The organism is Acidaminococcus hominis, from assembly GCF_900291475.1.
GTDB classification, from domain to species: Bacteria; Bacillota; Negativicutes; order Acidaminococcales; family Acidaminococcaceae; genus Acidaminococcus; species Acidaminococcus hominis.
Genome location: NZ_OLMM01000005.1, coordinates 805,043 through 862,713 on the forward strand (window position 1 = coordinate 805,043; position 57,671 = coordinate 862,713).

A 57,671-nucleotide genomic window follows, 5' to 3' on the forward strand; every position below is an offset into this window, starting at 1 on the left:
GATACGTGGATACGGTGGTGGGAAGCCATGACCTGCCCGTCAAAGAAAACGAGGAAGATAAGCTGGGGGCCCAGGAAAAACGGGAACTGAGCTATACTTCTGTTAACGATACGGTGACCCTGTTGACTCAGCTTTACGAAGGCAAATGCCTGGGGCCCAAGGAAAATGGGTACCTGCTGGGCCTTTTGGGCCGTGCTCCCCGGCCGGATATGCTGGGTGCCCTGCTGTCCCAAAGTGTAAATATTGCAGGCCTTCAGGCCGACCACGGCCAAGTTCTTGATGCGGCTGGCATTGTGTATGCCCGGGAGCGGTACGTGCTGGTAGTCCTGATGGACAAGGCCGTGCGTCCTGGAGAAACCCGGAAAACCATCAATCAGATTTCTTCTATCATATTTAATACGGTAAACGACAAAGAGGTGTTCAAGAAATGAAAAAGAATGTTGATGTAGCGATTATTGGCGGCGGCCCTGCTGCCATTTATGCGGCTTACGAGTTTGTCCTGAAATACCCCCAGGTAAAGGTGCTGATTTTGGAAGAAGGCCATGCCATTGACTTCCGCAGCTGCCCTATTATTGCCGGCAAGGTGGAAAAATGTATCCGCTGCGTACCCTGCAGCATTATGCGGGGCTTTGGCGGCGCCGGTGCGTTCTCCGACGGCAAGTACAATTTCACCACGGAATTTGGCGGCTGGCTCAGTGAGTACATTCCCAAAAAGACGGTTATGGAACTCATTGATTACGTGGATGAAATCAACTGCAAACACGGTGCCCCGGGTACGGTGTATTCCACCAAGAACTGCAAAATCGGCCGGCTGGCTCTGGGCCACGATCTACATCTGTTAAACGCTAAGGTGCGCCATTTGGGCACGGACAACAACCGGAACCTGATGGCCAGCATCTACCACTACCTGCTGGAGCATGGCATTGAAATCCAATGTGATACCCAGGTGGAAACCATCAGCCAGTCCAAAGAAGGCTATGAACTGACCATCAAGGGTTCTGAGCAGGTTATCGGCTGCACCTATCTGATTGGGGCCCCGGGCCGGGCAGGGGCTGAGTGGTTCTCCACCCAGTGCCAGAATCTGGGCCTGCCCATGGCCAACAACCAGGTGGACGTAGGTGTCCGAGTAGAAGTCCCTTACTCCGTATTCCAGGACATTACGGAAGAAGTCTACGAGGCCAAACTGGTGTACCGGACCAAACGGTACGGGGATCGGGTACGGACCTTCTGTATGAACCCCAATGGCTACGTGGTAGCAGAAAATACCGACGGCATTGTTACGGTAAACGGCCACAGCTTCAGCGACCCGGCCAAAAACAGCGGCAACACCAACTTTGCCCTTTTGGTCAGCAATAAATTTACGGAACCCTTTAAGGAACCCCATAAATACGGCAAGCACATTGCTTCCCTGTCCAATATGCTGGGAGGCGGCGTTCTGGTGCAGCGCTTCGGGGACCTGATCAAAGGCCGCCGGACCAACGCCCACCGGCTGAGCCAGAGCTTCCTGCATCCTACCTTGAATGCAGTGCCTGGGGACCTGAGCCTGGTACTGCCCAAACGCCATTTGGACAACATCATTGAAATGATTTATGCCCTGGATAAGGTGGCGCCTGGCACCGCCAACGACGATACCCTGCTGTACGGGGTGGAAGTGAAGTTCTACAGTTCCCGGCTGGACCTCAGCGATAAGCTGGAAACAAAAATGCCCAACTTCTTCGCCATTGGCGATGGAGCGGGCATTACCAGAGGACTTTCCCAGGCCTCTGCTTCCGGGGTGTATGTAGCTCGCATCATTGGCGAGCGGATGAAAGCTCAATTGGCTAACAGATAATTATTCAGGCTTTGGCATAGTTCCATGCCCAGGGTATGGACGGACAGGGGATACCAGGAAGGATCGGCAACGGCTTTTTGGGAAAGCACCTGTCCATTGCCGTCACATAAAACTTGATACAGATCGGCGCAGGTTTTCAGCCGGACATCGTAGCGGGAATACAGCAAGATGTCCTTTACGGCAGAGGCACCTGCGCCTTTTCGCGTCCATTTGTTCCAGACGGTGATGATGCCGGTCTTCTCATCGTATTTCAGACTCTGGGTATCGAAGGAAACGGTGTAGCTGCTGTTTTCTCCCGCAGTCTGCCAGGCAGCCAGCTTGGCGGAAGGCAGGGTGGGGGTATAGACCGTAGTGGTTTCCTTGCCGTTTTCGGTGGTGGTTTCCGTAGTGGTGGCCGTTAGGCCATTGTCCAGTTGGGACGTGGAAGTGGTGCTGGCAGCAGCTGCGGCATCATCAGCTGTTTTTTTGGAGCTGTTTTTTGCGGTGGTTTGGGCAGTGGTTTGACTGGAGCTTTTGGCAGCGGCTGCTTTTTGCCGGGCAGCCCGGACAGCCGCTACCCGCTGCCGGAAGGAAAGGGGCGCTGCAGAAGCTGCATTTTCTGTTACAGCCGTGGTACTTACGGCGTCTGTTTCCGTTTTTTCCTGGGCAAAAAGCAGGGATGGGCAAAGTAAAAGAGAACCTATTACTATAGGGAATAGTGCATTTTTTTTCATGGAATACATCCTTTCTGAATAGCCTTTGCCTTATTGTATCACAAGGCGGCTGTTTCGTCAGGGAAAACTGGAACGGGATTTGCCCAAAGAAAATAAAAACTATGTTATAATGGAAAGATGTTAACTGAGAGCTTACATACTGATGAGAGAATTTTAGAATAAGGACGGTGCTAATGATGAAAATTACCTTTTGCGGCGCTGACAAGATTGTAACCGGTTCCTGCCATCTGCTGGAAATCAACGGGAAAAAAATTCTGTTGGACTGCGGTATGTTCCAAGGTCCACGGCTGATTCGGGACCTGAACCGGAGAAATTTTATTTTTAATCCGGCGGAAATTGATGCGGTAATCCTAAGTCATGCCCATATTGACCACAGCGGCCTGCTGCCCAAACTGATTAAGGAAGGGTTCAAGGGTTTTGTCCACTGCACCCCGGTTACCGAAGAATTGTGCGAAATTCTGTTGCCCGACTGCGGCCATATCCAGGAATCCGATGCGGAGATTGCTACCCGGAAGGGCCTGCGGGCTGGCCGGGAAGCTGTGGAACCGCTGTATACGGTAGACGATGCCTATCTGGCCCTGAAACATTTTGTGACCCATGATTACGATGAGGATTTTGAACTGTATCCCGGGGTTACGGTCCGCTTCCGGGTGGCCGGCCACATCCTGGGCAGCGCCATTGTTACGTTGCAGTTGGAAGAAAACGGCAAAAAGACCAAATTGATTTTCACGGGAGATGTGGGGCAGCCCAACGTACCCATTTTGGACGATCCCTACCAGATTGCCGGGGCGGACTTTATTATCACCGAATCCACCTATGGTAACCGGATCCACGAAGTGGCGGACCGGGAGCAGGAGCTGTGCGACATTGTGAAGGACGCCCTTTCCCGGGGCGGGAACATCATTATCCCAGCTTTTGCGGTTGGCCGTACCCAGGTGATGCTGTACTACTTCCAGAAGCTTATGTCTTCCGGCAAGCTGCCGGTAGTGCCCATTATGGTGGACAGCCCAATGGCCATTCGGGCCACCCAGGTGATGCTGTTTAACCCTGATGAATATGATGAGGAAGCCAAGTCCATTTTCCAAAAACAGGGCGGACATCTGATTGATATGCCCAACGTGAAATACACCCAGACCACCGAGGAATCCAAGGCCATCAACGAAATGCCCAGCCCGGTCATCATCATTTCCGCCAGCGGCATGGCCGATGCCGGCCGGGTGCTGCACCACCTGAAACACAACCTGTGGCGGAAGGACAGCTCCGTGATTTTCGCCGGCTATCAGGCCGAAGGCAGCTTGGGGCGGCTGTTGGTAGACGGGGCCAAGAAAGTCAAGATCATGGGCGAAGAAATTGTGGTGGGAGCCAAGATCTACAATATGACCGGTTTCTCTGCCCACGCCGATAAGGAACAGCTGTTGGCCTGGTATAAGGGCATGAAAAATAAACCCAAGGCTTTCTTTGTGGTCCATGGGGAATACGATTCTGCCGATGCTTTTGCCCATACCCTGCGTACCGAATTGGGGACGGCGGCCTACATTCCCAACTATGGGGATAAGGCCATTATCGATGGCACCGACTGGCATATTGAAGAAACCCAGATTGTCCAAAGCGAAACTGCCGTCCAGAGCATGCGGGATTATATGCGGGGCTTCGAGAAGGATTACCTTACCTACAAGGGCAAGATTGAACGGATTGCCGCCCATGATCCCAAGAAGGTACCGGATGTACGCTCCAAGCTGGAAAAGATCAAGAAATACATCGACGATGTCATGAAGACCTTATAAAGAAATTTGGGTAAAGGAATTGCCACATATTTGACAGAGTGTGGAGAAAAGCATATAATTAGTAAGTCGAATTGATTTAGTTTATTTGGAGGATGCTTATTGACAAGCATCCTCTTGATTTATCTGTAATGTAAGAGGGGATTGGGCTTTTATGATTAGAAACGATTTACGTAACATCGCCATCATTGCTCACGTTGACCATGGCAAGACTACCTTGGTAGATGCTATGCTGAAACAGAGCGGTGTATTCCGTGCCAACGAACGGGTACAGGAAAGAGTCATGGACTCCAACGATCAGGAAAGAGAACGTGGGATTACCATCCTGGCCAAAAACACCGCTGTCATGCATGACGGCACCAAAATCAATATCCTGGATACTCCGGGCCATGCTGATTTCGGCGGCGAAGTAGAACGGGTATTGAACATGGTTGACGGCGTACTGCTGCTGGTAGACGCCTACGAAGGTCCTATGCCCCAGACCAAATACGTGCTGCGGAAAGCTTTGGAACACCATCTGAAACCCGTGGTGGTCATCAACAAGATTGACCGTCCGGACCAGAGAGTGGAAGAAGTGGTGGATGAAGTTCTGGATTTGTTCATTGAACTGAACGCCAGTGATGATCAGCTGGACTTCCCCGTAGTGTACGCTTCTGCCAAAAAGGGCGTTGCCAAACTGGCTATGGACGATGAAAGCACCAACCTGGAACCGCTGTTCCGCACCATTATCGAAAATATTCCGGCTCCCGATGTGGATACGGAAGCTCCCCTGCAAATGTTGGTCAATACCTTGGACTACGATGATTATGTAGGCCGTATCGTGATTGGCCGTATTGTCAGAGGTACCATCAAAAACGGTCAGAACATCTGCCTGATGCATGATGACAAGCGTTCCAACGCCAAGATTGGCCGTCTGTACACCTACGAAGGCTTAAAGAGAACGGAAGTGCCGGAAGCCAAAGCTGGGGACATCATTGCCCTGATTGGTCTGGCCAACGCTGAAATCGGGGATACCATTGCTGATGTGGACAACCCGGAACAGCTGCAGGGCATCAAGGTGGATGAACCCACCCTGTCCATGACCTTCTCTGTCAACGATTCTCCTTTTGCCGGCCAGGAAGGCGACTTTGTTACCAGCCGTCATCTGCGTGACCGTCTGTACAAGGAAATTGAAACCAACGTTAGTATGAAAGTGGAAGACACCGAATCTGCCGATACCTTCAAAGTATCCGGCCGTGGTGAACTGCATTTGTCCGTACTGATCGAAGCCATGAGAAGAGAAGGCTTCGAATTGCAGGTGGGCAAACCCAAGGTTATTATGCGCCGGGACGAAAATGGCAAGCTGCTGGAACCTATGGAAGCTTTGACCATCGACGTGCCCCAGGATTTCATGGGTGCTGTTATGGAAGCTTTGGGTATCCGCAAGGCTGAACTCCAGAACATGACCGAACTGGCTGGCTACCTGCGTATGGAATTCATTATCCCTGCCCGGGGTCTGATCGGTTTTCGGAACCAGTTCCTGACCGATACCAAGGGCAACGGTATCATGAACCACGTATTTGCCGGCTGGGGCGCTTACAAAGGCGATATCCCCGGCCGTACCAGAGGTTCCCTGGTTGCTTTTGAAGCTGGTGAAACCACTGCCTATGGTATTGATAAATGCCAGGCCAGAGGCACCATGTACATCAACCCGGGCGAACAGGTTTACGAAGGCCAAATCATCGGCGAAAACAGCCGTGAAGATGATATGGACGTAAACCCCTGCAAAAAGAAACACGTCAGCAATATGCGTGCTGCCGGTTCCGATGATGCAGTGCGCCTGATTCCGCCGCAAACCTTCTCCCTGGAACAAGCCCTGGAACACATCAACGACGATGAAACCGTTGAAGTGACTCCCAAGAGCATCCGGATGAGAAAGAAAATTCTGTCCCGTCTGGAACGTGCCCGCACCCGTGCGCGCAACGCCAAGGCATAAGAACGATAATGGCTTCGTAATGAGTATTTGTGGGTAGGGAGGAGCAGATTCCATGTTTTCTGGTTTCCATTCTGAAAAAAAGCATGAAGAAGAATACTTTGACCGGGATTTGACTTTGGTGCGTGCTCCGGCCCTGAAATTGATGCTCAGAACGCCTGCGGACCTGAAGGATATTGCTCACTACGGAAAGTTCCTCCTGGAAGGCAAGGGACTGCTTCTGGCTCTGGATCAGCTGGAGCCAGAGGATCAGACCCGGGCCAGGGACTACTTATCCGGCATCAGTTATACCCTGGGGGTTTCGGAAACGGAAGTTTCTCCGGACGTAATGCTGTATCTGCCCAGTGAGGTAGGAATTATCGAAGCATAAACCTAAAGCTGTGACCCCCTGGTCACAGCTTTTTTTAAAATGGGGGGAGCTGTGCCCCGGAAATTTGCAGGAAAGGAGCAGTTATGGCAGAGCAATTTGTGCATTTGCACACCCATACCCAATACAGCCTGCTGGATGGGTCCTGCCGGATTCCCGAGCTGGTCCGCTACGCCAAGGAGCTGGGCATGCCCGCCCTGGCGATTACGGACCATGGGGTTATGTACGGGGCCATCGAGTTCTATCAGGAATGTGTCAAGGCTGGCATCAAACCCATTATTGGCTGCGAAGTGTATATTACTTCCGGCTCCCGGTTGAAAAAGGACCTGGAAAGCCGGAGCAAAATGTATCATCTGATTCTTTTGGCAGAAAACAAGACCGGTTACCAAAACCTGATGAAACTGGTATCCATCGGGGAAGTGGAAGGGTTCTACTACAAACCCCGGATTGACATGGATGTGCTGCGCCAGTACAGCGAGGGGCTGATTTGCCTCAGCGCCTGCATAGCGGGGGAAGTGCCTCGGCATATCCTCCGGGGGGAATTGGAAACGGCAGAAAAGGTCATGCTGGAATACCTGGATATTTTTGGTCGGGACCGGTACTATTTGGAAATCCAAAATCATGACTTGCCGGAAGAAAAGACCGTCCGGGAAGAATTGCATAAACTGGCCAAAAAACACAATATCAAGCTGGTAGCCACCAACGACCTGCACTATATCCACCGGTCCGATGCTTCGGGGCAGGACATTCTGCTGTGCATCCAGACCAACGCCAATTACCTGGACCCCACACGTATGCGGTTCAACAACGATTCCTACTATCTGAAAAGCCGGGAGGAAATGGAGCAGTTGTTTCCTGAGGACCAGGAAGCTTTGGATAATACCCTGGAAATTGCGGAGCGGTGTAATCTGACTCTGGAATTTGGCCATTTGCTGCTGCCGGAATTTCCCCTGCCGGAAGGGGAAACCATGGATGGGTATCTCCGGAAGCTTTGTGAGGAAAGTTTTCCCAAACGCTATCCCAATGATGATGGAACGGCCCGGAAACGGTTGGAATATGAACTGGGCATCATCAAGCAGATGGGCTACTCCGGGTATTTTCTGATTGTATGGGATTTCATCAATTACAGTCGGACCCACGATATTCCGGTGGGCCCCGGCAGAGGCAGCGCCGCTGGTTCCATTGTGGCGTACCTTACCGGCATCACCAGTATTGATCCGCTGAAATATAATCTGATTTTTGAACGTTTCCTGAACCCGGAACGGGTAAGTATGCCCGATATTGATACGGATATCTGCTACGTGAAACGCCATCTGGTGGTGGATTATCTGGCCCGCAAGTACGGGGAAAGCCACGTTGCCCAGATTATTACCTTTGGTACCCTGGCAGCCAAGGCGGCCATCAAGGACGTGGGCCGGGCCATGGAGATACCGTTAAATGTAGTTAACCAGGTAAACAAGCTGATTCCCAATACGCCAGGCACTACCCTGGCAGGCGTATTGGAATCCAGCAAGGAACTGCGGGCCTTGCAGGAACAGGACCCTAATATCGCCCAATTGCTGGACTTTGCCCAAAAGGTGGAAGGCATGCCCCGGCACACCTCCACCCATGCGGCCGGCGTAGTCATTACGCCGGGGGAACTGACCAACTACGTGCCCCTGCAGATTACCTCCAGCAGTGACGATGAACACGAATACATCTGCACCCAGTACGACAAGGATCGTTCCGAGTCCCTGGGGCTTTTAAAGATGGATCTTTTGGGCCTGCGTACCCTGACGGTGATTGACGATGCGGTGAAAATGGTCCGGAAAAACCGGGGTATTGACCTGCATATTGAGGATATCGACCTGCACGACCCTAAAACCTGTCAGATGCTGTGCAGCGGGGATACGGCAGCCGTGTTCCAGATGGAATCGGACGGCATGACCCGGCTGATGAAGCAACTGGCGCCCGAGGGCATGGAGGACCTGATTCCCCTGGTGGCCCTGTACCGGCCCGGTCCCTTAGGCAGCGGCATGGCGGAAGACTTTATTGCCGGCCGTCACGGACACCGTACGGCCCAGGTACTCCACCCCCTGATGGAACCCATTGTGGCCGATACTTACGGGGTTATCCTCTACCAGGAACAGGTAATGCAGATCGCCTCCGCCCTGGCCGGTTTTACCCTGGGCGAAGCAGATATTCTGCGTCGGGCCATGGGCAAGAAGAAAGCCAGCGTACTGGACAGCATGAAGGAAAAATTTCTCCAGGGAGCAGAAAAGCTCCACGGCATCAGCCGGGAACTGGGGGATAAGATTTTCGCCTTGCTGCAGCACTTTGCAGGCTATGGGTTCAACAAATCCCACTCGGCAGCCTATGCCCTGGTAGCCTATCAGACGGCCTGGCTGAAGGCCAACTATCCGGTGGAATACATGGCGGCCTTCCTCAACAGTATTATCTCCACCGCCGACAAGGTCAGCTGGTATATCGGCGTTTGCAACGGCATGGGGGTAAAGGTGCTGCCGCCGGATATCAACAGCAGTGAAGCGGGCTTCTCTGTGGACGGTAAGAACATCCGCTTTGGCCTGGGGGCCATCAAAAGTGTCGGAGACGCAGCAGTATCCGTGATTTTGGAAGAACGGGAAAAACACGGCGTTTTTAAGGACTTTTTTGATTTTACCCGCCGGGTGGATCTCAGCAAGGTCAACAAGAGAGTGGTGGAAAATCTGATCAAGAGCGGTTCCATGGATACCTTCGGGCTGCGTCGGAGCCAGCTGCTGGCCATTATGGATCCGGCCCTGGATGTGGCTGCCAGCGAACAGCACGACCGGCTTACGGGCCAGCTGGGGCTGTTCGGGGAAGAAGATTTGGCCGGCAGCAATGCCATTCCCATTCCAGATCTGCCGGAAATTCCCCAGGCGGATATTCTCCGGCTGGAAAAGGAACTGATTGGCTTCTACGTTACCGGACACCCGCTGGATCGGTTCCGTAAGGTGCTGAGCCGGTATACACCGCTGTTAAAATGCACGGAAGAAAACTTCCGGGACGGGGAGAGAATTGCCGTAGGCGGCATTATTTCGGACCTGAAAATCCGCTCCACCAAAAATGGGGACCGCATGGCCACGTTTGTGCTGGAAGATTTGTCCAGCAGTCTGACGGTGATTGCTTTCCCCAGGGCTTATGCCAAGTGCCGGCAGAACATTGAAAAAGACCGGGTGGTGAGCATCCAGGGTGTTATCAAATTGGATGAGGAAGCCGTCCGAATCTTTGCCAATGCTGTGGAGCCTTTGCAGGAAATGGCCCAGGAAGTCCATCTCCACATTGGCAAGGGCATGAATACTTCCCAGGTCCAGCAGCAGCTGGGAGGCATTTTTATGGCCTTCCACGGGAAGAATCCCGTGTACCTGCACATTGCCGATACCCGGAAGGTTATCCGCACCGATCCCCGGTTCTGGGTGAATGCAGAGGAACCGGGCTTTGAGGATGCAGTGGTAAAAGTATTGGGTAGCGGCAGCCTGCACTATTAAATACTTGTTTATTTATCTATACCGACAGGAATTTTTCCCAGCTGAGGAAGAATTCCTGTTTTTTTGCTTTTGCGTGCTTGTAGAAAAGAGGGCTTTGGGTGTCTTTTGGAGAAAAACGGAAACAACTTTTTGCAGGCGGAGAAAAGCGGGGCTGGTACCCTGAAATTGAGATAATTCTTCTACAATTCTGTAGATATTTCTGTTACAGAAACCCCATGACCAGGAAAAAGAATGCCAAAATCCGGCGAAAAAGGAAGCTTCCAGGAGGAAATTTAACATTTGTGAAAAAGTGGGAAATAAGAAGAATCTTTTGCAAGGGATTAGCAATCTCTTGCAACAGGGGAAAACACGTGCTACAATGTGAAATGTGTGGTTTTGAACAATAAAGATTTTTAGGAGGTCGCTTTGTAATGAACATCGTTGTATGTGTAAAACAGGTGCCGGATACCGCAGAAATGAGAATTGACCCGGTTACCAACAACCTCGTTAGAGATGGTGTAACAAATATCATGAACCCGTATGACCAGTACGCTCTGGAAACGGCTTTGGAACTGAAAGATGAAATGGGTGCTAAGGTAACGGTTGTTACCATGGGACCTCCTCATGCAGAAGCTGTTTTGAAGGACTGCCTGGCAGTTGGCGCTGATGATGCCAAACTGATCAGTGACAGAGCTTTCGGCGGTGCAGATACCCTGGCCACCAGTGCTGCTATGGCTAACACCATTAAACATTTTGGCATTCCTGATCTGATCCTGTGCGGCCGTCAGGCTATCGATGGTGATACCGCTCAGGTTGGCCCTGAAATTGCAGAGCACTTAGACCTTCCGCAAGTTACCGGCGCTTTGAAAGTTAAGGTTGACGGCGATGAAGTAATCGTTGACAGAGATAACGAATACACTTCCCAAACCTTGGCTATGAAGATGCCTTGCGTAGTTACTGTAATGCGCAGCAAAGACCTGCGTTTTGCCAGCATCAAAGGCAAACTGAAAGCCAGAAAGACTGAAGTTCCCGTATATACCGCTGCTGATTTGCAGATTCCTCTGGACATTATTGGTAAACCCGGTTCCCCGACCCAGGTAATGAAGAGCTTTACTCCGAAAGTTACCCAGGTTCACGGCGAAATCTTCACCGATGAAGATCCTGCAGAAGCTGTAGATAAACTGGTTGCAAAACTGGTTGAAGACAAGATTATTACGAAATGAGGTTTGAAATAAATGGCTAACACGAAAGGTCTGAAGACCGGCAACGAAAAAGATTTATGGGTTTACGTTGAACATTATGATGGCAAACCCGTTCATGTAGTAAACGAACTGCTGGGTGAAGGCAGAACTTTGGCTGACAAATGCAACCAAAAACTGGCTGCTGTTTTGATCACCGATAAAGCAAATGACATTCCTCAACATCTGATTGCCCAAGGCGCTGACCTGGTATACGTAGTAGAAGATCCTTCCCTGAAGGAATATTCCACCGACCTGTACACCAACGCTTTCTGCGAACTGATTGCTGAATACCATCCTTCCGCTGTTCTGATCGGCGCTACCAACGACGGCCGTGACCTGGGTCCCCGCGTTGCTGCCCGTATGAACACTGGTCTGTGCGCTGACTGCACCATCCTGGATGTAGAAGAAAACGGCCTGGTTCATTGGACCCGTCCTGCTGCTGGTGGTAACATCATGGCTACCATCCTGTGCAAAGAACATACTCCGCAAATGGGTACCGTTCGTCCTAAGACCTTCAAGGCTCTGGCTCCCGATGCTTCCCGCAAAGGCGAAGTTATCAACTACACCCTGAAGAACCATGTAGAAGACCGCGTCAGAGTCATCAGAAAAGACCCTGTTGTGGTTGAAGGCGAAATGGCCATCGACGATGCAGAATACATTGCTTCCGGCGGCCGCGGCATGAAAGCCAAAGAAAACTTCGTTCTGCTGCAAGACCTGGCTCATGTACTGGGCGGCGCTGTAGGCGGTTCCCGTGCTGCAGTAGATGAAGGCTTCATTGAACATCCGCGTCAAGTAGGCCAATCCGGTAAAACCGTTACCCCGAAGATTTACTTCGCCTGCGGTATCTCCGGATCCGTACAGCATAAAGCTGGTATGAGCAAATCCGATACCATCATTTGCATCAACAAGGATCCGGACGCTCCTATGTTCCAAATCTCTCGGTATGGTATCGTTGGCGATGCTTTGAAGATTCTGCCTCTGCTGACTGCAAAGATCAAAGCTTTCAAAGAATCCTAATTCCATATGGAAATCCAATAGTCCGGGCTGTTTCAGCCCGGGCTATTTTTAGAAGGGGATCAATATGAAAAAGACAAAAATTATCTGCACCCTGGGACCAGCTACGGACAAAAAGGACCTGCTGGTCAAAATGATTCGGGCAGGGATGGACCTGGCCCGTTTCAACTTTTCCCATGGCTCCCACAGTGAATGCGAAACCCGCCTGAATCTGTTAAAGGAAGCTGTGAAGGAAACGGGAAAGGTCATTGGCTATGTAGCCGATACCAAGGGGCCTGAAATGCGGCTGGGTCTTTTCAAGGGGGATAAGACCACGCTAGTGCCTGGCAGCCACTTTACGCTGACGGTGGACGAGGTAGAAGGAACGGCAGAAAAGGCCCATGTAAATTATGCCGGCCTGCCTTCGGAAGTCCGCAAAGGGGATAAAATCCTCTTGAATGATGGGAAACTGTCCCTGGAAGTCCAATCCACCACCGACAAGGAAATTGATACCATCGTCATCAACGGTGGGGAAATCTCCTCCCGGAAACGGGTGGCAGTGCCTGGGGCTTTCCTGAAGCTGCCCTTTATGTCCAAACAGGACGAAGACGACATTACCTTCGCTGCCCAGCAGGGCATGGACTATGTGGCGGCATCCTTTGTGCGCAATGCCCGGGACGTTATGGAAATCCGCCGTCTGCTGGAACGGATTGGCTCCTCCATGGGGATTATTGCCAAGATTGAAAACCAGGAAGGCGTGGACAACATCGATGAGATTCTCCAGGTGGCCGACGGTGTTATGGTGGCCCGGGGGGATCTGGGGGTAGAGATTCCCATGGAAGATGTGCCCATTGTCCAAAAACAGATTATTGCCAAGTGCAACCAGCTGGGGAAGCCGGTGGTTACAGCTACCCAGATGCTGGAAAGCATGATTACCAACTACCGGGCTACCAGGGCAGAAGCCAACGATGTGGCCAACTCCATCTTTGACGGTACCGACGCTATTATGCTCAGCGGGGAAACAGCCTCTGGGGCGTATCCTTTGGAAGCGGTGCAGACCATGGCCCGGATTGCTACCCGGACGGAGCAGGCTTTCGATTATGTGACCTTGTTCCAGCATAAGGGTATTGGCGCCCATGTACAGATGACGGATGCCATCAGCCATGCTACCGTGCAGATTGCTACGGAACTGGAAGCCAACGCCATTTTGTCCATTACCGAGTCCGGCTATACCGCCCGGCTGGTGGCCAAATACCGGCCCAAAGCAACGGTGGTAGCCGTGTCACCGGTTCCTGCCAGCCTGCGCCGGATGACCCTCTATTGGGGCGTTACGCCGCTGATGGGGGACAACAGAACCAGCACGGATTCCCTGATTGAAACCTCCATTGAACGGGCTCTGGATGCAGACCTGCTGCACAAAGGGGATTCTGTGGTGGTAACGGCCGGCATGAACGTGGGCAAGGTGGGCAGCACCAACCTGATCCAAGTAATCCACGTTGGCCATAAGCTGGTGCAGGGCCAAGGCATTGGCAAGCGTGCTGCTACAGGCACCATTTGCAAGGTCCGGACCAAGTCCGACCTGGAAAACTTCCGCCCGAGCATGATCCTGGCAGTGGCCGCCCTGGAAAACGAAATGGGTACCACGGCAGCCCAGGCTGGCGGCATTATTGCAGAAGAAGGCGGTTTTACTTCTCCTGCGGCCATTATCGGCATCAACTATGGTATCCCTGTTATTGTAGGGGCTTCCGGCGTCATGGATGCTGTGAAGACCGGTGACGTGGTAACCCTGGATGTAGCTACGGGTTCCGTGTATGCTGGGAAAATCAACGTAAAATAAACCTGGAACCTTTCAGGCTGCAGAAAACCCCATCCGATCGGGTCGGATGGGGTTTGTCTTTGAGAAAGCTCAGGCTGCCTTGGCCTTGGAGCTGCGCAGCCGGTGCCAAAGCACGGCGAACAGGTAAGAGATGAACAAGATAATTACATAGAATAGGGCAATGGAAACGTGTTCCAGGGAGCCAAACAGTTTGTTCGTTACCAGTTCCAGTTGGTCGATGAAGAAGGGGTGGACCAGATAAATCAGGAAGGAACGGTCGGACATTTTCCGCAGGGCGGTTTTACAGGGATACCAGCCCTGTTTCAGCAGCAGGCTGAAGAACAGGATACAGGCAAGGGTGAACACCAGGCCAGGCAGGCTTAGCTGCTGCAGGTAATTGACCGTATCTTCATAGGGCATGCCCCACAGGTTGGTCCAGCGGTAGAACAGCCAGGTATTAAAGCTGGCGCTGAGCCCAAAGAACAGGGCTATGGGCAGCTTATGCCGGGTCAGCAGTCTGTCAAAGGCGCCGTAGTGCCGGGCAATGACCCCGCCCAGCATGAATACGAACAGATAGAAAAACGGAAAGTAGTTCAGCCGGTATTGGCACAGGTTCAGCAGCACGGGATTGTCTGCAATCCAGTCCGGATAGGACCAGAACACAAAGCTGAATTGGTACAGGGCCACCTGTAAAACAAACAAAATAGCCATGCCCAGCTTCAGGCCCATTTTTTCCAGAACCCGCATCATCCCTCGCCACAGGGGGAACAGGATGTAGAACCAGAGCAGAATCACCAGGAAATAGATGTGGTAGACGCCGGTGCCAAAGAAAAGACAGAACAAAACATTCTCTGGCAGCAATAGGTTAGGATTTTGTGAAGTAAAACTGTAATAACAGATGTATAATAGAGAGGTAACCACATAGGGGAGGGCTATGCTTTTTAGCCTTTTCTGAAGGAAGCGGCCATAGGAAAAGGGTTCTTCCAGGGGATGGGTGTAAAATAGCCCGTAGCCCGAAATGAAAAAAAAGGTGGGCACGCTGTAGCGGCTCAGAATATTGGTGATCAGAACCAAAAACGGGGTGGCAGCTTCCGCACTGACGGCCATACTGCCTACGTGGATGGCAATGACCCCCAGCATACAGATGCCCCGCAGATTATCAAATATGGGATTGCGCTTTCTCACGAAAACCTCCAGGCTTACTCCCGGTGCCTGCAAACCAGGCAAAACCAGGAAATTTATGCTAACTTAATCATTATAAGTATCTCCGGAAAGAAGAACAAGAGGTTTTTCTGGTTTCTTACGGAGTATTTTCTTTTTCGCTGATTTTTCTCAGATTCTTGCAAGAAGGGAGACGGTTTTGTGGAAGTGAAACTATTGGTGCGGGGAGCCCTGCTGTTGGCAGTAGGGGCACTTTCCCAGCAGCTGCGGCTGGTACTGCCCCTGCCGGTGCCGGTCTTGACTTTGCTGATAGGGACGCTGGTCAATACGGTACTGTTTCTCAGCAGCCGGTATACCTCCTCCCAGCTTGCCTGGGTCACTGCGCTGGCGCTGCCGGTGATTGCTTTTTTTCAGGGGCATATTCAGCCCTTTTTGATTCCAGTGATTTTTTTGGGCAACGGGATTTATGTGGAGCTGACAGGGCGCAGAAAGAGTTTGCGCTGGACCCTGTTTTGGGCTCCGGCGGTGAAAAGCCTGGTCCTGGGCCTGTGTCTTAGCCTGGGCCAATTGTTGGTGCTCCAGCTGCCGCCTGCCATGCTACCGCCGGTCCTGGCTGCGTTTTTGCCCTTCCAATGGCTTACCGGTATGGCCGGGGTTCTTCTGGGCCAGCTGCTGGAAGGCCGGATTCATGACTAGCTAACATAGATTTATAAACTTTGTTACATTAATAGCCTAATATTCTCTAGCTTTTTTTATAGAGGTAGTGTATAGTTATTTTGGTAAATTGCAAGTTGAATTTGAACAACTATAATCAAGAAACACACTCAATAGCATAAACTTCATCGAGGAATGCATCAAATAGCTCTGACGGCGTATGGTAGCCCAAAACACGACGTGGGCGCTGGTTCAGCGTATCTGCCATGTTCAGGATATCCTCATCAGAGAACCGCTCTACGGACATGCCCTTTGGGATGAAATCCCTCAGCAAGCCATTGTGGCGTTCGTTTTGAGCCCGTTCCCACGAGCTGTACGAATGTGTAAAGTACATCTTGGTGCCGAGACTCTCGAACTGTGACAAGTTCTCAAACTCAGGACCGTTATCGGCCGTCATCGTCTTAAAAATCTGGCTGAAGCGCTCTGCGCCATATAGCTCCTGCAACTGTGCAAGAGCGGATTCAACGCCGGCACAGGTACGTCCAGGAATGCGGATGGCGATGTAGTTGCGCGTAACCTTTTCAACAGCAGTGAAGACTACTGCCTCACGGCCTGCACGCTGACCAACGACCGTGTCCACTTCCCAGTGGCCAATTTCGGTACCTTCATTGACGACGGCAGGACGTTCCTCAATGGAGCGACCCTTCATACGCTTGTTCTTACGTACCCATTTCCGACGGTGTTTATGCTTTAAGGCTCGCGGGACTTCGAAGAGCGACAGCGGAAGCTTATTAGCCCAAGGCATGTTGTAAAGCGTCTTGGTACAGGGAATCTGTGCCGGCGTAAATAGCTTGTTCCGCCTAGCATAGCCAACGCAGGCATCCAGTGACCAACGTTCCTGGCGGACTTGTTCTACCATCCATTGGATGAACGATTCGCAGTCGTCATGATCGATTTTGCAAGTCTTCCTGGAGTTCTTGCGATTCTTTGCGTATGCCTTCTGACCGCGCTTTGCCATATACTGTGGGGCACGACCGTGCTTGCTTTTTCGTTCCGGCGTTCCACGCCGAAGCTCATAGAAAACAGTCGTATGAGCACATCCTACTGCAGCAGCAATGTTGCGAAGGGAAAGCCCTTGACGATGCAGAGCTTGAATCATACCACGTTCTTCCAAAGAAAGATGGCGGCCGGGGATACGTACGTCCTCCATTGTGTTAGAATGGATGTGATCCATCGTGATTGCTCCTTTGTTGATGATTTCTCGCAAAACCATTTTAGCATGAGGCTTCACTATGGATTTTTATTTTTTGATTAACTGTTCAAGTTCATTTTACAACTGACCNTCCATTGTGTTAGAATGGATGTGATCCATCGTGATTGCTCCTTTGTTGATGATTTCTCGCAAAACCATTTTAGCATGAGGCTTCACTATGGATTTTTATTTTTTGATTAACTGTTCAAGTTCATTTTACAACTGACCGTATAGTTATTTTCATAACAAGAAAAGTAGGAGTTTAGCGAAAATGCAGATTATTGTTGTGGGGTGCGGAAAAGTTGGGCGAACCATCACCACCCAGCTGATTCAAGAGAATAATAATGTAACGGTAATCGATACCAATGCCAGCTTGATTCGTAATATTTCTACCAATTACGATGTCATGGGAATCGTGGGGAACGGTTCCAGCTTTACGGTGCTGAGCCAGGCGGATTTAGAACACGCGGATATGCTGATTGCCGTAACCGAAAGCGATGAAGTCAACCTGTTAACCTGCGTCATTGCCAAACTGAACAATACCCGATGCCATACCATTGCCCGGGTACGGAGTCCCCATTATTCGGCGGAGCGCCATTTCCTTCAGCGGGGGCTGAATCTGTCCATGACCATCAATCCGGAACTGGAAGCTGCTAAGGAAATTGCCCGGCTGCTGAATTTTCCCCAAGCTATTGAAATCTTTAGCTTTGCCAAGGATCGCATTGATATGCTGCGTTTTAGGGTCCCGCGCAATTCTCCCCTTTTGGGCAAATCCCTGAAGGCTTTGGCTCCTCTTACCACCAATCTATTGGTGTGCATTATCGAGCGGAACAATAAGATTATGGTCCCCCATGGGGATACGGTAATCCAGGCCGGGGATATTCTGACCATCATTGCCATGCCGGCGGACGCCCAGGAATTCTTCAAGAAAATCGGCGTGCGCACCAACAAGTGCAAGGACGTGATGATTGTAGGCGGCGGGGATATCACCTATTACCTGTCCAAAATCCTTCGGGACAACCGGATCAATGTGAAAATCATTGAAAAGGATATGGACCGCTGTGAAGAATTGGTGGAAGGCCTGCCGGGGGTTACCGTGGACTGCGGGGACGGCACCGAAGAAGAGTTGTTAAAAGAAGAACATATTGAGAATATGGACGGCTTTGTAGCCTGTACCGGTATGGACGAAGTCAATGCCATCCTTTCCATGTATGCCTTGAAGCAGATGGAAGGAAAAGTGGTAACCAAGGTGAATCACGTGGACTTCGGGGACGTTATCGAAGGCTTGCAGTTGGACAGCGTGGTAAACCCTAAAAAACTTACAGCCCAGCAGATTGTCCAATACGTCCGGGCCGCCGGCAACAGCATGGAATCCAACGTGGAAACCTTGTATCGGCTGATGAACGGGCGGGTAGAGGCCTTGGAATTTTTGATTGACAAGGAGTCCATGATTATTGGCCAAAAGCTGGTGGATATGAAAATCAAGGAAGGGGTCCTGATTGCCGGTATTGTACGCAACGGGCGTCTGATTATTCCTGGCGGCCAAGATGAATTCCATGTGGGGGATACAGTCATTGTAGTGACCGTCCACCTGGGCTTCCATGATATCTATAACATTTTGGCCTAGCAAAGGAGCATCTTATCATGAATTATCCTGTCATTGGACAGGTGCTGTCCTGGATCCTCGCCACCGAGGGGATGATTATGCTCCTGCCCTGCATTATTTCCCTGATCTACCATGAAGACCAGGGAATGGTCTATTTTGCACTTTCTCTCATTGCCATGGTTCTGGGCTATACGGCCAGACGCCGGAAGGTGGAAAACCGGACCATTTACCAACGAGAAGGTTTTGTGGCGGTAGGCCTTTCCTGGGTAATCCTTTCTTTATATGGGGCTTTGCCCTTTGTATTGACGGGAGAGATTCCCAGTTATCTGGATGCCCTGTTTGAGATTGTTTCCGGCTTTACCACTACCGGCTCTTCCATCCTGCCGGATGTGGAGGCCCTGTCCCATACTTCGCTTTTTTGGCGGAGCTTTTCCCACTGGATAGGGGGCATGGGGGTGCTGGTCTTTATCCTGATGCTGGTGCCTTCCAGTACCGGCGGCACCCAAATGAATCTGATGAAGGCTGAAAGTCCCGGACCGGACGTTTCCAAGTTTGTACCCCGGGTGAGAAACACGGCCATCGTGCTATACCGAATCTACCTGGGCATGACCTTACTTATGATTTGCCTTCTGGCCCTTACGGGGATGAACTGGTTCCATAACCTGTGCATTACCTTTGGCACTGCCGGCACCGGCGGCTTTGGCATTGTCAACAGCAGCTGCGCCGACTATACGCCCCTTCAACAGTGGATTATTACCATTTTTATGATTGCTTTTGGGGTCAACTTCAGCTACTATTACCTGATGCTCATTCGGAAGGCCAAGGAAGCCTTCCGCCTGGAAGAAGTACGGGCCTATCTTTCCATTGTTGCAGCTGCGGGACTCCTGGTGACCTGGCAGATCCACAGCTATTTCTCTACGTTGGAAGAAGCCCTGCGGGCTGCCTTTTTTCAGGTGGCCAGCATTATGACCACTACGGGTTTTAGCACGGTGGATTTTGACCTGTGGCCCAGCTTTGCCAAATGCATCCTGGTGCTGCTGATGATTGTGGGAGCCTGCGCCGGTTCCACTGGCGGCGGTGTGAAGGTCAGCCGGATTGTGCTGATTTTCAAATCCATTCATTTGGAAATGGAACAGCTGATTCATCCTCACGGAATCCAGCGGATTCGGATGGATGGCAAAGTGGTGGACAGCAAAGTATTGAACTCCATTTATATTTTTCTGGTAACCTACTGTCTGATTTTTGGCATTTCCGTGCTGCTGGTCAGTCTGGATAATTTTGATTTTGAAACCAACTTTACGGCGGTGGCCGCCACCTTGAACAATATCGGCCCTGGGCTGGCCGGTGTGGGACCTACCCAGAACTTCAGCGCTTATGCGCCTTTTTCCAAATTGGTGTTGATTTTTGATATGCTGGCAGGCAGATTGGAGCTGCTTCCCATGCTGATCCTGTTCTACCCCAAAACTTGGAATCGCAACTAAAAAGGGTAAAAAAAGGGATCTTCCTCTGTCTGCTGACAAAGAAAGATCCTTTTTTATGTAGCTGGAAACGGGCTGCTTACCGGTCCCGGTTCAGCCAGGCATTGACCTGCTGGTTGTAATATTCGTTTTTCTTCTTTTCTACCCATTTGTCCCGTTCTTCGCAAATGGCCAGCATTTCATCGGCAATTTCTTCAGCACTGCTGGGCTGGACGTGAATCAGATACTGGGTGAGCCGGGTGATGGTGTTTTCCGTGCCCAGCTGGGCGGCCAGCAGCTGGCCGAATTCGGCGGGGTAGCCCATCTGCACCAGAACCTCTATCAGTTCGTCGGCAGCGGCTGCCGTAGTTTTAGTTGTCATGTGTTTTCCTCCTTGCAGCAGGGCCTTTGAGCCGCTGCAGCAGTTTGTAGAATAAAATGGCGGCAAGGACGCCCAGGCTGTCCAAAAGAACGTCGCTGACCTGGGCGCTGCGGCCTGGGGACAGAAGCTGAAGGGTTTCATCCAGGGCTGCGGCAAGAGCGCCGCAGAAAAAAGCCCAACGGGGGCCTCTGGGGGGCTGAAAGGTGCCGCCTGTAAGCCGCAGCAGCAGGCCCAAAAGGGCAAATTCGGTCAGGTGGGCCAACTTCCGGATGGCGTAGATGTTCAAATAGGCCAGTCCGGGGAGAAAACTCCCCAGGGACAAGGTCCAGTGGAGAACCGTTTCGCTTTCTGAGGCTGAGGCGGAAGCGTTCATCAGGGAATGGCCCCAGATAAAGGCCAGCATACCCAGGGTCAAACTGCGAAGCAGCCATTTGTACATGGAGGGACCTGCCTTTCTGGAGAAATTTTCACTCAGGCAGCCCAAGGCTGCGCCTGAACTATTGTACCATATCCCCAGAAAGCTGTAAAAAGCAGAAATAGCCTGCCTGCGGGGATAATTTGACAAGTTCACCAAATTGCTAAAATACAAACGTTTTCTTTGTATCAATTTTGGAAAACAGGAGGGAAGGCGAACTGTCGCGGTTTGACAGGGAGCTGGAAAATATGGTAGTGTAGAAATTAATAGTAAATGCGAATGATTCGCATAAAGATACAAGCTGGAGGAGGATACCCTTGCTGCGAAGAATCTTATCGATTTGGGGAATCTGTCTGCTGCTGCTTCTGGGAATGGGCAGGGTACAGGCGGCACCCCGTATTCAAGCGATTACGTATGGCGTAGTTCCCCAGGAGAGACTGCGCATTGTATTAGATACCGGCCGTCCTTTGGACTACGATGTGGACCTGGACGATGAGGAGATTACCATTTCTGTGGAGGGTCAGCTTGCCGGAGCCAGGCCGGATACCTATTACCCCAAAAATACCCCCTACATCCGGCGGGTACGGGTGGAAAGTGAGAGCCGTCGGACCCTTTTGCACGTCATTATGAAGCGGGAGCCGGACAAAAAGAGTGTCCATGGGTTTTACCTAAAGGCCAATGCGGAAGCAGGCCGGCCGGGGCGAATGGTCTTTGATATTGTGGCAGGACCTGGAGAAAAGGCGGTCAACGGGTACCGAACCCGGGGCGGCATTAAGGGAAAAATCATTACCTTGGATCCTGGCCACGGCGGAACGGACCCGGGAACCCATGGCTTGGATACGGGCCTTACGGAAAAACAGGTCACCCTGCCGGTGGGACTCAAGGTCAAGGAGTTGCTGGAGGACAAAGGGGCCATTGTCCATATGACCCGCACACGGGACGTAGATGTGTACGGTCCCAATGCTACGGACCGACAGGAATTGCAGGCTCGGGTGGACGTGGGAGAAAAATACCATTCTGACCTGTTTGTGAGCATCCACTGCAATGCCAGTACCAACCGGAGCGTGCAGGGCTTTTCCAGCTATTATTATCCCAAGACCTGGTATGACCAGAAAATTGCCAGCTGCATCCAGCGCGAATTTATGAAGCTGGGGCACCACGAAAACCTGGGGGTGCGGCAGGCTGGTTTCTACGTGATGAAACATAGCTCCATGCCGGCCACCCTTGTGGAAATGCTGTTCATGACCAATCGCCGGGAGGAGCGGGAACTGAATTCCCGGAGCTTCCGGGATAAACTGGCCAAAGCTATTGCCAACGGTATCGAAAAATATTTCTCCTAAGGGTGCTTGTAATTTGAATTGTTTCGACTTTTTGCCCAAAATGTGCTACCATTTGAAGTAACGGACGTGCTGTGTACACGGCAGAGGTTTTCTTTTGAGAAAGAAGGCAGAAAATATGAAAATTGCAATTCCTTTTGCAGAAGGACAAATTTTTCAGCATTTTGGCAAAAGCACCCAATTTAAACTGGTAACGGTGGAAGAGGGGAAGATTACGGATCAGCGGCTTTTGGACGCTGAGGGTCATGGCCACGGGGCCCTGGCTGCTTTTCTGAAGGAGCAGGGCGTGGATACGGTAATCTGCGGCGGCATGGGAGAAGGTGCCAGAACGGGCCTGACCCAACTGGGCATTCAGATTTACGCAGGGGCCCAAGGCGATGTGGCAGCGGCCGTGCAGCAGCTGTTGGAAGGCAAGCTCACCGACGTTCCAGGGGGCTGCGGCCATCATCACGGTCATGAAGAAGGTCATGGCTGCGGCCATAAGCATGACCATGGAGAAGACGGTCACGGCTGCGGTCACCATGAACATCAGGGGCATGAGGAAAAGGACCTGCGGGCGGCAGCCAAGGCCGAGCTGAAGGAAAAGCAGCACCAGGAGAAAAAGGCGGATAAGCACGCCGAAAAACACGCAGAGAAGCACGAAGAAAAGCACAAGGATAAACACGAAGCTAAGCATGTCGATAAGCACGAAGGTAAACACGAAGACAAACATGCCGATAAGCATGAAGATAAACACGCTGATAAACACGCCGAAAAACACGCAGAAAAGCATGAAGAAAAGCATGAAGACAAACACAAGGATAAGCACGGCGCAAAAGAAAAGAAAGCTGCCAAAGAAAACTAAGCGGCAGTTGGAAGAAATGGGGCTGTGAAATAATGAAACTTCTATCGTCGCCTGCGGCGACACTTTCTACACGCTTGCAGGAAGCAATCTATGCCGCTACTAGTCAAGTAATAGATTTGGGTAGTGCAGGTATTTACGAACTATGTTGCTTTGCTATACTCGTTTAGTACATGACTCGTAGGGGTCTAAGACCGGCCCATCCAAGCGTGGAGGGGCTGTCAGTCCGCAGGACTGACTGAGGAAGTTTAGTGGGATAAGGTTATAAAGAACAAGAAAAACGGCTTGCGAACTCTTTTGAACTCGCAAGTCGTTTTTCTTTTGGGGGTAGGTATTATTGCACAGCCCCGGTTTTGTTTTTCTATAGCTCCAAAACTGAAAAAAACGGTACAGTCTAATAGGGGAGATACAGACTTTGTGAATTTTTCTTGACAGGGTGGAAAAAGACAAGTATGATAGGCGGTACAGCAATACATACTATACAGATATGAATTAACAGATGGGAGAGATGCTTCATGAAGAAAAACAAATTGGCAGCCGTGCTGGCAGGCGTTTTGGCACTGGCTCTATTAGCCGCAGGCTGCGGCGGCAGTGATTCCAAAGCTGGCGGGACAAGCAGCAAGCCCATCAAAATTGGTGCTACGGCAGGGCCTCATGCGGACGTGGTCCATGCAGTGGCTGAGGAAGCCAAAAAACAGGGCATGAATGTGGAAGTGGTGGAATTCTCCGATTACATTACGCCGGATAAGGCCTTGGCGGAAGGCGATCTGGACCTGAACAGTTACCAGCACGCACCGTTCTTGAACAACTTCAATACCCAAAACAATACCAAACTGGTGCCCATTGGCAACACTATCCTGATGCGCATGGGTATCTACAGTGACAAGATTCATGACCTGAAGGCTGTGCCCGACGGCGCTGTAGTGGCCATTCCCAATGATCCCACCAATGGCGGCCGGGGACTGGTGCTCCTGGAAAAGGCTGGCCTGATTAAATTGAAGGCTGGGGTGGGCTTTAAGGCCACGGTCAACGATGTGGTGGAAAACCCCAAACATTTGCAGTTTAGAGAGCTGGAGGCTGCGCAGCTGCCCAGAAGCCTGGCAGATGTGGATCTGGCCGTGATTACCATGAACTATGTAATGAGTTCCGGTATGGACGTGAAGAAGCAGGGCCTGTTCTGGGAAGCGGACGATGAACCGTTAGCCGTTATGGTGCTGGCTGCCCGGGAAAAGGATAAGGACAAGCCGGAATATAAGAAGATTGCGGAAATCTTCCATTCTGCGGCAGTGAAAAAATTCATTGAAGACAAATTCAAGGGAACCATTGTTCCTGCCAAATAAGCTAGGGGCTGCAGCGTGGCTGCGGCCCTTTCTTTCTCCGGAAAACTTTCTAAAAGTAAAAAAAGTTCGTTGACAAAGGGATTGCTGCATGATAGAATAATCACTGTTGTGATACCTATCACGCTTTGCCGAAGTGGCGGAATTGGCAGACGCACTTGACTCAAAATCAAGCGCCCTCAAAGCGTGCCGGTTCGAGTCCGGCCTTCGGCACCAATCAAAAAGTAAGACTGTGAAATTTTCACAGTCTTTTTTTGTGCGCCAAAAAGCTTTTGGACAAAAGAAACCCGCTGGAAAGCCCAGCGGGTACGCAGTTCACTTTGCTTTATTTCAGCTCTGCAGTTTTTTCTTCCCCAAATTCCACCAGACCACCCAGGTGTAGGGAAACCACCTTGCCGTCCTGGATATCGGCACCGGCGGTTAATTTGCCTCCGGGCATGGACAGCTCTACTTCCAGGGAACGGCCTTGGCGCAGGGCCAGGGCTGCTGCCACGGAAGCCGCACCGGAACCGCAGCTGTTCTCCCAGTACAGGGTGCCGGTTTTGCACACATAGACTGCGGGAATTACCTCCAGACTGCCTGGATCTACCAGCATCAGCCCATAGGCCTCGGGTTCCGGCCACCGGGAAACTTCCCGTTGAAGGGATTGGAACAATTGTTCTTTGTCCACATAATCCAGGTTGGGGGTGAAATAAATGTAATGGTCGATGCCCGGCAGGGAAATCAGCTGGCACTCCACACTCTCCCGTTCATAGGAAAGGGGAATGGTGCCGGTTTTCAGAGGGGGCTGGAGTTTGATGACCGTTTCGTAGGTGCGGTCCTTGACCTTTTTGGCACGGGCTGGCAGGGCTTCCGAGCAGCCAGAGCAGCTGACCATAAAATCGCCCTGGTCCTTATTTTGCAGCAGCAGGGCATAGGCTGCCGAGGAACGGGAAGCGTTCCCGCAGAATTCGCCGCCCATCATGGTTACGGTAGTGTGGTTCCCGGCAACGGCAAAACAGCCAACCTGTTCCGCCGTTGGTTCCATTTCCAAAAGAAAACGATTGACCACCTTCCGCTGCTCAGGAGGGATGGAATCAAGGACAAAAAGTGTGATGTTGCCGCTGGGGTTAGCAGTGACGTAATGGATTTGCATATTCAAGGACCGCCTTTCTATGGAAACAAAGCATAATAAGCTTTTGATTTATGCCTTTATTATACAGACCTAATGGGAAATAAACAATATCAAAATTTCGATTTTTGCATGATTTCTGAAAATAAATCTGTGTATCCGATTTGTGCTACAATAAGGAACGTGCAAAACGTAAAAATAAGAACAACCCAATGGAGGGATAGTGTGAAAAAGAAAGTCAAATGGTTTGGTTTTTTGTGTATGGGGCTGGCGTCCCTGCTGCCCTGGCATATAGGGGCTGCAGCCGATGCTCCCAACTGGCAGGGGGGTGTTCCTGAATACCAGGAAGTTCAGGGTAAAATTACCCAGGATGGCCCCAAGCTGGTCTTTTCTGATAGCCCAGAAATGGTCAAGGAATGCGGCATCATGTACCGGGATACGGTGCAGGGTCCGGTGCGCCTGTTTTTTCATCATGTGAATGATATGAAAACCGATAAACGGCTGGCAGTGGTGCTGCGCCGGGTGTCCCTGCGGCCCAGTTCGGTGTTGGTGGGGAAAAATGGCGTTTCCCGGCCCAATACGGACTGGCTGGAAGCGGGCAAGGAAGCCCAGGAACGCTACTATGGATCAGTCCCCAGCCGGAAGCCCTTTGCAGTTTTAGGGGTCAAGGATCTTTTGGGCAGCGGCAAAGGCCTGGTAGTAAAGCCCCAGCAGTTGGTTACGGGAATTGTGGACCTGGAAACAGACCAGCCCGTAGAAGTGTCTGTGCTCATGATGCCCATGAATGCGGACCTGAAAATTTCTACGGATCTGTTTTCCATTCTGCCTCCTGACGAAGGCGGCCATGTGCTGCGGGGGACCTTCAATACCTCCAACTGCCATGTAACCCTGGAGGAACCCTTTGATGCGGATAAGAACACCATCTGGGGCCTGGAACTGGCGGATAATGCCAAGAATCCCTACGTTACCGGGGTGGACGCCACCACCGGCCAAAAGGTCATCAATTACGGCAACTATGGGGTAATGTACGACGTGAATTTCCGGACCAAGGGCAAGCGCAATACCATTCTCCGGTTCAATCCCTACGGAGGACCCTATGCCGGGGAAGGGGTGCTGGACGTACAGGATAAGGCCGCCAAATACATCCGCCTGCCGGAAGACGCTACTTCCTTTGGTTGGAGCGGAGACGGGGAAAACATGGTGGTGGGCACCATTCCTGCGGACCGTCGGGCTACCTTCCATTTTTCGCCTCCGGGCTCCTCCAATCTGCCCATTCGGCTGTTTTGGCAGGGTGAGGAGAAAAACGATTTTAGAAATAGATTTAATGGAAAATAATTATCAAAAATACTTGCTTTTTTATTAAAAATGGCCTATAATAAACCTGTAATCGAGATGGATGCATGAAACGTTTTTATCCGCTCGAAATGCTAGAATATAGGGGGAATTGACAATGCCAGAATTAAAAGGTACTCAAACTGAAAAGAATTTACAAACTGCTTTTGCAGGTGAATCTCAAGCGTATAACAAGTATGGTTATTATGCTTCCGTAGCTAAAAAAGAAGGCTATGAAAGAGTAGCAGCCAACTTCCTGGAAACCTCCAACAACGAAAAAGAACACGCTAAGATTTGGTTCAAGGCTCTCCATGGCGGCTCCATTCCTGATACCGTTGCCAACCTGAAAGATGCGGCTGCCGGTGAACATTACGAATGGACCGATATGTACAAAGGCTTCGCTGAAACCGCTGAAAAAGAAGGCTTCACCGAATTGGCTTATAAATTCAGAGCTGTAGGCGCTATCGAAAAACATCATGAAGAAAGATACCAAGCTCTGCTGAAAAAGGTAGAAGATGGGACCATGTTCGAACGCAATGAAAAGACCGTTTGGATCTGCTCCAATTGCGGCCACATTGTTGAAGCTGAAAAAGCTCCTGAAATCTGCCCGGTTTGCGCTCATCCCAGATCCTACTTCATGGTCAACTGCGAATGCTTCTAAGCTGACACAAAAAAAGGTGCCTCAAAAGTTACTTTTGAGACACCTTTTTTTAAAACTGTTTCAGGCTGTACTTATCGGTTGGTGAGCCCCAGTTCCGCCAGCATTTCCATGTCTTCTGCAATGGTGGTGCCGGAGGTGGTGAGCATATTGCCGGTAATGGAAGCAGAAGCCCCGGTGAGCAGCGCAGACTTGCCGTTGTCCGGCAGCAGTTTACGGCCCGCAGCCAGACGGATATTGGCCGTGGGGTTGATGAAGCGGAAAATGGCAATGGTGCGCAGGATATCTTCCGGCGGCAAGGAAGGACGACCTTCCATACCGGTGCCGGGGATGGGCATCAGGGCGTTGATGGGAATGGATTCAATTCCCAGGCCTTGCAGCTCAAAGGCCATATCCAGCCGGTCCTGCCAGGTTTCACCCATGCCGATGATGCCGCCGGAGCATACGCACAGGCCTTCTGCCTGGGCGGCCTTGATGGTCCGGATCCGGTCATCGTAGGTGTGGGACGTGCAGATCTGGGGGAAGTAGCGCCGGGAGGTCTCGATGTTGTGGTGGTAGCTGGTAACCCCGGTTTGTACCAGCCGGTGGAATTGTTCCTGGCTGAGTATGCCGTGGGAGGCGCACAGGTCGATGGTCAGGGTTTTGTGCATTTCCTGGTAGGTGTCCAGGGCTTTCTCAAAATCCTTACCGGTCAGGGCCCGGCCGGAAGTTACCAGGGAAAAACGGTTGGCGCCGGCATCTTGGTCGGCCTTGGCCACTTTCATAATTTCTTCTTTGGGCAAAAAGCCGTATTCTTCACAGTCCGTATGATGGCAGGCGGCCTGGGCGCAGTATTTGCAGTTTTCGCCGCAGCGGCCGCTGCGGGCGTTGATGATAGTGCAGAAATCCACATGGTTGCCGCAGAAATGCTTTTGCAGGCGTCCAGCTTCCCGCTGCAGGTCTTCCAGGGGCAGGGTCAGCATTTCCTGTACAATGGCATCGTCCTTTTGCAGGCGGTACCCAGCCATAATCCGATCGGCAACAGCCGTTAGTGTTTCTTTCATGAAATTAGTCATCCCTTCTCCAATGGTCTATGAGTCATTATAGGGGACGGGAAAAGAACGGTCAACGCATATTACAAACAGGTTAACATAAAACTTTTTATTTCACTAGGAAAAGGAGTGTATCAAAATGGACAAAAAAGAATTGCTGTTCATCTATCTGGAAGGCTGTCCCTATTGCCAAAAGGCTTCCCATGCCTTGGAAGGCATTTTTGCAGAGCATCCGGAGTACAAGAAAATTCCCCTGGTCCGGGTCAGTGAGACCAAGGAACCGGAAAAACTCCAGGGCCGGAACTATTATTACTGCCCCACTTTCTTCTACGGGGACGAAAAGGTCTACGAGGCTGCGCCCGGAGATTCCGAGGAGAAAATGGACAAAATCCTCCGGGACTTCTACCAGAAGGCAATGCAAGGCTGAAACACTTATACAAAAAGCGGCTCCAGGCAATGGCTTGGAACCGCTTTTTCTTTGTGCGTAAAAATCAGCTATTGGCACCGGACAGGGCCTTGGCTTTCATTTCCTGATACTTCCGGGAGTAGAAAGGCTTCATTTGGGCTTCCCGGTGGTCGTAGCCGTAGGCCCGCTTGGAAATGGTCAGGATGGGAGGGGCCTGAATCCGTTTGGCTACTGCCAGGCCGCAGAAGTTTTTCCACCACCGCTCCAGGTCTGCAATAAAGGCTTGGGGAGTGGGGAACAGTTCCTTGACCAGCCCTGGGGCGCAGCCCAGGTGTTCTTCCAGGGTGCCTTCCAGGTACCAGCCCAGCAGGTCTTCTGGAGAAGTCTTGTACCAGTCCTCAATAAAGGAACGGAATAGGAAGTCGTGGTAGGGGTAGACCAGGGGGTCGCCGCCGTTTCCCACGGTTTGGGCTTCGGACAGTTCGGCACTGGGCTTAATGGTGAAAATCTGCTCTGGAATCACTTCTTTGTGGAAAACTTCTTCGTTCAGGTAGTGGCCCAGGGCGTAGACCTGGTGCTTCCACAAATCTCCCAAAAGGGCCAGGACGCCGGCAATGTCGCCGTAGAAGGTGGCGTAGCCCACGGTCATTTCCGCCTTGTTGGAGTTGCAGGAGAAGCCGCCCCCAAAGGAAGCTGCTAGTCCGGCAATTACCCGGGCACCCCGGTCCCGGGCCTGAATGTTTTCCGTAGCAAAGGGGGTAATGGTCAACTTGGAATCTTCTCCCGTAGCGTAGTTGTGGATGGGGGTCTGGCCCAGCTGCTCAATGGTCTTGTCCACTACTTCCTGGATAGGAATGATTACGTAACGGGTACCCAGGGCCTGGGCCATTTGCTGGGCCAGGTTTTTGGTAACAGAGGAATTATAGCGGCTGGGAATGTTGGCCAACAGCACATTATCCGCTCCCAGAATGTCCACATAGAAGGCGGCCGTTACCGCAGAGTCAATGCCGCCGGAGACGCCAATGGTCATTTTTTGGATACCAATCTGTTTAAGAAATTGGGACGCCCCGTAGTGCAGCGCCGTATAAATTTCCTTGGCATCGGAAAATTCCGGTTCCGGTGCTTTGGTCAGTTCCAGCTGCTCAGTTGCAGGATCAAACCGGGCCGTAAGCAGGGTTTCCTGGAAGGCCGGTGCATCGGAGCGGCTTTGGCCATCTGCACTGTAGAAGGTGCTGCAGCCGTCAAAGGTAAAGATGTTTTTGCCGTTGTTTTGGACCCCTACGCTGTTGCAGTAGACCAGGGGAATGCCGCATTCCTTGGCTTGGGCGGCAAAAATCCGGTGCCGCTTGACATTTTTGTGGAAGGTGTAGGGGGAGCAGGAAATATTGCAGAGAAGCTGGGCTCCATTTTCTTTAAGCAGCTGGGGAATATTATAGTAGTAGTTTTCCGTCCAGCCGTCTTCGCAGAGCATAATGCCCAGCTTGACTTTCTGGCCCCGGATGGTTACCGGTACGGGCTGGAGCAGCTCCTTGAGAGACGGGGTGCCGGGCAATTCCAGCTGCAGTTTGGTGGTGCTGTGGAAATACCGACCGTCGTCAAATTCCCGGTAATTGGGCAGGGCAGTTTTGCTGATAAAGGGGTAGGGCAGACCGCCGTGGAGCAGTTTGCCGTTTTGGGCCACAAAGGCCGCGTTGTATTTGCGGATTCGGCCGTCTTCGTTGATTTTTTCAGGGTCCAGGGCAATATTGCCAAAAACGATGCAAAGGTCCTTGCTGGCGGCAATCAGTTCCTTGCCCCAGGCCTCACAGTCCCTGAGAAAAGCGTTCTGTTCCCAAAGGTCTCCCAAAAGGTAGCCGGGGATGGTCAATTCGGGAAACAGGACAATGTCCGCCTGCTGGGCTCTGGCTTTTTCCAAATAGGCCAGGGCCTTTTTTGTATTGGCTTCCGGATTGCCAGGTTCTACCTGGATCTGGGCACAAGCAATCGTGATCTTCATTTGTGTATCACTCCGTTACTTGATATAATATAAGCTTACAGATGGGCTTATCAAACCTGTATGCTTACTATTATAACAAAAGGAGCGGGGATATGAAAGTCAAGAAGACCAATGCGGCTCGTATTCTGGACGAAGCCCATATCAACTATGAACTGAAAAGCTATCCGGTAGATCCGGACCATTTGGACGCCGTCCATGTGGCAGAATCTGTAGGAATGCCCCCAGAACAGGTGTTTAAGACCCTGTGCTGCCGGGGAGATAAAACGGGCGTCCTGTTTGCCGTAATTCGGGGCAACGGAGAGCTGGACCTGAAGGCACTGGCTAAGGCCAGCGGCAACAAGAAAACCGAATTGGTGCATCTGAAGGAAGTGCTGGGCCTTACCGGCTATATCCGGGGCGGGGTAAGCCCCATCGGCGCCAAGAAGCATTATCCGGTATACCTGGACGACACGGCCAAAAACTGGGAGATTATTGCGGTCAGTGCCGGGCACCGGGGACTGCAGCTGCTGTTAAAACCCGACGATTTATTGGCGGCAGTGGAAGGCAGCTACTTTACCAATCAATAAGAAAAGAAGAAGAAACGGCTGAAATAGAGCGAAAATTGCCGAGGTAGTTGCGCACAAGGGGCGCTTATGCTATGATACGATTGCGTAAAGCAGAAAGTAGGGGGACTATGTTATACATTAGTACAAGAGGGAAAACAGATATGGTAAGTTCAGCCCACGCCATTTCCAATGGCTTGGCAACTGATGGAGGGTTATTTGTACCCAAAGAGTTTCCTGCAATCAGCCTGGCTGAAATTGATGCTATGCGGGGTACGCCCTACAGTGACCGGGCACTTACGGTACTGGCAAGGTTCTTGACAGATTATAGTGAAGAAGAACTAAAAACCTGTGTGGAAACTGCCTACAGCAAAGAACGCTTTGGGGATTTTCCTGCACCGCTCCACATGCTGAAGAAAGACCTGGATGTACTGGAATTGTGGCATGGACCTACTTGTGCGTTTAAGGATATGGCCCTGCAAATTCTGCCCCTGTTCCTGACCAAGGCTGTGGTAAAGACCGGGGAAGAGAAAAAACTGGTGATTCTGGTGGCTACCTCCGGGGATACGGGCAAGGCGGCCATGGCAGGCTTTGCCGATGTGCCGGAAACGGAAGTCATCGTGTTCTATCCCCAGGAAGGGGTTAGTGACATCCAGAAATTGCAGATGGTTACCCAAAAGGGCGACAACGTTCACGCCGTTGCGGTGGAAGGCAATTTCGACGATGCCCAGACCGGCGTAAAGAAACTCTTTGGCGATAAGAAACTGGCTGAAGAACTGGATGAACACGCCTGCGCCTTCTCCTCTGCCAACTCCATCAACTGGGGCCGGCTGGTTCCCCAGATTGTATACTATTTCAGCGCTTATGCGGAAGCCGTCAACGGCGGCCGGATTGAAAACGGCGAACCCATCAACTTCTCCGTTCCTACCGGGAACTTTGGGGATATTTTGGCCGGGTTCTACGCCAAGCTCATGGGCCTGCCGGTGAACAAATTCATCTGCGCTTCCAACAGTAATAATGTGCTGACGGACTTTATCAATACGGGCGTCTACAACCGGAAACGTCCTTTCCATAAGACCATTTCTCCGTCCATGGATATCCTGGTTTCCAGCAACCTGGAACGGCTCCTGTTTGAGGAGACCGGTCATAATGCAGCCAAGGTGGCCGGCTGGATGCAGGAACTGGCGGACAAGGGAGAATACAGCATTGACAGTGAGCTGCAAAGCCGGATTCTCAAGGACTTTTTCGGTACCTGGGTGGACGAGGTGGAAACCCGGGAAACCATCGGGGATGTGTACAACAATTACGGGTATGTAATGGATCCCCATTCCGCAGTAGCCTACAAGGCACTGGAAAAATACCGGCTGATGACCAATGACCCCACGTACTCCATTGTGGTTTCTACGGCCAGCCCCTTCAAATTCAATGATGTGGTGCTGCAGTCCTTGAACCCTGATAAGTACGAACAAGCGGACCTGAATCCCTTTGAGGCCATGAAGACCCTGGCCGAGCTTACCAAGCTGACCATTCCGGCCAGCATGAGCGAACTGCCCTATTTGCAGGTGCGGCAGAGCCAGGTGATTGCCAAGGATCAGCTGGAAGCGGAAGTGAAAAAGACCCTGGGCCTGGAATAAGGCCTGGAAAGCATGGGGCCCGGCCCCGAACTTGTATATCGAGAGCTTTCTGTTCCCTGGGGACAGAAAGCTCTTCTTACGTGCAAAAAAGGCTTTTCCAGGGTAAAAAATGCGGCCACAAGTGGTGTCTAAGCTCCTGTAATAGGGGTCATAAGAAAAGTCGAATAAAGTGTTAAAAATGTTTCAGTTCAAACGTAAAATTTCGTGGGAACGCCTTATTTTTTTATAGGAAATATGGTATGATATCCAACGTAGATTACGCGATTCAGAGGGGAGAAAAAATGGAAGTAACAGAAATTACCAAGATCAGACGGAAAGTGCTGACCATGCTTGCCAAGATGACGTATGATGGGAATCTGCCGGACCACGTTTATGACGTGCTGCAGATCGTGAACGAAAACACGCCCAGACTGCGTTGCTGTGTGCACAAGGAAAGAGCCGTCCTGAAGGAACGGATCAACGTTGCCCTGGGTATGGATACGGATATGAACATTATCCAGGCATCCCAAAAAGCCTTGGAGGAACCGGTGGATCGGACCCAGCACGTGATTGCTGTATTGCCGGAAGCCTGCTCCGCCTGCCCTGTAAACAAATATATGATCACCGATATCTGCCGCCGTTGTCTGACCCACCGCTGCATGAACGGCTGCCCCAAAAAGGCCATTTCCGTTTACCAGGGCCGGGCCCACATCGACTATGATATGTGCGTGGAATGCGGTAACTGCAAACGGGCCTGCCCCTACGGCGCTGTAGCGGAAATTGCCCGTCCCTGCGAAAATGCCTGCAAGGTACACGCCCTGCATACCGGCAAGAACAAGAAAGCGGAAATTGACAAGAACATCTGCGTAGAATGCGGTGCCTGCCGGGCTGCCTGCCCCTTTGGCGCTATCGAAGAACGCAGCCATATTGTCCAATTGATCCAGGCCATCAAATCCGGCCAAAAAATCTATTGCCTGCTGGCACCTTCCTTCGTAGGCCAGTTCGGCCTGAAGGTACAGCCGGGCCAGATTGTGGCTGCCTGCAAGAAGCTGGGCTTCAAGGAAGTCCGGGAAGTGGCGGTAGGCGCCGATATGACCACTATTTCCGAAGCGGAAGAATATGTGGAAAAGGTGGAACACGGCACCCAGAAGCTGATGACCAGTTCCTGCTGCCCGGCCTTTGTGGCTACGGTAAAACGCCATGCACCGGCTTTGGCGGACTGCATTTCCGATACCGTATCTCCCATGGTGGCCCGCAGCAAGGCTGTAAAACATGACGATCCCGGTGCGCTGACGGTTTTTGTAGGTCCCTGCATTGCCAAAAAGGTAGAAGCCCGGGAACACCCCGAAGACATCGATTTTGTGCTGACCTTTGAAGAACTGAAATGCATGATGGACAGCATGGGCATCAACCCGGCGGACTGCGAAGCCGCTCCGTTCCACGCTGCTTCCTCTGCTGACGGCTGCAGCTTCCCGCAGGCAGCTGGGGTAAGCACCGCCGTCAATGACTACACCAAGGAAAAATACAACCTGGAAGTAAGCGGTCAGTACTGCAACGGTTTGGACCAGTGCTTGCAGGCCCTGAAGGATTATCAAGACGGTAAGCTGGATGTGAAATATATTGAAGGCATGGCCTGTGAAAAGGGCTGCCTGAACGGACCGGGAGCCATGACAGAACCGGGCATTACCCGGGTGCTGCTCAAGCGCTTTGCCGCCACTACCGCCATGACCTGCGCCGGGGACAACGAATTGGCCCAGCAGGGCGTGAAAAACGTGGATATGGAACGGGTATATTTGCGCAAATAAGCGTAGTGTGATAAAATAGCCGAGTAGCTATATCAAGGTAGGAGGAGAATTTGTATGTCGGGACACTCTAAGTGGGCAAATATTAAATTCAAAAAAGGGAAAACAGATGCACTGCGTGGGAAGATTACCACGAAAATTGGCAGAGAAATTACTATTGCTGTCCGCATGGGAGGTTCTGATCCTACTGGCAACATGAAGCTGAAGTTGGCTCTGTCCAAGGCTAAAGCCAACAATATCCCTAAAGATAATATCAAAAGAGCCATTGCCAAGGGCGAAGGCACCACGGAAGGCTCTGATTACGAACAAATTACCTACGAAGGGTACGGCCCTGCAGGGGTGGCCATTATGGTCAGCGCCCTGACGGATAACCGGAACCGTACGGCTGCCGATGTGCGCCACGTCTTTTCCAAAGGCGGCAACATGGGTGAATCCGGCTGCGTAGGCTGGATGTTCAAAAACAAAGGTGTATTCACCGTGGAAAAAGAAGGCGCTCCCTCTGAAGACGAATTGATGGAAATCGCTTTGGATGCAGGCGCTGAAGACATGGAAACCACAGATGACAGCTATGTGATTACCACCGCTCCGGAAGACTACGATGCCGTGGAAAAAGCCCTGGCTGATCATAATATTGAGGTTGCCATGAGTGAGTTGTCCCTGATTCCTGACAACACCATCACCGTTACGGGTGAAGATGCAGTAAAGGTACAGAAGATGCTCGATAACTTCGAGGACCTGGACGACGTGCAGGACGTTTATACAAACGCTGACCTGCCTGAAGAATAACAAGAAGTATGGCCGGCCAGCTGGGGGTTTCCCCGCTTGGCCGGTTTTTCACTATCAGGAGGAATTTTATGCTGGTATTGGGCATCGACCCGGGAACGGCGATTTGCGGCTACGGGCTGGTTCGTCTGGAAAAAAGCCGGCTGATTCCTGTGCATTACGGAGCCGTTTTTACGGATAAGGATATGCTGCCGGAATTGCGGCTGAAGAAGATTTTTGAAGAATTGAATGGATTGATTGCGGATTACAAGCCGGATTTCATGTCGGTAGAAAAGCTGTACTTCAACCGGAACGTGAATACGGCTATTCCTGTGGGACAGGCCCGGGGCGTTATTGTGCTGACAGCAGCCCTGGCTGGGATTCCGGTGTTTGAATACACCCCCATCCAGGTAAAGCAGGCCATTACCGGTACCGGCCGGGCGGACAAGAATCAGGTGACCTATATGGTCCAGAAGCTGCTGCACATCCAGGAGAAACCCAAACCGGATGATGTGGCGGACGCCCTGGCCATTGGCATCTGCGGCCTGAATTCCATTCGGGAAAAAGATTTGCTGGAGAGGTTATCATGATCGGATTTATTAACGGCAGAGTGGACCATATTGGGGTGAATTTTTGCCTTTTGGAAACCAGCAGTGGGGTAGGGTACCGGATTTTCATGAATACCGGGGACCTGGGCCGGCTGACGGTGGATCAGCGGACAAAGGTGTACACCTATCTGGCGGTCCGGGAGGACGCCCTCCAGCTGTATGGCTTTTTGACCTATGATGCCTACAATCTGTTTACCCAGTTGATTACCGTCAGCGGGATTGGCCCCAAGGTGGCACTGGGTATTTTGTCGGCCTCCAAGGTAGATGCCTTCTACCTAGCCCTAAAGAACCGGGACCTGAAGTATTTGACCAAGCTTCCCGGCATTGGGAAGAAAACGGCAGAACGGATGCTCCTGGAGCTGAAGGATATCCTGGGACCGGAAGGCACGGAAGAAGCCGGGGGCGGCGAAAATCTGGGAAGCCTGGAAGAAGGCACCGGCGTGCTGGGGGCGGTCTCTGACGGCCTGACCTATCTGGGCTATACCCAAGCAGAAATTGCGGAGGTGCTGAAAAAGCTCCCCGTAACACCTGACAGTACGGCGGAAGAACTGCTGAAGGCAGCGCTGCGGCTTATGGCCAGGAGGAGCTAATGGAAGAAACCAATCGCGTGATTGCAGGACAGGAGCAGGAGCAGGACGGCTGGCAGTACAGCCTCCGGCCCCGGCGCCTGGCGGAATATATCGGACAAACCAAGGTGAAGAAGAACCTGGAGATTTTTATCCAGGCGGCGTTGAAACGGAAGGAAGCCCTGGACCATGTGCTGCTCTACGGGCCTCCGGGACTGGGGAAGACCACCCTGGCCAATATCATTGCCAACGAGCTGAATGTAAACATCCGCATTACCAGCGGCCCGGCCTTGGAACGGCAGGGGGATCTGGCGGCCATTCTTACCAATCTGAACGAAAGTGATGTGCTGTTTATTGATGAAATCCACCGGCTGCCCAAGACCGTAGAGGAAATCCTTTATTCGGCCATGGAAGACTACGCCCTGGACATTATCATCGGCAAGGGGCCGGCAGCCCGGAGCGTACGGCTGGATTTGCCCCGGTTTACCCTGATTGGGGCAACCACCCGGATGGGCTCCGTGGCGGCTCCCCTGCGGGACCGTTTTGGGGTCATCTGCCATTTGGAATTCTACACTCCGGAAGAATTGCAGATTATTGTGGAACGGGCTGCGGAAATTTTGCAGGTGAAGATAGACCCGGAAGGGGCCTACGAAATCGGCCGGCGGAGCCGGGGTACCCCCCGGGTAGCCAACCGGCTGCTCAAGCGGGTGCGGGACTTTGCCCAGGTGGCGGATCTGGACCATATTTCCACGGAAGTTTGCCGGGAAGCCATGCAGCGGCTGGAAATCGACGATTTGGGTCTGGACCGGAACGACCGCCGGCTGCTGCACAAGCTGGTGGTGGACTTTGGGGGACGGCCCGTGGGGGTGGATACCCTGGCGGCGTCCCTTAACGAAGAAACGGAAACCCTGGAAGATGTGTATGAACCCTACCTGATGCAGCTGGGAATGCTGCATCGGACGCCCAAGGGACGGCAGGCTACGGCTGTGGCGTACCAGTATTTGGGCGTACCCTATCCAGAAGAGAGGAATGTACCGTGAACCTATTGCTTCATGCCTGCTGCGGCCCCTGTTCCACCTATCCTGTAAAAACCTTGACGGAGCAGGGAAAGAGCTTTACAATTTATTACTTTAACCCCAACATCCATCCTTATAAAGAATTCAAGCGGCGGCTGAATACCCTGCGGGAATTCTGCGAAAAACGAAAATACAAACTGGTGGTGGACAAAAGCTATCCCCTGGAGCAGACCCTCCGGGGTATGTTGGACGAACCCACCGTGCGCTGTGCCTACTGCTACCGGGTGCGCCTGGAGGCGGCAGCCCGCTACGCCAAGGAAAACGGCTTTGATGCCTTTTCCACCACGCTGCTGGTGAGTCCCTACCAAAAGCATGAATTGATTAAGGAAATTGCCGAAGAAATCGCAGAGCGGGAGGGGATTCCCTTCTACTATGAAGATTTCCGGGTTGGCTACCAGGAAGGAGTGGACATCAGCCTGGAGCTGGAAATGTACCGGCAGCCCTACTGCGGCTGCATCTTCAGCGAGCGGGATCGGTATGAACGGGTGAAAAAGAAGAAGCACCCGGCGGTCCAGCCCCAGCAGGAAGGTAGCAGCCTATGAAGAAAAAGCTGACGATCATCGGAGTTGTATGTCTGGTTCTTCTGTTCCAGGGTCTTGCCCTGGCAGCAGGAGGCGGCCCGAAAATTCGGGTGGGCCTGGCAGTGGAGCAGTTTTCCGCCCAGGTGCAGTCCAAGGGCAAAATCAAGGTCATTGACGGAAGCGGGAAAACTACCGTGCTTTCGCCGGGCCAGCATTTTGTCAGTGTAAAAAACGGCAGCCTATATGCAGATGATAAGAAGCTTTCCGGGGGTCAGCTTTCTCTGGTAGCTGACAACGCCAAGAACCCCATCTATATCAACCAGAAAAACTACCGGGGTGCCCTGACCGTGCTTTTAAACAGCGGCCGGAAAAACCTGACGGTGGTAAATACCCTGCCGGTGGAGCAGTATCTGTACGGGGTGGTTTCCAAGGAAGTGATTCCCCTGTGGCCCGACGAAGCCATCAAGGCCCAGGCTGTAGCTGCCCGCTCCTTTGCACTGTACCACCTGGACAAGGACCAGTACCCCAACTTTGACATCAAAGCTACGGATATGGGACAGGTCTACGGCGGGGCGGCGGCAGAACACGCCAACACCAACAAACTGGTGGACGCAACGGAAGGAATGGCGGCTACCTACAAGGGAGACCTGATTCAGGCCTTCTTTCACAGCAGCAGCGGCGGGTATACGGAATCCGCCTACAATGTTTGGGGAAAGGATATTCCCTATCTTCAGGCAGTGCCCGATGAGGACAAGGATTCCCCCCAGTACACCTGGACCAAAAGCTTTACCAAGGTCCAGCTGAACCGGCTGCTGAGCCAGAACGGCTACAATGTGGGGGACCTGGAGGGCATCCGGCTGTCCGCCCGGGCAGCGGCGCCCATGAAATGGACCCCGGACCGGGGAACCTCCGGCCGGGTGAAGCGCATGACCTTTATTGGCAAGCGGGGCTCTGTGACCATCCCCGGCAATAAGGTCCGCTCCATGCTGGGCCTTAGCAGCACCCTGTTTGAAATCCAGATTGGACCGGAACGGCCGGACAAGTTAGAAGTACCCATTACCAACCGGTATGGGTATCAGATTGGGGAAAAAACCATACCCATCCGGGAAAAGGACCAGGGCGGCACGGCCGTAGGGGATCTGCGGCTGTTTAGTGACGTACCCGGGGAAAAGGTGACCTTTACCGGAGGCGGCTGGGGCCACGGCGTTGGCCTTAGCCAGTGGGGCGCCCGGGGCATGGCCCTGTCCAGGGAAGCCCGGGGTAAGAAAGATTATTATAAAACCATCCTGGCCCATTATTATCCGGGCATTCGGGTGGAAAAAGAATATTAGGAGAAAAAATGGACGTTACAGATTTTGATTATGAGCTGCCTCAGGAATTGATTGCCCAGCATCCGGTGGAACCCCGTGATTCTTCCCGGCTGTTGGTGATGGATAAAAAAACGGGTGAACTGGAACACCGGCATTTCTACAACCTGCCGGAATACCTGAAACCCGGTGATGTACTGGTTTTTAACGATACCCGGGTAATCCCGGCCCGGCTCCACGGGGTGAAAACCACCGGAGCCCATGTGGAAGTTTTTCTGCTGACCCGGAAAAATGCCACGGACTGGGAAGTGCTGGTACGGCCCGGCAAGAAGCTGCAAAAGGGAGCCCAGATTAATTTCAGCGAGGAGCTGAGCTGTGAAATTCTGGAAACCACCGATTTTGGCGGCCGGATTGCCCGCTTCCACTATGACGGCGTCTTTGAGGAAATCCTGGACCGGCTGGGAGAAACGCCCCTGCCGCCCTACATCCACGAACCCCTGGCCGACAAGGAACGGTACCAGACCGTGTACAGCCGGGAACGGGGCAGCGCTGCGGCACCTACTGCCGGCCTGCACTTTACCAAAGAACTGCTGAAAAAAATCAAGGATATGGGCGTGGAAGAAGTTTTTGTAACCCTCCATGTGGGTCTTGGCACCTTCCGGCCGGTCAGCGAAAGCCGAATTGAAGACCACAAGATGCACAGCGAGTTCTACTCGGTGACCCCGGAGGCGGCGGAAGCCATCAACCGGGCCAAGCGGGAAGGCAGACGGGTCATTGCCGTAGGCACCACTTCCGTCCGGACCCTGGAATCTGCTGGGGCAGACGGGATTGTAAAGCCCGGCGGCAGCTGGACAAGCATCTTTATCTACCCGGGCTACCAATACAAGATTGTGGACGCCCTGGTCACCAATTTCCACCTGCCCCAAAGCACGCTGATTATGCTGGTGGCTGCCCTGACCAGTCGGGAAATGATCCTGAACGCCTATAAGGTGGCCGTTCAGGAAAAGTATCGTTTCTTCAGCTTTGGCGATGCCATGTTCATTCGGTAAAGGAGATTCCATGCGCCAAGTCTATTTCGAACTGATTAAAGAAGACCCCCGCAGCGGGGCCCGGCTGGGCAAGCTGCACACTCCCCACGGCACCTTTGACACCCCCATGTTCATGCCCGTAGGTACCCAGGCCACGGTAAAGACCTTGACCCCGGAAGAACTCTACGCCATGAACTCCCAGGTGATTCTGTCCAATACCTACCACCTGTTCCTCCGTCCTGGCACGGAGTTGGTGAAGAAGGCCGGGGGCCTGCACAAATTTATGAACTACAACCGGGGGATGCTTACGGACTCCGGCGGCTTCCAGGTCTTCAGCCTGGGAGAAATGCGGAAAATTACGGAAGAAGGGGTCATGTTCCGGTCCCATTTGGACGGCTCCAAGCAGTTCCTGAATCCGGAAGTGGCTACCAAAGCCCAGGAAGACCTGGGGGCCGACGTTATTATGGCCTTTGACGAATGCATTCCCTATCCTGCGGACCACGCCTACGCCAAGCAGTCCACCGAGCGGACCACCCGCTGGGCCAAGCGCTGCCTGGACGCCAAAACCCGGGATGACCAGGGCCTGTTCGGCATTATTCAGGGGGGCATGTATCCGGACCTGCGGGAATACAGTGCCAAAGCCATTACGTCCATGGATTTTGACGGCTTTGCCATCGGCGGCCTCAGCGTAGGGGAACCCCATCCTCTCATGTACGATATCCTGGGAAAAACCACCCAGTGGATGCCCAAGGACAAAGCCCGGTATCTGATGGGCGTTGGCACGCCGGACTGCCTGGTGGAAGGGGTCAACCTGGGGGTGGATATGTTTGACTGTGTGTATCCCACCCGGGTAGCCAGAAACGGTACGGCCATGCTGCCTACCGGCCGGCTGGTAGTGCGGAACGCTGCCTATATGGAGGACTTCCGCCCCATTGACGAAAACTGCGATTGTTATACCTGCCGCCACTTTAGCCGGGCCTATATCCGCCACCTGTTTAAGGCAGAAGAAATCCTGGCATTGCGGCTGCTGTCTATACATAATCTCCATTTTCTGTTAAAATTTGCAGAGAATATGCGCAAGGCAATTGCTAATGACACGTTCCCGGAATTTCGGGCAGCGTTCTTAGAGAATTACAACACTACAGGGAGGTAATCGAATGGAAAGTATGATTCAAATGGCCTGGCCTTTCATTCTGATGGCGGCGATCTTCTACATGATGATCTACCGTCCCCAGAAGAGAGATCAGAAAAAGAGAGTAGACATGCTCAACGCGCTGAAGGTCGGTACCCGGATTGTGACCATCGGGGGCATTTTCGGCGTTATCACCAAGGTGCAGGAAGACAAACTGCGCATTAAAGTGGCAGAAAACGTGGAATTCCATATCCGCCGTTCTGCTGTGGGCACTGTGCTGACCTCTGCTTTTGACAAGGACAACAGCCCCAAAGAAGAAACCAAGGAAGAAGTGAAGGAAGAAGCCAAGGCTCCGGAAGCTGCCAAGGCTGAAGCTCCTGCAGAAAACGCTGCCGATGCTGCCAAAGCTGAACCGGCTGCAGAAACCAGTGAGGAGTCTAAATAATGGAAAAAAAGACAGTTCGCCTGGAAATCAAAGAGAAACTCAAAAAATTGAATCAGCGGGAACTGCACAAATTCCATAAAGAAATCAACAGCCATATTTCCAACAGCCGTTTGTTCCTGGAAGGCAAAGTCATTATGGCCTACCTGGCAGTGCCAGGGGAAGCCAGCGTGGACGCCTCCATTTCTACGGCGCTCAGTATGGGCAAAACAGTCTGCGTCCCCTTCATCCTGGAGGAAGAAGGGCAGATGCAGGCTGTTCGGCTGGTTTCTTTAAAAAAATTGGGCACGGACCGCTTCGGCATCCGTACGCCCCAGGAACCGGTGGAAGTCATCGCTCCTGAAGATATTGACCTGGTGCTGGTTCCCGGTCTGGGCTTTACGGCCCAGGGCGACCGGCTGGGCAAGGGCAAGGGCTACTATGACCGCTTCCTGCCCAGATGCACCAAAGCAGTTACCATGGCTATAGGCTATGAAGCACAGGTATTGAAAGAACTGCCTGTGAATGCGCACGACGCAAAAATTCGTTACCTGTGTACAGAAAAGGGCCTGCGGGTCTGCCGGTAACGATGTCAAGGAGGAATCATCTTGAAGGGTAAAAATCGGGCCAAGCTGCTGATTTCGGTGCTGGCCATTTTGATTTCTTTTGCCGTATTCATCAAGCCGCTGGCTAGTACGGTAAAACAGGGCCTGGATTTGCAGGGCGGCACCCACGTGGTTTTGCAGGCCCAGGATACACCGGAGTCCAAGGTGGACGATGATGCCATCAACCGTTCCATCAAAATCATTGAACGCCGGGTCAATGAACTGGGTCTTACCGAACCGGTAATCCAGCGTCAGGGCCGGGACCGGATTATTGTGGAACTCCCCGGGGTCAAGGATCCTGAAAAAGCCATTGCCATGCTGGGCCGTACGGCCATGCTGGAATTTAAGGACATGAATGGCAACACGGTGCTTACCGGTAAGGATCTGAAGGATTCCAAAGCCAGCGTAGACCAAAGCGGTCAGCCTGTGGTTACCCTTCAGTTCAATGACGAGGGCGCCAAAAAGTTCGGTGAACTGACGGCGGCCAATGTAGGCAAACAGATTGCCATTTTGTTAGACGGGGAAGTGCTGACGGCTCCCCGGGTCAATGAACCCATTACCGGCGGCAACGCCCAGATTACCGGCTCCAAGGATGCCCAGGAAGCAGAACATCTGGCCATCTTGCTGCGCAGCGGCTCCCTGCCGGTGAAACTGGAAATCGTGGAAAACCGGACCGTAGGACCTACCCTGGGCCAGGATTCCAAGGATGCCAGCGTCAAGGCCTTTGCCATTGGCCTGGCCGGCGTATTCTTGTTCATGTTGCTGTACTATCGGCTGTCCGGACTGGTAGCCGACATTGTGCTGCTGCTCTATACCCTGCTGCTGCTGGCCGTGATGAAGGGGCTTAATGCAACCCTGACCCTGCCGGGCATTGCCGGTATCATCCTGTCCATTGGTATGGCCGTAGATGCCAACGTGCTGATCTTTGAAAGGTTTAAGGAAGAAATCGCGTCGGGCAAGACCCTCCGGGCTGCGCTCAATGCCGGTTTCTCCCGGGCCTTTGTGACCATCTTCGACTCCAACGTGACCACCCTGATGGCAGCTGCTGTGCTGTTCTATTTGGGTACCGGTCCTGTAAGAGGCTTTGCCGTTACCCTGGCACTAGGTACCTTGATCAGTATGTTTACGGCCATTACCGTAACCAAATTTATCCTGAAGGCACTGGTGGGCAGTGAATTCACCAAGAATCCTGCCGTATTTGGTGCCAAGGCACCGAAGAAAAAAGAGGAGGCGGCACAATGAAAAAGTTTTCCATTGTAAAACATGCCAAAATCTTCTTCTCTCTGACGGCCATTGTGTTGATTGTTGGTATTGTTTCCATGTTTACCCGGGGTTTTAACCTGGGCATCGACTTTACCGGCGGCAGCATCATTGATTTGAAGTTTGCCCAGCCGGTTTCCACTTCCCAGGTCCGGACGGTGTTGGATGACCATGATTTGGGCAGCAGCATTATCCAGCTGGGAACCAACGGCCAGAATACGGAAACCAGTGAATCCGTGCTGATCCGCACCGGCCTTATCAGCGACAGCCAGCGTAAGGCCGTTATGGACGACCTGACCGCCAAGCTGGGAGAAAACCAAGTGCTGAAGGTGGAGAACGTAGGCGCTACGGTGGGCAACGACCTGGTCAAACAGGCCATTGGCGCGGTGGTACTCAGCTGGGTGCTGATGATTGCCTATATTACCTTCCGTTTTGAACTGCGCTTTGCCCTGGCAGCCATCATCGCCCTGATTATCGACGTTATGGTGACCTTGAGCTACTTCTCCCTGCTGCATCTGGAAATCGATTCTTCCTTTGTAGCAGCCCTGCTGACGGTAGTAGGCTATTCCGTTAACGGTACCATCGTTATTTTCGACCGTATCCGGGAAAACCTGCATACCCACAGACGGAATGAAAGTATGGAAGATATGGTGGATAACAGTATTTGGCAGACCATGACCCGGTCCATCTACACCACCCTGACCACCCTGTTTGCTGTAGTAGCCATCTTCCTGTTTGGCGGGGAAACCATCCACAACTTCTCCTTCGCCATGCTGGTGGGCTTCTCCAGCGGTTTCTATACCTCTACTTTCCTGTCCGGGACCATGTGGCTGTTCCTGCGGAAAAAATTGAAAAAAGCGGCCTGAGTTTCAGGCTCCCTAAGCGGATGTGCCTTCGGGTGCATCCGTTTTGTTTTCCCTGGGGCAGGAGAGTTTTCTCAGAAAAGACTATTTTTCATCGGCCGCTTCTATGGTATTATATAAAGAGAACTTTGTTGCCAAGTACTAGGAGGTCGGAGCAAAAATGGGATATTTGGGAATTGAACTTGATGAACTCATCTGTTTATTATCTAGAGGACATGAAGCAGTATTTTCCCTGAACGGCAACCAATATATTATCCAGCCGGTACAGAGCGACTCTTTATACGGGGACCTGGTGATGTACCAGTTCAAGCCCCATTTGGTTTGGCTGTGCAGAATCCCCATCAGTCCGGACCATTCCATCGATAAGGCGCCATTTATCCGGTGGCCGGTGGGGGTTTCCATGGTGGAACAGCTGCTAAATGAACGCTGCCTGAACGGCAAGTCCTTTATGGACAGACTGCTGGAGATTCACGTGGACGAAGTGTTTTAGCGGTGAAACAAACCTGGCAGCAGCAGAAAATTAAGCCGGTGTGGTTTTCCCTGGAGGGACAGCCGGCTCCGAAAGATGGGTATATGCATTGTCATATATCCATTTTTTTGTTACACTTTTATCAGTATTTGTATAAATACAAGAAATTTGGCGAACAAAGGAACAAGTATTTGAGTCATGGGCCGGAATCTTGTAAAATAAAATAGATAAAATGCAAAATAAATTCAATTGATAATCGTTTTCTTTTATTAGGAGAAAGGGTGAAGCATATGAAGATTGCAGTAACTATGCCGGTTTTGGCTTACCATAAAACAGAATTGGAAAAGGCGGCTCCTGAAGCAGCGTTTTATTATGGCAAGGACCTGGAAAAATTAAAGGAAGCGGAAGTGATTTTGGGCAATATTCGTCCGGAATGGGTGAACCAGCTGCCCAAGCTGCGCTGGCTGCAGCTGAATTCCGCTGGCGCAGATGCCTACTGCAAGCCCGGGGTGACGCCGGAAGACGTACAGCTCACCAATGCCACCGGTGCCTACGGTCAGGCCCTTTCTGAGCATATGCTGGCACTTACCTTGGCCATGCTGAAAAAACTCTACCGTTACTACGATAACCAAAAGCAAGGGCTGTGGCACGATGAAGGCACCGTTACCTCCCTAAAGAATGCCGTGGTGCTGGTGATTGGCTTTGGGGATATTGGCAAAGCCTACGCCAGATTGGTGAAGGCCATGGGCGCCTACGTAATCGGTGTGCGCCGCCGTCACGGGGAAAAACCGGCGGAAGCCGACGAAATGGGTCTGATGGAACATTTGCCGGAGCTGCTTGCCCGGGCCGATATTGTGGTTTCCGTTTTGCCGGGAACCCCTGCCACCACCCACCTGTATGACGCCAAGCTTTTTGGCGCCATGAAGCAGGGTGCCTATTTCATCAACGTAGGCCGGGGCAGTGCCGTGGTCCAAAAGGACCTTAGGGCCGCCCTAGAAAGCGGTCATTTGGCCGGCGCAGCGGTGGACGTAACGGAAGTGGAACCGCTGCCCCAGGACGACCCCCTGTGGCATACGCCCAATATGTACATTACGCCCCATATTGCCGGAGATTTCCATCTCCAGGCCACCCAGGACAACATTGTGCACATTGAAGCAGCAAATCTGCGGCGCTACGTGGCTGGCGAGCCTCTCCAGAACATCGTGGACCGGAAAACCGGCTACAAGAAGTAAGCAATGGAAAGTGCGGTGGGGACTTGCCTGAGGGCGGAAAGGAAGGGATGTAAATGCTGTATATTATTCTCATGGGAATCATTTCCCTGGCTGTAGCGATTTTTGCCATTCAAAATGCCGTATCGGTGGAAATCAGCTTTTTGTTCTGGCACTTTACCATGAGCTTGGCCCTGATTATCCTGGGGTGTTTGATTTTGGGCTTTATCATCGCCAGCCTGTGGACTTTAAAGGCCAAAACCAGTCATTTTATGAAAGAAAGAAAATATAAGGAGCAAATCCGCCAGCTGGAAGAAGAACTGGATGAAATGCAGGCTGCCGCACCACGGTTTACCGAAACCAAGGTGCCCCGGTCCGATTTCGCCGGAAAGGGCTATGACCCCAAAAAGGATCAGAATCCCATTATCAGACCCTTCCGGCCGGAGGACTAGAACGCTGTATGCTATATAGAAAAATCGAAGCCATACCGGAACAGGAACAGGACCAGGCCCGGCAGCTCAGCCGGGACACAGGAATTTCGCCGCTTTTGGCGGAAATCCTGGTACGCCGGAAAATTACGGAGCCCAATCAAATCAAGGAATTTCTGGAAGGAGTGGAGCAGCCCTACCTGGACCCCTTCCTGCTGCTCAATATGGACAAGGCTGTGGACCGGATTCTTAGGGCCCTGGAACAAAAGGAAACCATTACGGTCTACGGGGATTACGATGTGGACGGGACCACGGCCAGTTCCCTGCTATATCGCTATCTCACCGGGGAAGGGGCTAAAATCAAGGTGTATATTCCCCGGCGGGATACAGAAGGCTACGGCCTTAACAGCACCGCCCTGGAAACTCTTGCGGCAGGGGGCACTACCTTGCTGGTTACGGTGGATACGGGCATCAGCGGGTACCAGGAAGTAGCTGGGGCGCCCAGTTCCATGGACATTATTGTTACGGACCACCATCTGCCGCCGGCCCAATTGCCCCCGGCCTATGCAGTGGTAAATCCCAACCAGCCCGGAGACCAATATCCCAATAAGGGAATCTGCGGGGTAGGGGTGGCCCTAAAGCTTTGCCAGGCCCTGTACCAGCGGCTTCACCACACCCAGGAATACTGGGACGAACTGATAGAACTGGTGAGCCTGGGTACCGTGGCGGACATGGTTCCCCTCTTGGGAGAGAACCGGGAAATTGTCCGCCGGGGGCTTGCCAAAATGCGCAAGACGTCCCTGCCGGGACTAAAGGCGCTGTTAGACGTTTCCATCAGCCCGGACGCAGCTGTCAACGCGGGCACCATTGGCTTTGGCCTGGGCCCCAGAATCAACGCTGCTGGCCGGCTAGATGACGCCATGGCAGCGGTGCAGCTGCTCACCACCGATGACCCTAAGAAAGCCCAAAGCCTGGCCCAGAAGCTGAATACGGCCAACCAGGAACGGCAGGCCATCAGCCAGGAGATTTTCCAGGCAGCAGAAGAACAGCTGTCCCAGCTGGGCAGTCCGGAATGGGGCATTGTGCTGGGAGCCGAAGGGTGGCACCCAGGGGTTATCGGCATTGTGGCCTCCCGGATAACGGAAAAGTACCATTTGCCTTCGGTGCTGCTGTCCATCCAGGGGGAAACGGCCAAAGGCTCCTGCCGAGGCATACCGCCTCTGCAGCTGTACAATGCACTGCAAAGCTGCAAGGAATACCTGCTCCAGTTTGGCGGCCACGCCCAGGCGGCGGGACTGACTTTGGAAACCCGGCAATTGCCGGCCTTTCGGCAGGCTTTCCAGGCTGCCGTCAAGGAGCAGCTTCAGGGCATTCCCTACCAGCCCTCCCTCCAGCCCGATTATTTTGTGCCGGAAGGAATGCCGGTGGACGAACACCTGGTAGAAGAATTGGATCAGCTGGCACCGTTTGGCATGGGGAATCCTTCTCCTGTGCTGGGCTTTGCCAAGGCAAAAATTACGGAGGTTGCGCTGCTGGGCCGGGATAAAACCCATTTGAAACTCACGGTGGCCCACGGCAAAAGCAATTATAAGGGTCTTCTGTGGAAGGCAGGGGACCAGTACCATACGTTTTACGGCGGGGAACAGGCGGTGGTTGCCTTTTCACCCCGTCTCAATGTTTTTCGGGGCAAAACGTCGGTGGACCTAGAAGTATGCGGGGTTATGTCCCCCTATACCATCTTGGACTGGCGGCAGGACAATACGGACCGAAAAACACTTTTGCAGGGGATTTTACAAGAACACAAAAAAACGGTAGTATATGTCCAGGATATGGAGACCCAGGCTGCCCTCAGCGGCAAGGCCCAGGTCCTGATTTACGGGGAGCCCCTTCCCAAGGAAGCGGAGGCAGTGGTGTTTTACGACAGCGGGGCCCGGCGGGTGATGAACCCCAAGGACTTTCCCCTGGGCCCAGACCAGCCTGCCCTGCTGTACCTGCTCTACGACCGGGATGAACTGGTGGCAGAGGTGGAACAGCTGCGCCGGCAGTATCCGGATTTGAACGGTATGCGCCGCTGCTATGCAGCCCTTAGGGAAATGCTGCGGGAAAAGCCGGCGCTGCCGGTGGAGCAGGTGCTGGGGCAGACCACCCGGGAGGGGTACCTTCTGGGCTCCCAGGTCCTTGCCGTTTTTTGTGAACTCAATTTGCTGCACCAGGAAAAGGGGCTTCTTTCCATGGGGGAGACAACCCGGAAAAATATGCAGGATTCCGTGCGGTTCCAGGAAATGCGGGAACTGTACCGGGAAAAATTTGAGGAACTGAACCGTTTATGGAAGCTCCCCGCCGGGGAAATTGCGGAATTCTGGTCTCAAGGAAGGTGACATTGTGGAACAATTAGATGATAAGCCGGTCAGTGCGGAAGAATTTTATGCTATGATCGGAAAATATTTGACTCCCAGACAGGTGGAATTTGTCCGGGAAGCCTATAACTTTGCAGCAGAAGCCCACGCCAAGCAAAAAAGAGCCTCCGGAGAACCGTACATTATCCATCCCCTGGGAGTGGCCACCATTCTGGCCCAGCTCCAGATGGACGATGTTACCCTGGCAGCCGCTTTTCTCCATGATGTGGTGGAAGATACGGATGTGACCATGGAACAGCTTCAGGACATTTTTGGCCTGGAAGTGGCCATGCTGGTGGACGGCGTAACCAAATTGGGCCGGATTGAGTATATCTCCCGGGAAGAACAGCAGGTGGAGAACTACCGGAAAATGTTTTTGGCCATGGCCAAGGATATCCGGGTAGTGCTCATCAAACTGGCAGACCGGCTGCACAATATGCGGACCATGAAGTATATGCCGCCCAATAAACAAAAACGGATTTCCAGTGAAACCCTGGAAATCTACGCTCCTTTGGCCCACCGGCTGGGCATTTATGCCATCAAGTGGGAACTGGAGGATTTGGCCTTCCGCTACATGGAACCCCAGCATTACTACGAGCTGGTGGAACAGGTAAAGGTAAAGCGCCATGAGCGGGAAGCCATGGTCCAGGAGGCCATGGACGAGTTAAAGAAGCTGTGCGGCGAAGCCGGCATCAACTGCGAAATCCAGGGCCGTCCTAAGAGCTTCTACAGCATCTACAAAAAGATGCAGCGGGACAACAAGACCATCAACGAAATCTACGACCTTTTGGCCGTCCGGGTGCTGGTGGATACGGTAAAGGACTGCTACGGGGTTCTGGGGATTGTCCATGGCAAATGGAAACCCATTCCCGGCCGGTTCAAGGACTACATCGCCGTGCCCAAATCCAACGGCTACCAGTCCCTGCACACCACGGTGGTGGCCACCAGCGGCCAGCCCCTGGAAATCCAGATCCGCACCTTTGAGATGCACAAGATTTCCGAATACGGCGTGGCAGCCCACTGGCGCTACAAGGAATCCGGGGGCTCCAAAATGCCCAGCTCTTCCGACAAGAGTACCGATGCCAAAATGGCCTGGCTGCGCCAGCTGCTGGATTGGCATAAGGATATGCGGGATCCCCATGAATTTGTGAACACGGTAAAAATGGACGTGTTCTCCGATGAGGTGTTTGTGTTTACGCCCCAGGGGGACGTGCTGGACCTGCCGGAAGGCTCCGTGCCCATCGACTTTGCCTACCGGGTGCATACCGGGGTGGGCAACAGCTGCGTAGGGGCCAAGGTCAACGGAAAAATCGTGCCCCTGGACTACAAGCTGAAAAACGGGGATATTGTGGAGATTATCACCTCCAAGCAGTCTCCGGGACCCAGCCGGGACTGGCTGAACTTTGTAGGTTCCAGCCAGACCAAGAACAAGATCAAACAGTTCTTCAAAAAGGAAAGACGGGAAGAAAACATCGCTACTGGCCGGGAAATGCTGGAACGGGAATGCCGGCGCCTGGGCTACGACGTGAATACCATGCTGACTTCCGAAAATCTCAAGGAAGTAGCGGCCCGGAGCCATATGGACGGCAGTGAGGAAAACCTGCTGGCAGACCTGGGCTACGGCGGCCTTACGGTAAACAACGTCATGGTCAAGCTGGTGGAAATCTACAAGAAGGCCCAGCGCCAGAACACCACCAAGAACCTGTCCCAGCTGCTGAACGAATTGAAGCCCCGGACCATCAAGGCCCATAAGGGCAGCCACGGCATCCTGGTCAAAGGGGAAGACGACATTATGGTCAAGCTGGCCAAGTGCTGCAACCCCATTCCTGGGGACGCCATTGTGGGCTACATTACCCGGGGCCACGGGGTTTCCGTCCATCGGGCCGACTGCCCCAACGTGCTGGCCAATAAGGAAGACGCGGACCGGATGATTGAAGTGTCCTGGAACGTGGCTACCGATGTGACCTACAAGGTGGTGCTGCGACTGACCTGCATGGACCAGACCGGGGTGATGGCCAATATTATGACGGTCACCAGCGAAACCAAGGTGAACATCAACTCCCTGAATGCCCATACGGACGCCAACCGTACGGCCTATGTGGATATGGGCCTGGACATTACCAGTCTGGAACAGCTCAACTACGTGATTGGCCGGCTGCGTCGGATTAAAGGCGTTATTCGGGTAGAGCGGAAAATTTCGGGGGTGTAGGATGAGAGCCGTAGTACAGCGGGTGACAAGAGCGTCCGTTACCGTGGAAGGCCGGGAAATCAGCGCCATTGGACCGGGCCTGATGGTACTTTTGGGTGTGGAAAAGGAAGACACCGAAAAAGATGCCGCCTATTTGGCAGAAAAAATCACCGGACTAAGGATTTTTGAAGACGAAAATGATAAAATGAATCTATCCCTGCTGCAATCGGGAGGAAGCCTCCTGTTGGTGAGCCAATTCACCCTTTTGGGAGATGTGCGCCACGGAAGACGCCCTTCCTTTACCCAGGCAGCGCTTCCGGACGCAGCCAGGGAATTATACGAAAAGACAGCGGAGCTGATCCGCAGCCAGGGAGTAACGGTGGCTACCGGCCAGTTCCAAGCCCATATGCAGGTGGAGCTGGTAAATGACGGCCCGGTTACCCTGCTGCTGGACAGCCGTAAAACGTTTTAGGAGGAACCGATGAAGATTTATCGCGTAGTGGTGGGCCCCATCCAGGAAAACTGCTATATTATCAAAAACGACGAAAACAACGAAGGCATTATTGTGGATCCCGGTGATGAAGGCGACCGGATTATGGAAGCGGTGAAAAAGGCGGAAATCACCAAGATTGCAGCCATTTTCATTACCCATGGTCACGGCGACCACGTATCGGCCCTGGATGAAGTGAAAAAAGCCACGGGCGCTCCGGTGTACATGAGCGAGGCCGATGCGCCCATGCTCAGGGTCTGGAACAGCAGCCTGTCCTATTCCACGGACCGGAACAAAAGCTTTGATCCCCCGGATTATTATTTTAAGGACGAGGAAAAACTCACTGTGGCCGGGCTGGATTTCCGGATTGTGGCCACGCCGGGCCATACCCGGGGCGGTGTCTGCATCATTACGGACGGGGTGGCCTTTGTAGGGGACACCATCTTCCTGGAATCCATCGGCCGGACGGACCTGCCCGGGGGTTCCTACGATGCCCTGCTGAATTCCATCCATACCAAGCTGCTGACCCTGCCCGATGACACCAAGCTGCTGCCGGGTCACGGACCTGGCACGACGGTGGGCTGGGAAAGACGCAGAAATCCGTTCCTCCAATAAAAAAGGAGCATGAATTCCATGATGAGTTCTGGAAGAAAACCCCGGGGACTGATCAGCAAGCTGCTGATTGCGGTCCTGGCCTTTTTGGCCTTTTATCTGGCGGCCAGTATCTTTCTTCCGGTATTTCTAGCCATCGCCTTGAGCTTTCTTTTGTATCCCATTGTGAACCGACTGGAAAACACGGAAATCCTGGGCAGGCACCTGCCCAACACCCTTTCGGTGCTGATTGCCTTTCTGGTGTTTGGGCTGTTTCTGTACCTGGCCTCCCTGGTGCTGATTGTGCCCCTGGTCAATCAGGTGAACACCCTGATTAAGGCCATGCCTTTTCTGGCCTCCCGGGCCAACGAAAGCATTACCCTGTTTCTGGGGTCCGGAGCCCAGCAGCTGCCGCCCAATGTGCGGGACATGCTGCAGCAGGCTACCAGCACCTTGAGCACCAACCTGATGGCCGTGCTGCGGGATATGCTCAATTCCACCTTCAAGATGGCCAAAAGCCTGGTCAGCCTGGTACTGGTGCCGTTCCTGTCCTTCTATTTCCTGAAGGACTGGCGGACCTTAAAGGGCATGGTGGTACGGATTTTCTCCTACGACCAGCAGGCACTGGCGGACCAGGTATTCTCGGACATTGGCAAAATGCTCTGCGCCTACGTGGACAATATGTTCAAGCTGTGCTTTGTGGCAGCAGGCTGCCTGACCGTGGGCAACTATATCCTGGGTGTCCAGTACACCCTGGTATTGGGCTTTCTGGCCATGATTACAGAAATGATTCCCTTGGTAGGGTCCGTGGTGGGAACAGTTTCGGCGGTGTTTATCGCCCTGCTGCAGAATCCCCAGCTGGCCCTTAAAGTATTGATCTTATATTTGGTTTATTATCAGGTAGATGCCCAGATTATCATGCCCAACATGATGGGGCACAGTATTACCCTGCACCCTGTACTGATTATCCTGGCTGTCATGGTAGGCGGCCAGCTGGGCGGCGTGGCCGGCTTGATTTTTGCCGTGCCGGTGCTGACCATCATCAAGGTACTGTACCAGTATTTCTGGCATGCAGGGGAAAAAAAGGCCGGGACAGCACTTCCCTCAGAAACAAAACAGGGATAAAAGTACAGAATTAGCCCCATGCCGTTGAAAAATTGGTCGAAATTGTGTTACACTTATAAAGTTCAAACAATGTGTGGACGGAGGGATTTTTATGTTAACAGGTGCACCGCGTGGTACCAAGGATATTTTGCCAGGCACAATCAATGGCTGGCGGTATGCAGAACAGATTATCCGGGAAGTTTGCCGGGAATTCAACTACCAAGAAATCAGAACCCCGATTTTTGAACATACGGAACTCTTCCAAAGAGGCATTGGCGACGGCACGGACGTAGTGGATAAGGAAATGTACACGTTCAGCGACCGGAGCGGCCGCAGCCTGACGCTGCGCCCGGAAAACACGGCCTCCGTGGTCCGTTCTTTTGTAGAAAACAAATTGTATGCGGAACCCATGCCGTTAAAGGTCTATTACATTGGACCCATGTTCCGGTATGACCGTCCTCAGGCTGGCCGGATGAGACAATTCCACCAGTTTGGGGTAGAAGCCCTGGGCTCCCAGTCCCCGGTGGTGGACGCAGAAGTGATTCTGCTGGCCCTGACCGTGCTGCAGCGCTTCGGCCTGAAGGATCTGAAACTGAAAATCAACTCCGTGGGCTGCCCCAAGTGCCGCCCTCAGCACAGACAATTGCTGCAGGACTACTTCCGTCCGCATCTGGACGAATTGTGCGAGGACTGCCAGCACCGCTTTGACAGAAGCCCCCTGCGGATTTTGGACTGCAAGGAAGATGCAGCCAAACCGTTTATGGCAGGCGCTCCCAAAATTACCGACCACCTGTGCGACGAATGCAAAGAGCATTTCGAAATGGTCAAGAAGCTCCTGACCGAAGCCGGTGTGGACTACGAAGTGGACAGCAACCTGGTGCGCGGCCTGGACTACTACACCAAGACTGCTTTCGAAATCCAATATTCCCCGCTGGGTGCCCAAAGTGCTGTGGGCGGCGGCGGCCGGTATGACGGCCTGGTAGAAGAACTGGGCGGTCCGTCCACTCCGGGCGTAGGCTTTGCCATGGGTCTGGAGAGAATCCTCCTGGCCCTGGAAAAACAGAACCTGCTGCCGGTGGGCAAAGAATCCATCGACGTATTTGCCGTTATTCCTGATGAAGGCGGCGTAGCCGATGCCTTCCGGGTAATGCAACAGCTGCGGGCTCAAGGCCTGTCCTGTGACATGAACCTGGTAGAACGCAGCCTGAAAGCCCAGATGAAGCAGGCCAACCGGGATCAGGCCAAATTTGCCCTGATCTTTGGGGAAGACGAACGGAGCCGGGGTGCTGTGACTGTCCGCAACATGGCAGACAGCAGCCAGACCGAAGTCAAAATGTCTGAGCTTGAAACATTTTTTAAATAAACCAGAGGTGTAAACGAATGAGTACAAAACGCAGCCATCATTGTGGTGACTTGAGAAAAACAGATGCCGGCAAACAGGTAACGTTGTGCGGCTGGGTAAGCAAACGCCGTGACCACGGCGGCATTATCTTCATTGATTTGCGGGATCGGTACGGTCTGGTCCAGGTCATCATTGACCCGGCCCATGACGAAAAGGACTTCCATGCTGCTGAAGCCGTCCGCAGCGAATACGTGCTGCAGGTTACCGGCGTAGTACGGGAACGTTCCGCCGAAACCGTCAATGCCAACCTGCCCACCGGCGAAGTAGAAGTAGTGGTCAAAGATCTGGAAGTATTGAACCCTTCCAAGACTCCTCCTTTCTACATCCAGGATGGGGTGGACGTGGACGAAAACGTACGGCTGCGCTACCGCTATCTGGACCTGCGCAGACCGGAAATGCAGAAGAACCTGATCCTGCGCCACAAAGTGACCAAGGCTGTCCGGGATTTCCTGGATAACCGTGATTTCCTGGAAATCGAAACTCCTATGCTGACCAAGAGCACGCCGGAAGGCGCCCGGGATTACCTGGTGCCCAGCCGTGTTAACCCTGGCAAATTCTACGCTCTGCCCCAGTCCCCTCAGCTGTTCAAACAGATTCTGATGATTGCCGGCATGGAACGGTATTTCCAGATTGCCCGCTGCTTCCGGGATGAAGACCTGCGTGCTGACCGCCAGCCGGAATTTACCCAGCTGGATATGGAAATGTCCTTCATTGATGAAGACGACATTATGACCCTGACGGAAAACCTGATTGCCTATGTCTTCAAGGAAACCCTGAACGTAGACCTGAAGGTTCCCTTTGGCCGGATGACCTGGGACGATGCCATGGACAAGTACGGCAGCGATAAGCCGGACCTGCGTTTTGATATGCCTCTGGTAAACATGAACCCTGCCCTGGAAGGCACCAGCTTTAAGGTCTTCAAGGATATCCTGGAAAAGGGCGGCCTGGTAAAAGCCATCAACGTCAAAGGCTACAGCGCCATTCCCAGACGTGAACTGGATGGTCTGGTAGACTTCGTAGGCATTTACGGTGCCAAGGGCCTGGCTTGGATTATCGTCAACGAAGATGGTTCCATCAAGTCTCCTATTGCCAAATTCTTCTCCGACGAAGAAATGAAGAAAATCCTGGAAGCCGGCAAAGCAGAAAACGGCGACGTGCTGCTGTTTGTGGCTGACCGGAAACCGCTGGTGGTTGCTGCTGCCCTGGGTGCCCTGCGTATCGAAATGGCCAAGAGACGCGGCCTGATTGATCCCAACAAGCTGGCCTTTACCTGGGTTGTGAAGTTCCCCATGTTCGAATACAGCGAAGAAGAACATCGCTATGTGGCTATGCACCATCCGTTCACCGCTCCCTGCGATGAAGACCTGGATAAGTTGCTTACCGATCCTGCCCACGTGTATGCCAAGGCCTACGATATGGTCCTGAACGGCGTGGAAATCGGCGGCGGTTCCATCCGTATCCACAGAGAAGATGTACAGAAGAAGGTCTTTGAAGCCATCGGCCTGACGGACGAACAAGCCCGTGAAAAATTTGGCTTCCTGATGACGGCCTTTGAATATGGTGCACCTCCCCATGGTGGTCTGGCCTTCGGTCTGGACCGGCTGGTGATGCTGATGGCCAAACGCCCGTCCATTCGTGACGTTATCGCCTTCCCCAAGACCCAGAGCGCTATGGACCTGATGTGTCAGGCACCTAACGTAGTTGAAGATAAGCAGATGCGTGAACTGCATATCCGCAGCACTGTGGTGAAAAAAGAAGAAGACAAGAAATAAAATTTTGAGACTGTGTACGCTTGTGTACAGTCTCATTTTGCATTCTCTGGGAAATCACAGCCCTTATAAAATTGGCTCTTCACGTTTTATTGTGGGATGGCAGATTTCTGCCATCCTTCTTTTATGTCTAGCAACATCCCACTGTCGCAATCTCTAGACAGTGCCGTTTCGTATAGATGGTAATGCTGAATATCGAATCAGAGTGAAAAAATATTCATCATTTTTGTATCCATACCCTATTCGTTTTGCAACCTTAATCTTGTTATTGAAGCCTTCAAGCTTTCCTGTGGTAATCGGATGGGCTGAGTGAGCAATCAAACCCTCTTTGCGTTTTCGCTTTAA

51 protein-coding genes, 1 tRNA gene and 1 pseudogene (2 of these 53 running past the window's edge) are annotated in these 57,671 nt (G+C 52.5%); 44 read left to right on the forward strand and 9 right to left on the reverse strand.

The window, feature by feature from the left end; all coding sequences use genetic code 11:
- Both C7E10_RS10175 and C7E10_RS10180 read left to right on the forward strand, forming a co-directional pair.
- On the forward strand, positions 1-431 hold the 3' end of the coding sequence (locus C7E10_RS10175) for a serine hydrolase (RefSeq protein ID WP_105327166.1). 529 nt of this gene lie to the left of the window's left edge; only the last 431 of its 960 coding nucleotides appear in the window; its start codon lies off the left edge, out of view; it ends in the stop codon at positions 429-431.
- Positions 428-1,831: an NAD(P)/FAD-dependent oxidoreductase gene (locus C7E10_RS10180; protein ID WP_105327167.1), complete on the forward strand. Its 1,404-nt coding sequence runs from the start codon at positions 428-430 to the stop codon at positions 1,829-1,831. Before C7E10_RS10175 ends, C7E10_RS10180 begins: the two co-directional genes overlap by 4 nt.
- Here C7E10_RS10180 and C7E10_RS10185 read toward each other — a convergent pair.
- Positions 1,813-2,544, reverse strand: coding sequence for a hypothetical protein (locus tag C7E10_RS10185; RefSeq protein ID WP_105327168.1), 732 nt, complete (start codon positions 2,542-2,544; stop codon positions 1,813-1,815). The two genes, C7E10_RS10180 and C7E10_RS10185, sit on opposite strands and share 19 nt — an antisense overlap.
- A gap of 176 nt (positions 2,545-2,720) precedes the next feature.
- On the opposite strand from C7E10_RS10185, the gene C7E10_RS10190 reads away from it, so the two are divergent.
- The 7 genes from C7E10_RS10190 (at position 2,721) to pyk (ending at position 14,220) form a co-directional block, all read left to right on the forward strand.
- Positions 2,721-4,328 (forward strand): MBL fold metallo-hydrolase RNA specificity domain-containing protein, encoded by a 1,608-nt coding sequence (locus C7E10_RS10190; protein WP_105327449.1) that lies wholly within the window; start codon positions 2,721-2,723, stop codon positions 4,326-4,328.
- A gap of 151 nt (positions 4,329-4,479) precedes the next feature.
- Positions 4,480-6,300, forward strand: coding sequence for a translational GTPase TypA (typA, locus tag C7E10_RS10195; RefSeq protein WP_105327169.1), 1,821 nt, complete (start codon positions 4,480-4,482; stop codon positions 6,298-6,300).
- A gap of 52 nt (positions 6,301-6,352) precedes the next feature.
- Positions 6,353-6,667: a cell division protein SepF gene (gene sepF, locus C7E10_RS10200; protein WP_105327170.1), complete on the forward strand. Its 315-nt coding sequence runs from the start codon at positions 6,353-6,355 to the stop codon at positions 6,665-6,667.
- A gap of 83 nt (positions 6,668-6,750) precedes the next feature.
- Positions 6,751-10,170 (forward strand): DNA polymerase III subunit alpha, encoded by a 3,420-nt coding sequence (locus C7E10_RS10205; RefSeq protein WP_105327171.1) that lies wholly within the window; start codon positions 6,751-6,753, stop codon positions 10,168-10,170.
- A 410-nt stretch (positions 10,171-10,580) separates the two neighbouring features.
- Positions 10,581-11,372, forward strand: a complete 792-nt coding sequence (locus C7E10_RS10210) for an electron transfer flavoprotein subunit beta/FixA family protein (protein ID WP_105327172.1) — start codon at positions 10,581-10,583, stop codon at positions 11,370-11,372.
- Positions 11,373-11,384: 12 nt separating this feature from the next.
- A complete protein-coding gene (locus C7E10_RS10215) occupies positions 11,385-12,407 on the forward strand; it encodes an electron transfer flavoprotein subunit alpha/FixB family protein (RefSeq protein WP_105327173.1) in 1,023 nt (340 codons plus the stop codon).
- 64 nt (positions 12,408-12,471) lie between these two features.
- Positions 12,472-14,220, forward strand: a complete 1,749-nt coding sequence (gene pyk, locus C7E10_RS10220; protein ID WP_105327174.1) for a pyruvate kinase — start codon at positions 12,472-12,474, stop codon at positions 14,218-14,220.
- 69 nt (positions 14,221-14,289) lie between these two features.
- Here the strand turns inward: pyk and C7E10_RS10225 are convergent, their stop codons facing one another.
- Positions 14,290-15,384, reverse strand: a complete 1,095-nt coding sequence (locus tag C7E10_RS10225) for an acyltransferase (RefSeq protein ID WP_105327175.1) — start codon at positions 15,382-15,384, stop codon at positions 14,290-14,292.
- A 177-nt stretch (positions 15,385-15,561) separates the two neighbouring features.
- On the opposite strand from C7E10_RS10225, the gene C7E10_RS10230 reads away from it, so the two are divergent.
- On the forward strand, positions 15,562-16,056 hold the full coding sequence (locus C7E10_RS10230) for a hypothetical protein (RefSeq protein ID WP_105327176.1): 495 nt from the start codon (positions 15,562-15,564) through the stop codon (positions 16,054-16,056).
- A gap of 115 nt (positions 16,057-16,171) precedes the next feature.
- On the opposite strand, the gene C7E10_RS10235 is transcribed toward C7E10_RS10230, so the two are convergent.
- Positions 16,172-17,248, reverse strand: a complete 1,077-nt coding sequence (locus C7E10_RS10235; protein ID WP_105327177.1) for an IS30 family transposase — start codon at positions 17,246-17,248, stop codon at positions 16,172-16,174.
- A gap of 289 nt (positions 17,249-17,537) precedes the next feature.
- On the opposite strand from C7E10_RS10235, the gene trkA reads away from it, so the two are divergent.
- Both trkA and C7E10_RS10245 read left to right on the forward strand, forming a co-directional pair.
- On the forward strand, positions 17,538-18,893 hold the full coding sequence (gene trkA / locus C7E10_RS10240; protein ID WP_105327178.1) for a Trk system potassium transporter TrkA: 1,356 nt from the start codon (positions 17,538-17,540) through the stop codon (positions 18,891-18,893).
- Between the two features lie 17 nt (positions 18,894-18,910).
- Positions 18,911-20,353, forward strand: a complete 1,443-nt coding sequence (locus C7E10_RS10245) for a TrkH family potassium uptake protein (RefSeq protein ID WP_105327179.1) — start codon at positions 18,911-18,913, stop codon at positions 20,351-20,353.
- 76 nt (positions 20,354-20,429) lie between these two features.
- Here the strand turns inward: C7E10_RS10245 and C7E10_RS10250 are convergent, their stop codons facing one another.
- The gene (locus C7E10_RS10250; protein ID WP_105327180.1) at positions 20,430-20,711 is read right to left on the reverse strand and encodes a hypothetical protein; all 282 of its coding nucleotides are present in this window, start codon (positions 20,709-20,711) and stop codon (positions 20,430-20,432) included.
- Positions 20,701-21,150, reverse strand: a complete 450-nt coding sequence (locus C7E10_RS10255; protein ID WP_105327181.1) for a VanZ family protein — start codon at positions 21,148-21,150, stop codon at positions 20,701-20,703. The genes C7E10_RS10250 and C7E10_RS10255 overlap by 11 nt, the downstream gene beginning before the upstream one ends.
- 293 nt (positions 21,151-21,443) lie before the next feature.
- Here C7E10_RS10255 and C7E10_RS10260 point away from each other — a divergent pair, with 293 nt between their 5' ends.
- From C7E10_RS10260 to C7E10_RS10275, 4 genes are all read left to right on the forward strand, one after another.
- The gene (locus C7E10_RS10260; protein ID WP_231085906.1) at positions 21,444-22,466 is read left to right on the forward strand and encodes an N-acetylmuramoyl-L-alanine amidase family protein; all 1,023 of its coding nucleotides are present in this window, start codon (positions 21,444-21,446) and stop codon (positions 22,464-22,466) included.
- A 115-nt stretch (positions 22,467-22,581) separates the two neighbouring features.
- Complete coding sequence (locus C7E10_RS12235) at positions 22,582-23,307, forward strand: NifB/NifX family molybdenum-iron cluster-binding protein (RefSeq protein WP_200820219.1); 726 nt, start codon at positions 22,582-22,584, stop codon at positions 23,305-23,307.
- A 512-nt stretch (positions 23,308-23,819) separates the two neighbouring features.
- Positions 23,820-24,644: a MetQ/NlpA family ABC transporter substrate-binding protein gene (locus tag C7E10_RS10270; protein ID WP_105327182.1), complete on the forward strand. Its 825-nt coding sequence runs from the start codon at positions 23,820-23,822 to the stop codon at positions 24,642-24,644.
- 127 nt (positions 24,645-24,771) lie between these two features.
- A tRNA-Leu gene (locus C7E10_RS10275) sits at positions 24,772-24,857 on the forward strand.
- A 109-nt stretch (positions 24,858-24,966) separates the two neighbouring features.
- Here the strand turns inward: C7E10_RS10275 and C7E10_RS10280 are convergent.
- Positions 24,967-25,776: a histidine racemase CntK family protein gene (locus C7E10_RS10280; protein WP_105327183.1), complete on the reverse strand. Its 810-nt coding sequence runs from the start codon at positions 25,774-25,776 to the stop codon at positions 24,967-24,969.
- 201 nt (positions 25,777-25,977) lie between these two features.
- Between C7E10_RS10280 and C7E10_RS10285 the strand changes: the two genes are divergently transcribed.
- Positions 25,978-27,087 carry a copper amine oxidase gene (locus tag C7E10_RS10285; RefSeq protein ID WP_105327184.1) on the forward strand — a complete coding sequence of 370 codons (1,110 nt, stop codon included), beginning with the start codon at positions 25,978-25,980 and terminating at the stop codon, positions 27,085-27,087.
- A gap of 115 nt (positions 27,088-27,202) precedes the next feature.
- The gene (gene rbr / locus C7E10_RS10290; RefSeq protein ID WP_105327185.1) at positions 27,203-27,745 is read left to right on the forward strand and encodes a rubrerythrin; all 543 of its coding nucleotides are present in this window, start codon (positions 27,203-27,205) and stop codon (positions 27,743-27,745) included.
- 71 nt (positions 27,746-27,816) lie between these two features.
- Here rbr and bioB read toward each other — a convergent pair whose 3' ends face one another.
- Complete coding sequence (gene bioB / locus C7E10_RS10295; RefSeq protein ID WP_105327186.1) at positions 27,817-28,785, reverse strand: biotin synthase BioB; 969 nt, start codon at positions 28,783-28,785, stop codon at positions 27,817-27,819.
- Between the two features lie 127 nt (positions 28,786-28,912).
- On the opposite strand from bioB, the gene C7E10_RS10300 reads away from it, so the two are divergent.
- Entirely contained in the window at positions 28,913-29,200 is a 288-nt protein-coding gene (locus C7E10_RS10300) for a glutaredoxin (RefSeq protein ID WP_105327187.1), read from the forward strand.
- 64 nt (positions 29,201-29,264) lie between these two features.
- Here C7E10_RS10300 and nadE read toward each other — a convergent pair whose 3' ends face one another.
- Entirely contained in the window at positions 29,265-31,175 is a 1,911-nt protein-coding gene (gene nadE / locus C7E10_RS10305; protein ID WP_105327188.1) for an NAD(+) synthase, read from the reverse strand.
- A gap of 92 nt (positions 31,176-31,267) precedes the next feature.
- On the opposite strand from nadE, the gene ybaK reads away from it, so the two are divergent.
- From ybaK to aspS, 25 genes are all read left to right on the forward strand, one after another.
- Positions 31,268-31,741, forward strand: a complete 474-nt coding sequence (ybaK, locus tag C7E10_RS10310; RefSeq protein WP_105327189.1) for a Cys-tRNA(Pro) deacylase — start codon at positions 31,268-31,270, stop codon at positions 31,739-31,741.
- Positions 31,742-31,848: 107 nt separating this feature from the next.
- The gene (gene thrC, locus C7E10_RS10315) at positions 31,849-33,351 is read left to right on the forward strand and encodes a threonine synthase (protein ID WP_105327190.1); all 1,503 of its coding nucleotides are present in this window, start codon (positions 31,849-31,851) and stop codon (positions 33,349-33,351) included.
- Between the two features lie 281 nt (positions 33,352-33,632).
- Positions 33,633-35,135, forward strand: coding sequence for a 4Fe-4S dicluster domain-containing protein (locus tag C7E10_RS10320; protein ID WP_105327191.1), 1,503 nt, complete (start codon positions 33,633-33,635; stop codon positions 35,133-35,135).
- A gap of 54 nt (positions 35,136-35,189) precedes the next feature.
- Positions 35,190-35,918 carry a YebC/PmpR family DNA-binding transcriptional regulator gene (locus C7E10_RS10325; protein WP_105327192.1) on the forward strand — a complete coding sequence of 243 codons (729 nt, stop codon included), beginning with the start codon at positions 35,190-35,192 and terminating at the stop codon, positions 35,916-35,918.
- A 68-nt stretch (positions 35,919-35,986) separates the two neighbouring features.
- Positions 35,987-36,484 (forward strand): crossover junction endodeoxyribonuclease RuvC, encoded by a 498-nt coding sequence (gene ruvC / locus C7E10_RS10330; RefSeq protein WP_105327193.1) that lies wholly within the window; start codon positions 35,987-35,989, stop codon positions 36,482-36,484.
- Positions 36,481-37,092 carry a Holliday junction branch migration protein RuvA gene (gene ruvA / locus C7E10_RS10335; RefSeq protein ID WP_105327194.1) on the forward strand — a complete coding sequence of 204 codons (612 nt, stop codon included), beginning with the start codon at positions 36,481-36,483 and terminating at the stop codon, positions 37,090-37,092. The genes ruvC and ruvA overlap by 4 nt, the downstream gene beginning before the upstream one ends.
- Entirely contained in the window at positions 37,092-38,108 is a 1,017-nt protein-coding gene (gene ruvB / locus C7E10_RS10340) for a Holliday junction branch migration DNA helicase RuvB (protein ID WP_105327195.1), read from the forward strand. The genes ruvA and ruvB overlap by 1 nt, the downstream gene beginning before the upstream one ends.
- Positions 38,105-38,686, forward strand: coding sequence for an epoxyqueuosine reductase QueH (locus C7E10_RS10345; RefSeq protein ID WP_105327196.1), 582 nt, complete (start codon positions 38,105-38,107; stop codon positions 38,684-38,686). The genes ruvB and C7E10_RS10345 overlap by 4 nt, the downstream gene beginning before the upstream one ends.
- Complete coding sequence (locus C7E10_RS10350; protein ID WP_105327197.1) at positions 38,683-39,996, forward strand: SpoIID/LytB domain-containing protein; 1,314 nt, start codon at positions 38,683-38,685, stop codon at positions 39,994-39,996. Before C7E10_RS10345 ends, C7E10_RS10350 begins: the two co-directional genes overlap by 4 nt.
- Before the next feature lie 8 nt (positions 39,997-40,004).
- Positions 40,005-41,021 carry a tRNA preQ1(34) S-adenosylmethionine ribosyltransferase-isomerase QueA gene (queA, locus tag C7E10_RS10355; protein WP_105327198.1) on the forward strand — a complete coding sequence of 339 codons (1,017 nt, stop codon included), beginning with the start codon at positions 40,005-40,007 and terminating at the stop codon, positions 41,019-41,021.
- Between the two features lie 10 nt (positions 41,022-41,031).
- Positions 41,032-42,153, forward strand: coding sequence for a tRNA guanosine(34) transglycosylase Tgt (gene tgt, locus C7E10_RS10360; RefSeq protein WP_105327199.1), 1,122 nt, complete (start codon positions 41,032-41,034; stop codon positions 42,151-42,153).
- Between the two features lie 4 nt (positions 42,154-42,157).
- Positions 42,158-42,577, forward strand: coding sequence for a preprotein translocase subunit YajC (gene yajC / locus C7E10_RS10365; RefSeq protein WP_105327200.1), 420 nt, complete (start codon positions 42,158-42,160; stop codon positions 42,575-42,577).
- Positions 42,577-43,140 (forward strand): 5-formyltetrahydrofolate cyclo-ligase, encoded by a 564-nt coding sequence (locus C7E10_RS10370; protein ID WP_105327201.1) that lies wholly within the window; start codon positions 42,577-42,579, stop codon positions 43,138-43,140. The genes yajC and C7E10_RS10370 overlap by 1 nt, the downstream gene beginning before the upstream one ends.
- Positions 43,141-43,161: 21 nt before the next feature.
- Positions 43,162-44,400, forward strand: a complete 1,239-nt coding sequence (secD, locus tag C7E10_RS10375) for a protein translocase subunit SecD (RefSeq protein ID WP_105327202.1) — start codon at positions 43,162-43,164, stop codon at positions 44,398-44,400.
- Positions 44,397-45,284, forward strand: coding sequence for a protein translocase subunit SecF (secF, locus tag C7E10_RS10380; protein ID WP_105327203.1), 888 nt, complete (start codon positions 44,397-44,399; stop codon positions 45,282-45,284). The genes secD and secF overlap by 4 nt, the downstream gene beginning before the upstream one ends.
- A gap of 157 nt (positions 45,285-45,441) precedes the next feature.
- Entirely contained in the window at positions 45,442-45,771 is a 330-nt protein-coding gene (locus C7E10_RS10385) for a hypothetical protein (RefSeq protein ID WP_105327204.1), read from the forward strand.
- A 269-nt stretch (positions 45,772-46,040) separates the two neighbouring features.
- Complete coding sequence (locus C7E10_RS10395) at positions 46,041-46,982, forward strand: D-2-hydroxyacid dehydrogenase (protein ID WP_105327206.1); 942 nt, start codon at positions 46,041-46,043, stop codon at positions 46,980-46,982.
- 53 nt (positions 46,983-47,035) lie between these two features.
- Positions 47,036-47,410, forward strand: a complete 375-nt coding sequence (locus C7E10_RS10400) for a LapA family protein (RefSeq protein ID WP_105327207.1) — start codon at positions 47,036-47,038, stop codon at positions 47,408-47,410.
- An 8-nt stretch (positions 47,411-47,418) separates the two neighbouring features.
- Positions 47,419-49,764 (forward strand): single-stranded-DNA-specific exonuclease RecJ, encoded by a 2,346-nt coding sequence (recJ, locus tag C7E10_RS10405; RefSeq protein WP_105327208.1) that lies wholly within the window; start codon positions 47,419-47,421, stop codon positions 49,762-49,764.
- A gap of 4 nt (positions 49,765-49,768) precedes the next feature.
- Positions 49,769-51,991 (forward strand): RelA/SpoT family protein, encoded by a 2,223-nt coding sequence (locus C7E10_RS10410; RefSeq protein ID WP_105327209.1) that lies wholly within the window; start codon positions 49,769-49,771, stop codon positions 51,989-51,991.
- Between the two features lies 1 nt (position 51,992).
- A complete protein-coding gene (gene dtd, locus C7E10_RS10415; RefSeq protein ID WP_105327210.1) occupies positions 51,993-52,442 on the forward strand; it encodes a D-aminoacyl-tRNA deacylase in 450 nt (149 codons plus the stop codon).
- A 9-nt stretch (positions 52,443-52,451) separates the two neighbouring features.
- Positions 52,452-53,075 carry an MBL fold metallo-hydrolase gene (locus C7E10_RS10420; protein ID WP_105327211.1) on the forward strand — a complete coding sequence of 208 codons (624 nt, stop codon included), beginning with the start codon at positions 52,452-52,454 and terminating at the stop codon, positions 53,073-53,075.
- Between the two features lie 18 nt (positions 53,076-53,093).
- A complete protein-coding gene (locus C7E10_RS10425; protein WP_105327212.1) occupies positions 53,094-54,176 on the forward strand; it encodes an AI-2E family transporter in 1,083 nt (360 codons plus the stop codon).
- Between the two features lie 91 nt (positions 54,177-54,267).
- The gene (hisS, locus tag C7E10_RS10430) at positions 54,268-55,518 is read left to right on the forward strand and encodes a histidine--tRNA ligase (protein WP_105327213.1); all 1,251 of its coding nucleotides are present in this window, start codon (positions 54,268-54,270) and stop codon (positions 55,516-55,518) included.
- 17 nt (positions 55,519-55,535) lie between these two features.
- Positions 55,536-57,329 carry an aspartate--tRNA ligase gene (gene aspS, locus C7E10_RS10435; protein ID WP_105327214.1) on the forward strand — a complete coding sequence of 598 codons (1,794 nt, stop codon included), beginning with the start codon at positions 55,536-55,538 and terminating at the stop codon, positions 57,327-57,329.
- Positions 57,330-57,482: 153 nt separating this feature from the next.
- Here the strand turns inward: aspS and C7E10_RS12540 are convergent.
- Positions 57,483-57,671, reverse strand: a pseudogene (locus C7E10_RS12540) (ISL3 family transposase); it runs 1,158 nt beyond the window's last position.

Coding starts and splice junctions, on each gene's coding strand:
- C7E10_RS10180 (WP_105327167.1), top strand. CDS start 428: ATGAAAAAGAATGTTGATGTAGCGATTATTGGCGGCGGCCCTGCTGCC.
- C7E10_RS10185 (WP_105327168.1), bottom strand. CDS start 2,544: ATGAAAAAAAATGCACTATTCCCTATAGTAATAGGTTCTCTTTTACTT.
- C7E10_RS10190 (WP_105327449.1), top strand. CDS start 2,721: ATGAAAATTACCTTTTGCGGCGCTGACAAGATTGTAACCGGTTCCTGC.
- typA (WP_105327169.1), top strand. CDS start 4,480: ATGATTAGAAACGATTTACGTAACATCGCCATCATTGCTCACGTTGAC.
- sepF (WP_105327170.1), top strand. CDS start 6,353: ATGTTTTCTGGTTTCCATTCTGAAAAAAAGCATGAAGAAGAATACTTT.
- C7E10_RS10205 (WP_105327171.1), top strand. CDS start 6,751: ATGGCAGAGCAATTTGTGCATTTGCACACCCATACCCAATACAGCCTG.
- C7E10_RS10210 (WP_105327172.1), top strand. CDS start 10,581: ATGAACATCGTTGTATGTGTAAAACAGGTGCCGGATACCGCAGAAATG.
- C7E10_RS10215 (WP_105327173.1), top strand. CDS start 11,385: ATGGCTAACACGAAAGGTCTGAAGACCGGCAACGAAAAAGATTTATGG.
- pyk (WP_105327174.1), top strand. CDS start 12,472: ATGAAAAAGACAAAAATTATCTGCACCCTGGGACCAGCTACGGACAAA.
- C7E10_RS10235 (WP_105327177.1), bottom strand. CDS start 17,248: ATGGATCACATCCATTCTAACACAATGGAGGACGTACGTATCCCCGGC.
- trkA (WP_105327178.1), top strand. CDS start 17,538: ATGCAGATTATTGTTGTGGGGTGCGGAAAAGTTGGGCGAACCATCACC.
- C7E10_RS10245 (WP_105327179.1), top strand. CDS start 18,911: ATGAATTATCCTGTCATTGGACAGGTGCTGTCCTGGATCCTCGCCACC.
- C7E10_RS10250 (WP_105327180.1), bottom strand. CDS start 20,711: ATGACAACTAAAACTACGGCAGCCGCTGCCGACGAACTGATAGAGGTT.
- C7E10_RS10255 (WP_105327181.1), bottom strand. CDS start 21,150: ATGTACAAATGGCTGCTTCGCAGTTTGACCCTGGGTATGCTGGCCTTT.
- C7E10_RS12235 (WP_200820219.1), top strand. CDS start 22,582: ATGAAAATTGCAATTCCTTTTGCAGAAGGACAAATTTTTCAGCATTTT.
- C7E10_RS10270 (WP_105327182.1), top strand. CDS start 23,820: ATGAAGAAAAACAAATTGGCAGCCGTGCTGGCAGGCGTTTTGGCACTG.
- C7E10_RS10280 (WP_105327183.1), bottom strand. CDS start 25,776: ATGCAAATCCATTACGTCACTGCTAACCCCAGCGGCAACATCACACTT.
- rbr (WP_105327185.1), top strand. CDS start 27,203: ATGCCAGAATTAAAAGGTACTCAAACTGAAAAGAATTTACAAACTGCT.
- bioB (WP_105327186.1), bottom strand. CDS start 28,785: ATGAAAGAAACACTAACGGCTGTTGCCGATCGGATTATGGCTGGGTAC.
- C7E10_RS10300 (WP_105327187.1), top strand. CDS start 28,913: ATGGACAAAAAAGAATTGCTGTTCATCTATCTGGAAGGCTGTCCCTAT.
- nadE (WP_105327188.1), bottom strand. CDS start 31,175: ATGAAGATCACGATTGCTTGTGCCCAGATCCAGGTAGAACCTGGCAAT.
- ybaK (WP_105327189.1), top strand. CDS start 31,268: ATGAAAGTCAAGAAGACCAATGCGGCTCGTATTCTGGACGAAGCCCAT.
- thrC (WP_105327190.1), top strand. CDS start 31,849: ATGTTATACATTAGTACAAGAGGGAAAACAGATATGGTAAGTTCAGCC.
- C7E10_RS10320 (WP_105327191.1), top strand. CDS start 33,633: ATGGAAGTAACAGAAATTACCAAGATCAGACGGAAAGTGCTGACCATG.
- C7E10_RS10325 (WP_105327192.1), top strand. CDS start 35,190: ATGTCGGGACACTCTAAGTGGGCAAATATTAAATTCAAAAAAGGGAAA.
- ruvC (WP_105327193.1), top strand. CDS start 35,987: ATGCTGGTATTGGGCATCGACCCGGGAACGGCGATTTGCGGCTACGGG.
- ruvA (WP_105327194.1), top strand. CDS start 36,481: ATGATCGGATTTATTAACGGCAGAGTGGACCATATTGGGGTGAATTTT.
- ruvB (WP_105327195.1), top strand. CDS start 37,092: ATGGAAGAAACCAATCGCGTGATTGCAGGACAGGAGCAGGAGCAGGAC.
- C7E10_RS10350 (WP_105327197.1), top strand. CDS start 38,683: ATGAAGAAAAAGCTGACGATCATCGGAGTTGTATGTCTGGTTCTTCTG.
- queA (WP_105327198.1), top strand. CDS start 40,005: ATGGACGTTACAGATTTTGATTATGAGCTGCCTCAGGAATTGATTGCC.
- tgt (WP_105327199.1), top strand. CDS start 41,032: ATGCGCCAAGTCTATTTCGAACTGATTAAAGAAGACCCCCGCAGCGGG.
- yajC (WP_105327200.1), top strand. CDS start 42,158: ATGGAAAGTATGATTCAAATGGCCTGGCCTTTCATTCTGATGGCGGCG.
- C7E10_RS10370 (WP_105327201.1), top strand. CDS start 42,577: ATGGAAAAAAAGACAGTTCGCCTGGAAATCAAAGAGAAACTCAAAAAA.
- secF (WP_105327203.1), top strand. CDS start 44,397: ATGAAAAAGTTTTCCATTGTAAAACATGCCAAAATCTTCTTCTCTCTG.
- C7E10_RS10385 (WP_105327204.1), top strand. CDS start 45,442: ATGGGATATTTGGGAATTGAACTTGATGAACTCATCTGTTTATTATCT.
- C7E10_RS10395 (WP_105327206.1), top strand. CDS start 46,041: ATGAAGATTGCAGTAACTATGCCGGTTTTGGCTTACCATAAAACAGAA.
- C7E10_RS10400 (WP_105327207.1), top strand. CDS start 47,036: ATGCTGTATATTATTCTCATGGGAATCATTTCCCTGGCTGTAGCGATT.
- recJ (WP_105327208.1), top strand. CDS start 47,419: ATGCTATATAGAAAAATCGAAGCCATACCGGAACAGGAACAGGACCAG.
- dtd (WP_105327210.1), top strand. CDS start 51,993: ATGAGAGCCGTAGTACAGCGGGTGACAAGAGCGTCCGTTACCGTGGAA.
- C7E10_RS10420 (WP_105327211.1), top strand. CDS start 52,452: ATGAAGATTTATCGCGTAGTGGTGGGCCCCATCCAGGAAAACTGCTAT.
- C7E10_RS10425 (WP_105327212.1), top strand. CDS start 53,094: ATGATGAGTTCTGGAAGAAAACCCCGGGGACTGATCAGCAAGCTGCTG.
- hisS (WP_105327213.1), top strand. CDS start 54,268: ATGTTAACAGGTGCACCGCGTGGTACCAAGGATATTTTGCCAGGCACA.
- aspS (WP_105327214.1), top strand. CDS start 55,536: ATGAGTACAAAACGCAGCCATCATTGTGGTGACTTGAGAAAAACAGAT.